The organism is Phreatobacter sp. GW821-FHT04C01, assembly GCF_059420385.1.
This window is the reverse complement of the sequence record NZ_JBWKTP010000007.1, coordinates 57,117-114,787: the sequence shown is the minus strand read 5'-3', so window position 1 is coordinate 114,787 and position 57,671 is coordinate 57,117. Positions and strand designations below refer to the sequence as shown.

General features: G+C 67.8%; 37 protein-coding genes (2 of these 37 cut by a window edge). 26 read left to right on the top strand and 11 right to left on the bottom strand.

Going from position 1 to position 57,671, the window contains the following annotated elements; all coding sequences use genetic code 11:
- Window positions 1-74, bottom strand: the 5' end (the start) of a protein-coding gene (rocF, locus tag AC07WJ_RS24575) for an arginase (RefSeq protein ID WP_494937303.1). The gene continues 868 nt to the left of window position 1, outside the view; only the first 74 of its 942 coding nucleotides appear in the window; its start codon is at window positions 72-74; its stop codon lies beyond the left edge, outside the window.
- 317 nt (window positions 75-391) lie between these two features.
- Between rocF and AC07WJ_RS24570 the strand changes: the two genes are divergently transcribed.
- Entirely contained in the window at window positions 392-1,702 is a 1,311-nt protein-coding gene (locus AC07WJ_RS24570; protein WP_494937302.1) for a solute carrier family 23 protein, read from the top strand.
- A 454-nt stretch (window positions 1,703-2,156) separates the two neighbouring features.
- Here the strand turns inward: AC07WJ_RS24570 and AC07WJ_RS24565 are convergent, their stop codons facing one another.
- Window positions 2,157-9,968 (bottom strand): hypothetical protein, encoded by a 7,812-nt coding sequence (locus tag AC07WJ_RS24565; protein WP_494937301.1) that lies wholly within the window; start codon window positions 9,966-9,968, stop codon window positions 2,157-2,159.
- A gap of 157 nt (window positions 9,969-10,125) precedes the next feature.
- On the opposite strand from AC07WJ_RS24565, the gene AC07WJ_RS24560 reads away from it, so the two are divergent.
- On the top strand, window positions 10,126-10,605 hold the full coding sequence (locus AC07WJ_RS24560; protein WP_494937300.1) for an endonuclease domain-containing protein: 480 nt from the start codon (window positions 10,126-10,128) through the stop codon (window positions 10,603-10,605).
- A gap of 48 nt (window positions 10,606-10,653) precedes the next feature.
- Here the strand turns inward: AC07WJ_RS24560 and AC07WJ_RS24555 are convergent, their stop codons facing one another.
- Together AC07WJ_RS24555 and AC07WJ_RS24550 are read right to left on the bottom strand one after the other, a co-directional pair.
- Window positions 10,654-13,110, bottom strand: coding sequence for a penicillin-binding protein 1A (locus AC07WJ_RS24555; protein ID WP_494937299.1), 2,457 nt, complete (start codon window positions 13,108-13,110; stop codon window positions 10,654-10,656).
- A gap of 306 nt (window positions 13,111-13,416) precedes the next feature.
- The gene (locus AC07WJ_RS24550) at window positions 13,417-14,820 is read right to left on the bottom strand and encodes an N-acetylmuramoyl-L-alanine amidase (RefSeq protein WP_494937298.1); all 1,404 of its coding nucleotides are present in this window, start codon (window positions 14,818-14,820) and stop codon (window positions 13,417-13,419) included.
- Window positions 14,821-15,271: 451 nt separating this feature from the next.
- Here AC07WJ_RS24550 and AC07WJ_RS24545 point away from each other — a divergent pair, with 451 nt between their 5' ends.
- The 3 genes from AC07WJ_RS24545 to AC07WJ_RS24535 all read left to right on the top strand — a co-directional run bounded on the left by AC07WJ_RS24545 (window position 15,272) and on the right by AC07WJ_RS24535 (window position 24,103).
- Window positions 15,272-15,877, top strand: coding sequence for a L,D-transpeptidase (locus AC07WJ_RS24545; protein WP_494937539.1), 606 nt, complete (start codon window positions 15,272-15,274; stop codon window positions 15,875-15,877).
- A 480-nt stretch (window positions 15,878-16,357) separates the two neighbouring features.
- Window positions 16,358-19,477 carry an Rne/Rng family ribonuclease gene (locus tag AC07WJ_RS24540; RefSeq protein ID WP_494937297.1) on the top strand — a complete coding sequence of 1,040 codons (3,120 nt, stop codon included), beginning with the start codon at window positions 16,358-16,360 and terminating at the stop codon, window positions 19,475-19,477.
- 918 nt (window positions 19,478-20,395) lie between these two features.
- Entirely contained in the window at window positions 20,396-24,103 is a 3,708-nt protein-coding gene (locus tag AC07WJ_RS24535; protein WP_494937296.1) for a vitamin B12-dependent ribonucleotide reductase, read from the top strand.
- A 252-nt stretch (window positions 24,104-24,355) separates the two neighbouring features.
- Here the strand turns inward: AC07WJ_RS24535 and AC07WJ_RS24530 are convergent, their stop codons facing one another.
- On the bottom strand, window positions 24,356-25,786 hold the full coding sequence (locus tag AC07WJ_RS24530; protein ID WP_494937295.1) for a DUF1254 domain-containing protein: 1,431 nt from the start codon (window positions 25,784-25,786) through the stop codon (window positions 24,356-24,358).
- Window positions 25,787-26,577: 791 nt separating this feature from the next.
- A complete protein-coding gene (locus AC07WJ_RS24525) occupies window positions 26,578-27,024 on the bottom strand; it encodes a DMT family transporter (protein WP_494937294.1) in 447 nt (148 codons plus the stop codon).
- A 121-nt stretch (window positions 27,025-27,145) separates the two neighbouring features.
- On the opposite strand from AC07WJ_RS24525, the gene AC07WJ_RS24520 reads away from it, so the two are divergent.
- The gene (locus AC07WJ_RS24520) at window positions 27,146-28,054 is read left to right on the top strand and encodes a LysR family transcriptional regulator (protein WP_494937538.1); all 909 of its coding nucleotides are present in this window, start codon (window positions 27,146-27,148) and stop codon (window positions 28,052-28,054) included.
- A gap of 65 nt (window positions 28,055-28,119) precedes the next feature.
- Here the strand turns inward: AC07WJ_RS24520 and AC07WJ_RS24515 are convergent, their stop codons facing one another.
- The gene (locus tag AC07WJ_RS24515) at window positions 28,120-28,950 is read right to left on the bottom strand and encodes a hypothetical protein (RefSeq protein WP_494937293.1); all 831 of its coding nucleotides are present in this window, start codon (window positions 28,948-28,950) and stop codon (window positions 28,120-28,122) included.
- Window positions 28,951-29,166: 216 nt separating this feature from the next.
- Here AC07WJ_RS24515 and AC07WJ_RS24510 point away from each other — a divergent pair, with 216 nt between their 5' ends.
- On the top strand, window positions 29,167-30,888 hold the full coding sequence (locus AC07WJ_RS24510) for an acyl-CoA dehydrogenase family protein (RefSeq protein WP_494937292.1): 1,722 nt from the start codon (window positions 29,167-29,169) through the stop codon (window positions 30,886-30,888).
- Window positions 30,889-30,964: 76 nt separating this feature from the next.
- On the opposite strand, the gene puuE is transcribed toward AC07WJ_RS24510, so the two are convergent.
- Window positions 30,965-31,915 (bottom strand): allantoinase PuuE, encoded by a 951-nt coding sequence (puuE, locus tag AC07WJ_RS24505; protein ID WP_494937291.1) that lies wholly within the window; start codon window positions 31,913-31,915, stop codon window positions 30,965-30,967.
- Between the two features lie 251 nt (window positions 31,916-32,166).
- Between puuE and AC07WJ_RS24500 the strand changes: the two genes are divergently transcribed.
- The 8 genes from AC07WJ_RS24500 (at window position 32,167) to AC07WJ_RS24465 (ending at window position 43,141) form a co-directional block, all read left to right on the top strand.
- Entirely contained in the window at window positions 32,167-33,750 is a 1,584-nt protein-coding gene (locus AC07WJ_RS24500; protein WP_494937290.1) for an ABC transporter substrate-binding protein, read from the top strand.
- Between the two features lie 165 nt (window positions 33,751-33,915).
- Window positions 33,916-34,773 (top strand): hypothetical protein, encoded by an 858-nt coding sequence (locus AC07WJ_RS24495; protein WP_494937289.1) that lies wholly within the window; start codon window positions 33,916-33,918, stop codon window positions 34,771-34,773.
- A gap of 372 nt (window positions 34,774-35,145) precedes the next feature.
- The gene (locus tag AC07WJ_RS24490) at window positions 35,146-36,477 is read left to right on the top strand and encodes a hypothetical protein (RefSeq protein WP_494937288.1); all 1,332 of its coding nucleotides are present in this window, start codon (window positions 35,146-35,148) and stop codon (window positions 36,475-36,477) included.
- A gap of 20 nt (window positions 36,478-36,497) precedes the next feature.
- Entirely contained in the window at window positions 36,498-36,989 is a 492-nt protein-coding gene (locus AC07WJ_RS24485; RefSeq protein ID WP_494937287.1) for a hypothetical protein, read from the top strand.
- Between the two features lie 88 nt (window positions 36,990-37,077).
- A complete protein-coding gene (locus tag AC07WJ_RS24480; protein WP_494937286.1) occupies window positions 37,078-38,331 on the top strand; it encodes an MFS transporter in 1,254 nt (417 codons plus the stop codon).
- 7 nt (window positions 38,332-38,338) lie between these two features.
- On the top strand, window positions 38,339-41,512 hold the full coding sequence (locus tag AC07WJ_RS24475; RefSeq protein ID WP_494937285.1) for an amino acid adenylation domain-containing protein: 3,174 nt from the start codon (window positions 38,339-38,341) through the stop codon (window positions 41,510-41,512).
- A complete protein-coding gene (locus AC07WJ_RS24470) occupies window positions 41,497-42,234 on the top strand; it encodes a 4'-phosphopantetheinyl transferase family protein (protein WP_494937284.1) in 738 nt (245 codons plus the stop codon). Before AC07WJ_RS24475 ends, AC07WJ_RS24470 begins: the two co-directional genes overlap by 16 nt.
- A 157-nt stretch (window positions 42,235-42,391) precedes the next feature.
- Complete coding sequence (locus AC07WJ_RS24465) at window positions 42,392-43,141, top strand: tetratricopeptide repeat protein (protein ID WP_494937283.1); 750 nt, start codon at window positions 42,392-42,394, stop codon at window positions 43,139-43,141.
- Window positions 43,142-43,159: 18 nt separating this feature from the next.
- Here the strand turns inward: AC07WJ_RS24465 and AC07WJ_RS24460 are convergent, their stop codons facing one another.
- A complete protein-coding gene (locus AC07WJ_RS24460) occupies window positions 43,160-44,107 on the bottom strand; it encodes a DMT family transporter (RefSeq protein WP_494937282.1) in 948 nt (315 codons plus the stop codon).
- A 245-nt stretch (window positions 44,108-44,352) separates the two neighbouring features.
- On the opposite strand from AC07WJ_RS24460, the gene AC07WJ_RS24455 reads away from it, so the two are divergent.
- Window positions 44,353-45,246 (top strand): LysR family transcriptional regulator, encoded by an 894-nt coding sequence (locus AC07WJ_RS24455; protein ID WP_494937281.1) that lies wholly within the window; start codon window positions 44,353-44,355, stop codon window positions 45,244-45,246.
- Window positions 45,247-45,265: 19 nt separating this feature from the next.
- Here AC07WJ_RS24455 and AC07WJ_RS24450 read toward each other — a convergent pair whose 3' ends face one another.
- The gene (locus AC07WJ_RS24450) at window positions 45,266-45,841 is read right to left on the bottom strand and encodes a HutD/Ves family protein (RefSeq protein ID WP_494937280.1); all 576 of its coding nucleotides are present in this window, start codon (window positions 45,839-45,841) and stop codon (window positions 45,266-45,268) included.
- A 125-nt stretch (window positions 45,842-45,966) separates the two neighbouring features.
- On the bottom strand, window positions 45,967-46,830 hold the full coding sequence (locus AC07WJ_RS24445; protein WP_494937279.1) for a PhzF family phenazine biosynthesis protein: 864 nt from the start codon (window positions 46,828-46,830) through the stop codon (window positions 45,967-45,969).
- Window positions 46,831-47,096: 266 nt separating this feature from the next.
- On the opposite strand from AC07WJ_RS24445, the gene AC07WJ_RS24440 reads away from it, so the two are divergent.
- The 10 genes from AC07WJ_RS24440 to AC07WJ_RS24395 all read left to right on the top strand — a co-directional run.
- Window positions 47,097-48,497, top strand: a complete 1,401-nt coding sequence (locus AC07WJ_RS24440) for an amidase family protein (RefSeq protein ID WP_494937278.1) — start codon at window positions 47,097-47,099, stop codon at window positions 48,495-48,497.
- A gap of 578 nt (window positions 48,498-49,075) precedes the next feature.
- The gene (locus AC07WJ_RS24435; protein ID WP_494937277.1) at window positions 49,076-50,083 is read left to right on the top strand and encodes an extracellular solute-binding protein; all 1,008 of its coding nucleotides are present in this window, start codon (window positions 49,076-49,078) and stop codon (window positions 50,081-50,083) included.
- Between the two features lie 67 nt (window positions 50,084-50,150).
- Window positions 50,151-51,293: an ABC transporter ATP-binding protein gene (locus tag AC07WJ_RS24430; protein ID WP_494937276.1), complete on the top strand. Its 1,143-nt coding sequence runs from the start codon at window positions 50,151-50,153 to the stop codon at window positions 51,291-51,293.
- The gene (locus AC07WJ_RS24425; protein ID WP_494937275.1) at window positions 51,290-52,183 is read left to right on the top strand and encodes an ABC transporter permease; all 894 of its coding nucleotides are present in this window, start codon (window positions 51,290-51,292) and stop codon (window positions 52,181-52,183) included. Before AC07WJ_RS24430 ends, AC07WJ_RS24425 begins: the two co-directional genes overlap by 4 nt.
- A gap of 31 nt (window positions 52,184-52,214) precedes the next feature.
- Window positions 52,215-53,006, top strand: coding sequence for an ABC transporter permease (locus AC07WJ_RS24420; RefSeq protein ID WP_494937274.1), 792 nt, complete (start codon window positions 52,215-52,217; stop codon window positions 53,004-53,006).
- Between the two features lie 86 nt (window positions 53,007-53,092).
- Window positions 53,093-53,833, top strand: a complete 741-nt coding sequence (locus AC07WJ_RS24415) for an HpcH/HpaI aldolase family protein (protein WP_494937273.1) — start codon at window positions 53,093-53,095, stop codon at window positions 53,831-53,833.
- A 44-nt stretch (window positions 53,834-53,877) separates the two neighbouring features.
- Entirely contained in the window at window positions 53,878-54,702 is an 825-nt protein-coding gene (locus tag AC07WJ_RS24410; RefSeq protein ID WP_494937272.1) for a carbon-nitrogen hydrolase family protein, read from the top strand.
- Window positions 54,703-54,710: 8 nt separating this feature from the next.
- Window positions 54,711-55,376 (top strand): RraA family protein, encoded by a 666-nt coding sequence (locus AC07WJ_RS24405; RefSeq protein WP_494937271.1) that lies wholly within the window; start codon window positions 54,711-54,713, stop codon window positions 55,374-55,376.
- A 193-nt stretch (window positions 55,377-55,569) separates the two neighbouring features.
- A complete protein-coding gene (ggt, locus tag AC07WJ_RS24400; protein WP_494937537.1) occupies window positions 55,570-57,174 on the top strand; it encodes a gamma-glutamyltransferase in 1,605 nt (534 codons plus the stop codon).
- Window positions 57,175-57,230: 56 nt separating this feature from the next.
- Window positions 57,231-57,671 carry the 5' end (the start) of a 2-hydroxyacid dehydrogenase gene (locus AC07WJ_RS24395; protein ID WP_494937270.1) on the top strand. Its footprint extends 525 nt past the window's final position, so only the first 441 of its 966 coding nucleotides appear in the window; it begins with the start codon at window positions 57,231-57,233; its stop codon lies off the right edge, out of view.

Below are 57,671 nucleotides of genomic sequence, written 5' to 3'. Positions count from 1 at the left end.
CCCGGCTGGCCCGCCCCCTCCTCGACCGGCGCGCCGATCAGGCTGAGCCGTCGCGCACCTTGCTGCGATCCCATGGCATCGGGCTCCCTTGATGATGCCGCGGCGAAATCGGGGCCGGCGCCGCGTGACCGGTCCTGATCATACCAGAATCGGCAACCGCGCCGCTGATCGCAACATGCCGCGCCGGCGTGACCGGACGGTGTCGCAGCCTGCCGAAGCGCCGGCCGTGTGGGTGAAGCGGTACCGGCGACGTCGCTTTTTCCATCCGCGGCCCGCCTTTCCGGTGGATTGCGGCTTTCCCTCCCTGTTTTCCCACCCACCAGCGCGGTTAGCTGCGCGCGGCGGGCGCGCTTCCAGGAAGCCGGCCCGATGCCAAGAGGGGGAGCACATCATGGCGGACGGCTATTTTCCCAAGTGGACCGAGAAGAGCTCCGGCACCATCATGCCGGACGAGCGGCTGCCGGCCGGCCAGACCGTCGTCGTCGGCCTGCAGCACGTGGTGGCCATGTTCGGCTCGACCGTGCTGGCGCCGATCCTGATGGGCTTCGACCCCAATCTGGCGATCCTGTTCTCCGGCATCGCTACGCTGATCTTCTTCGTCATCACCGGCGGCCGGGTGCCGAGCTATCTCGGCTCGTCCTTCGCCTTTATCGGCCCGGTGCTGGCGGCGACCGCTGCGACCGTGGCCGGCGGCCCCAATCCGAATATCGGCCTGGCGCTGGGTGGCATCATCGCCGCCGGCGCGGTCTATACGGTCATCGGCCTGATCGTCATGGGCATCGGCCATGCCTGGGTCGAAAAGGTCATGCCGCCGGTGGTGACCGGCGCGATCGTCGCCGCCATCGGCCTGGTGCTGGCGCCGATCGCCATCAGCAGCGCCTCCGGCGCCGGCCCCGGCAATCCCGACGGTTCGGGCTTTGCCCGTTTCATCGCGCTGGTGACGGTGCTGGCGGTGGGCCTGACGGCCGTGCACGCGCCTGGCCTCTGGCGCCGGCTGCCGATCCTCATCGGCGCGCTGTTCGGCTATCTCGTCTATCTCGTGCTGGCCAACGGCTTCGGCATGGGCGCACCGGTCGATTTCTCCGCGGTCGGCCAGGCCGCCTGGATCGGCATGCCCAAATTCGCCTCGCCCGTGTTCGACGCCCGGGCCATGGTGCTGATCGCGCCGGTGGCGATCATCCTGGTTGCGGAGAATCTCGGCCACCTCAAGGGCATCGCGGCGATGACCGGCCGCAATCTCGACCCCTATATCGGCCGCGCCTTCATCGGCGACGGCATCGCCACCATGCTGTCGGGATCCTCGGGCGGCACCGGCGTGACCACCTATGCCGAAAACATGGGCGTCATGGCGGTGACCCGGATCTTCTCGACCCTGATGTTCGTGGCCGCCGCCCTGATCGCCATCCTGCTCGGCTTCTCGCCGAAATTCGGCGCGCTGATCCTGACCATTCCCGGCCCGGTCCTCGGCGGCCTCGCCATTGTCGTGTTCGGCCTGATCGCCGCCACCGCCGGCCGCATCTGGGTCGAGAACAAGGTCGACTTCTCCAATGGCCGCAACCTGATCACGGTCGCAGTGGCGCTGGTGCTGGGCGCCGGCAATTTCAAGCTGACGCTGGCCGGCTTCACCCTCGACGGCATCGGCACCGCGACCTTCGGCTGCATCATCCTCTACCACCTGCTGCGCGAGCCGAAGGCGGAGTGAGGAAAGGGGGGCGCACATAAACCCTTTCCCACGAAGGCGTCTACCGGATTCACACAACACAGAAATCTGCGTCCTTTCAGTGCGTTAGGCGACGTCTTTCCGAGCTTCGAGGTTCGCGCCGGAACCATTGCTCATACCTCTCCCCGGCGGGGAGAGGTCGATTGCGAGCGTAGCGAGTGGTCGGGAGAGGGGGCGAGGCGCTTGACGAGAGGTCACCACATGAAACGCGGAACGCCTTGTTCTGAAACTACAAATCGCCCTCTCCCGGCCTCATAGCATCGAGCGAACGCGAGATGCGTTCGCACTCGCTATGCGGCCGACCTCTCCCCGCCGGGGAGAGGTAAAGATTGGTGGTTCCGGCGCGAAATCCCGAAGAAAGACGCATTCAGGCCCTCTGAAAGGTGTGTGCATCCGGTAGACGAAGGCGTGGGAGAGGGTCGATACCGTCAGCCGATCACCAGGAATAGCTCAGCGTGCCGCTTGCGCCATAGGAGGTGGAGCTGCGCGAGAACTCGCCGGAAAACTTGGCGCGCGCCGACCAACCATGGGCGAAACGCCAATCGGCCCCGAGCGAGGTGATCAGGACGTCGCGCGGCAAGGCGGTGCCGCTCACGGTGAAGCCGGTGACCGGCAGGCTGTCGAAACGCGCGCCGAGCGCGGTCGTGCCGGCGAATTCATGGCGCCAGCCGAGATGGCCGCGCAGGAGCAGGATGGACTGATCCGTCAACGCCAGGCGCGCATCGAAGCGCAGGCCGAGTTCGGTATTGATGCTGGTGAAGGTGCGTGCGTCGTAGCTCAGCGTGAAGGCGCCCGCGCCCTGCGTGCCGGTTTCGCCATAGCGCGGCATGCGCAGGGCCTGCGCCTGGAATGCCGCGAAAGGCGTGAGGCCGACCGCCGGGCCGAGCGCGAGGCGGGAGCCGGCCTCGACCCGCCCGGCGAAGCTATGGGCGCCGAAATGGCCGTTCAGGTCGCCGGCGACGCCGAGCAGCGGCACGGTGCGGCGGGTCGACAGCGCATAAAAGCCATAGGCCGCGGAGGCCGAGAGATAACCGGCGCCGAGCCGCGTCGAGCCATAGAGCCCCGCCTTGAAGGCCTCGCCCTGGCCGGAGCCGAGGCCGCCGGCGAGGCCATAGTTCAGCAAAGCGCCGGAAATGGCGAAGCCGAGCACGGTGGCGTCGAAGCGATAGTCGGCGCCGGCGGCGACGCCGGCCGTGCGGGCGCTGAGATCGGAGGTGCTGCGCGCGGGATTGCCGGCAAAGGACCCGGCCTGGCCATAGGCCATACCCCAGCTCGTCCAGCGCCGGTCCGCCGGCCCCTCCAGCGGTGTGGCGCCGGCCGGAAGGCTCGCCTGGACGGTCGCCATGCCCGGCCGGGTCGGCAGCCCGTCAAGGGACAGCGCGAGAGCCGGCGCGCCCTGCGCGGCGCCCTCGCCCCGGCTCTGCAGCGACGGGTCGAGCATCAGGTCGAGAAACTGCGCCATGTCCTGCGCGCCAGCCACCGCCGCGCTTGCGCCGATCTCGCCGGACAGCTGCGACAGCCCTCGCGCAAGACCGGCCGGCGACAGGTTGAACAGGCCGAGAAACGGCGCCGGCGCGATGCCGGCGGCGAAAGCGGCATCGATCGCGCCTGCCACTTGGCGCGGATTGCCCGCGCCACCGCCGGCCAGGAAGGGCGAGATGGAATTGGGGGCGAGCTCGAGATAGACGTTATTGGCCTCGTAGACGACCTTGGGCTTGATCGCCAGGCCGAAGCCGGTGGTGAAATCGGCAATCTCGAACGTGCCCGATAGGCCGCCCGCGGCATTGAGAATGAGGTATCGCTTGCTGACCGTGTAGGAACCGGCCTGCGGCAGGAAGGTGACCGTGCCGGCGAGGCTCGCCGCGCCGGTGACGTTGGTCCGGTCAGCGGCGATCGGCGATACCTCGACCTTGTAACCGCCGCCGGGGGCGATGCTCAGATTGCCCGAGATCGTGATGGTTCCGATCGAATTGCCCGGCGACAGCAGCCCGCCTGCATTGATCCGCGTGGCGGCCAGCGTGCCGGTACCGCCCACGATGCCGCCGGCATTGACATCGATGCCGCCGGCCGACACCAGGACGCCGTCCACTGCCACGAGGCCATTCGTCGCGAGCCTGCCGGTCATGCTGTAGCTCGCGCCGGCCGCGACCGAGAGCCTGGCGCCCGCTTCATTGGTGAAGCCGTCATTGCTGGTCACCGTGCCGGCCACGGCGAACAGGCTGGAATTGACGATGACACCGTCGATCGCCCCGCCATTGGCGGTGACCGTACCGCTATTGGTCAGGCCTCCGGCCAGGGTCCCGCTTGAGGTGAGTGTGCCTGTGTTGGCGATGCCCGAGCTGCCGGTCAGCAGCCCGCCCGAGGCGACCGTGAGCGTGCCGGCATTGGTGACGAGCCCGCTCACCGTGTAGTCACCGGCCGCACCGATCGCGAGGGTCGCCCCCGCTTTGTTGGTGAAGGTGGAATTGCTGGTGACCGTGCCGCCGACGGTAAAGGTGCCGGCATTGTTGGCGATGGCGCCGTTGATCGCCCCGCCATTGGCATAGACCATTGCCGTATTGGTCAGCCCGCCGGTCACCTGCCCGCCGGTCTGGGTGAAGCTGCCGCCGGTGACGCTGACGCCGCCGTTGAGCGCACCGGCATTGGTGATCGTGCCGGCCGTGTTGGTGACAAGCCCGGAGACCGTGCCGCCGGCCTTGTTGTCGAAGGTTCCGGCATTGGCGATCGAGCCGGTCCAGGTGCCGGAATTGGTCAAGGTGCCGGTGCCGTTCGTGGCATTGCCGGCCCAGGTGGCGCCGGCCTGGTTGGTGATGGCGCCGGAATTGGCCAGGATGTCGCCGGTCCAGGAACCGGCATTGCCGATGACATGGGCATTGCTGGTCACCTGCCCGGTCCAGCTGCCGGTCGCGGCATTGGTGATGGTGCCGGTATTGCTGTTGACGATGGCCTTGGTGGTCAGGGTGTTGGTGAAGCCGCCGGAATTGTCGAGATCGCCGATCAGCGTGCCGTTATTGACCACCGTGCCGGCATTGCTGAGCGAGCCGATCGTGTAATGGCCGCCGGCATCGATGGTCAGCGTGCCCAAGGCATTGTTGGTGAAGCCATTGGCGCTGGTCACCGTGCCGCCGACGGCGAAGCTCGCGCTGTTGACGATCGCCCCGTTGATTGCCCCGCCATTGGCGTAGACCGTGCCGGAATTGGTCAGGCCGCCGGTCACCGATCCGGCCGTCTGGGTGAAACTGCCGCCGGCAATGCTGACGCCGCCATTGAGCTGACCGGCATTGGTGGTCATGCCGGCCGTGTTGGTGAGCAGGCCGGAGACCGTGCCGCCGGCCTTGTTGTCGAAGGTGGCGGCATTCGACACCACGCCCGTGATCGTGGCGTTGTTGGTGACCGTGCCGGTGCCCGAGACGGTCACTGTTCCGACCACCAGGTTGTTGTTGATCAGCGTGCCGCCGCTGACCGTCGCGCCGCCATTGAGCTCACCGGCATTGCTGGCGGTGCCCGCCGTGTTGGTGAGCAGCCCCGAGACCGTGCCGCCGGCCTTGTTGTCGAAAGTCGCAGCGTTCGACACCGTGCCCGTGATCGTGGCGTTGTTGGTGACCGTGCCGGTGCCCGAGACAGTCACCGCTCCGACCACCAGGTTGTTGTTGATCAGCGTGCCGCCGGAGACCGTGGCACCGCCATTGAGCTGACCGGCATTGGTGGTCGTGCCGGCCGTGTTGGTGAGCAGGCCCGAGACCGTGCCGCCGGCCTTGTTGTCGAAAGTCGCGGCATTCGACACCGCGCCCGTGATCGTGGCGTTGTTGGTGACCGTGCCGGTGCCCGAGATGGTCACTGTTCCGACCACCAGGTTGTTGTTGATCAGCGTGCCGCCGCTGACCGTCGCGCCGCCATTGAGCTGACCGGCATTCGTCATGGTGCCGGCCGTGTTGGTGAGCAGGCCGGACACCGTGCCGCCGGCATTGTTGTTGAAGGTCGCAGCGTTCGACACCACGCCCGTGATCGTCGCGTTGTTGGTGAGCGTGCCGGTACCCGAGATGGTCACCGCTCCGACGATCAGGTTGCTGTTGATCAGCGTGCCGCCGCTGACTGTGGCACCGCCATTGAGCTGACCGGCATTGGTGGTCGTGCCTGCCGTGTTGGTGAGCAGGCCGGACACCGTGCCGCCGGCATTGTTGTTGAAGGTCGCAGCGTTCGACACCGTGCCCGTGATCGTCGCGTTGTTGGTGACCGTGCCGGTGCCCGAGACGGTCACCGCTCCGACCACCAGGTTGTTGTTGATCAGCGTGCCGCCGCTGACAGTGGCGCCGCCATTGAGCTCACCGGCATTCGTCGTGGTGCCCGCCGTGTTGGTGAGCAGGCCGGACACCGTGCCGCCGGCATTGTTGTTGAAGGTGGCAGCGTTCGACACCGTGCCCGTGATCGTCGCAGTGTTGGTGACCGTGCCGGTGCCCGAGACGGTCACCGTTCCGACCACCAGGTTGTCATTGATCAGCGTGCCGCCGCTGACCGTGGCACCGCCATTGAGCTCACCGGCATTGGTCGTGGTGCCCGCCGTGTTGGTGACAAGCCCGGACACCGTGCCGCCGGCCTTGTTGTCGAAGGTTCCGGCATTGGCGATCGTGCCGGTCCAGGTGCCGGAATTGGTCAGCGTGCCGGTGCCGTTCGTGGCATTGCCGGCCCAGCTGGCGCCGGCCTGGTTGGTGACGACGCCGGAATTGGCCAGGATGTCGCCGCTCCAGGAACCGGCATTGGTGATGATGTTGGCATTGCTGGTCACCTGCCCGGTCCAGCTGCCGGTGGCACTGTTGGTGATGGTGCCGGTATTGGTGTTGACGATGGCGTTGGTGGTCAGGTTGTTGGTGAAGCTGCCGGAATTGTCGAGATCGTCGATCAGCGTGCCGTTATTGACCACCGTGCCGGCATTGGTGAGCGAGCCGATCGTGTAATGGCCGCCGGCATCGATGGTCAGCGTGCCCAAGGCATTGTTGGTGAAGCCATTGGCGCTGGTCACCGTGCCGCCGACGGTGAAGCTCGCGCTGTTGACGATCGCCCCGTTGATGGCGCCGCCATTGGCAATGACGGTGCCGGTATTGGTCAGCCCGCCGGCCAGCGTGCCGCTGGTGGTCAATGAACCCGAATTGCTGATGCCGGCGCTGCCGGTGAGCGAGCCGCCGGAAGCAACCGTCATCGAACCGGCATTGGAGATGAGCCCGGTCACCGTGTAATTGCCGGCGCTATTGACCGCCAGCGTCGCCCCGGTGGCATTGGTGAAGGTCGAATTGCTGGTCACCGTGCCGCCGACGGTGAAGGTGCCGCCGGAATTGTTGGCAATGGCGCCGTTGATGGCGCCGCCATTGGCATAAACCGTACCGGTATTGGTCAGCCCGCCGGCGACCGTGCCGCTCGAGATCAGCGAACCCGAATTGCTGATGCCGGCGCTGCCAGTGAGCGAGCCGCCGGAAGCGACCGTCACCGTGCCGGCATTGGAGATGAGCCCGGTCACCGTGTAGTTGCCGGCGCCATTGACCGCGAGCGTCGCACCGGAGGCATTGGTGAAGGTCGAATTGCTGGTCACCGTGCCGCCGACGGTGAAGGTGCCGGCATTGTTGGCGATGGCGCCGTTGATGGCGCCGCCATTGGCGTAAACCGTACCGGTATTGGTCAGGCCGCCGGCCACCGTGCCGCTTGACGTGAACGAACCCGAATTGCTGATGCCGGCGCTGCCGGTGAGCGAGCCGCCGGAAGCGACCGTCACCGTGCCGGCATTGGAGATGAGCCCGGTCACCGTGTAGTTGCCGGCGCTATTGACCGCGAGCGTCGCTCCGGTGGCATTGGTGAAGGTCGCATTGCTGGTCACCGTGCCGCCGACGGTGAAGGTGCCGGCATTGTTGGCGATGGCGCCGTTGATCGCCCCACCATTGGCGATGACGGTACCGGTATTGGTCAGGCCGCCCGATACTGTGCCGCTTGACGTGAGCGAACCGGAATTGCCGATGCCGGCGCTGCCGGTGAGCGAGCCGCCGGAAGCGACCGTCACCGTGCCGGCATTGGTGAGGACCCCGGTCACCGTGTAATTGCCGGCGCTATTGACCGCCAGCGTCGCCCCGGTGGCATTGGTGAAGGTCGAATTGCTGGTCACCGTGCCGCCGACATTAAACGTGCCGCCGGCATTGTTGGCGATGGCGCCGTTGATGGCGCCGCCATTGGCATAAACCGTGCCGGTATTGGTCAACCCACCGGCCACCGTGCCGCTTGACGTGAGCGTGCCGGCATTCCTGATGCCGGCATTGCCGGTCAAAACGCCGCCGGAAGCGACCGTGGTGATGCCGTTATTGGTGATGAGACCGGTCACCGTATAATTGCCGGTCGCGCCAACCGCGAGCGTCGCGCCGGAAGCATTGGTGAAGGTGCTGTCGCTGGTCACCGTGCCGCCGACATTAAACGTGCCGCCGGCATTGTTCGAAATCGCGCCGTTGATGGCGCCGCCATTGGCGTTGACCGTACCCGCATTGGTCAGGCCGCCGGTGACCGTTCCCACCGATTGGTTGAAGCTGCCGCCGGTGATGCTGACGCCGCCGCCGAGCGTGCCGCTATTGGTGGTGGACCCGGCGCTCTGGGACAGCGATCCAGTCGTCGTGCCGCTGTTGAGGAAGGTGCCGCTGTTCGTCACCGTCCCTTGCAGCGTGCCGCGGTTGTCGAGCGTGCCGCCCGTGCTGTTGCTGGCATTGCCGATCCAGGTCTGGCCGGTTTCATTGGTGATCGTTCCGGTATTGCCCAGGATGTTGCCGGTCCAGGTGCCCAGCGAATTGGTGATCGTGCCGCTGTTGGAATTGACCTGGGAGTTCATCGTCCCGGTATTGGTGACGGTGCCGCTATTGGCGATACGCCCGGAAAACGAGCCGGCATTCTGGATCGAGCCGCTATTGGTGGTGATGCCGGTGACCGAGAGTGAGCTCGACGCCTGCGTGGTCACCGTGCCGCCATTGTTGAGCGTGCTGGTCAGTGACAGCGTATTGCCGGTCGTGGTCTGCAGCCCGCCGCCGGCACTGACCGACCAGGCCTGCGAACTGCTGCCGTAAACCGACCAGGTCGCGCTACCGTTGACCGCGACCGAGCTGAACCCGGTGAATTGCGAGCCGATCTGGCTGGCGTTGAACTGCGCGTTGGTGGTTCCTCCGAGCCGGAGCTGGTCATTGCCGTCGCCGGCGACCCGACCCGAGAACGAATAGCCGCTCCTGAGCTCCAGCGCATTGTTGCCGCTGGTAAATGTGATGGCATTGGCCTGCCCGCTCGCCCCCGAGCCGCCATTGATCGCGCCCGACGTGATGATGGTGAGGTTGGAGCCGTAAATACCTTCGCCGCCTTCGCCCCCGGCGCCACCCGAGGCGATGATGGTCGGCGACTGGCCGCTGCCCGCAGCACCTCCCGCCCCGCCATTGCCACCCTGCACGGTGCCCTGGTTGATGAAGGTGAAGCCGGAGCCCTGGACGCCGATGCCGCCGTCGCCGCCATCGCCGCCATTGCCGCCGACGGTCCGGGTCTGCGCACCCGCAGCCGAGTTCGAGCCGTTGCCGCCGGCCCCGCCTGCGCCGCCATTGCCGCCTTGCACGAGACCGGTCGAGGTAATGACGGCGCCGCCGCTGCCGACAACGCCATAGCCGCCGGCGCCGCCACCACCGCCGCCGCCGCCGCCCAAGGCTCCGTAGACGGCGCTGCTCGCGGTGATGTTGCCGCCCCTGCCGCCATTGCCGCCATTGCCGGCCGCGGCGCCGCCGATCGTCGTCGTGCCGCTGGAGATGACCGTGCCATGGGCTCCGCCATTGCCGCCGCCGCCACCGCCGGGCGCGAATTGGAAACTGTCGCCGCCGGCATTGCCGGCCGTGCCCCCGGGAATGACGACATCAGGGGAACCTGGGCTCGGTTGTCCGGCATTGGTGGTGCCGCCCGTGCCGCCAATGCCTCCGCCAGCCCCGCCGCCGCCACCGCCGCCGCTGCCCAAAAAGAGAACCTGGGGGGCGGGATTGTAGACATTGCCGCCATTGCCGGTGCCCCCCGCCAGGCCGAGCGCGCCGCCCGCTCCCCCGGTGGTCATGGCTCCGTCGTAGTAGCTGTCGCTATTACCCGCCGCCCCCGAACCGCCCCGGCCGCCGATGGTCTGCGCCGAGGCCGGCGCCGCGCCGAGAAGCACGGCCGAACCGGCGGCGAGCGCCAGCGGACCGAGCACGCGGCCGGCCTCCGCCATGGGGCCCGCCTTGCGCCGCGCCGCCCGCAATCTCCTTTGCCGGAAACCCACGTCTGTGCTGCCCTGTCCCTCGTCCCACCGCTCCCCGGCAGGTGGGCGAGGCTTAGGTCAGCGCGGCGCAGGCTGTCTTCTCACCTGCCGCACGGACTCCCACTTTGTGAAAAAAGCCGCCGGAGCGGCGTCGGGGGGCGAAATCATCGTTTCCAGCGGGAATGCACCGATGGGACCGACCCGACCACCTTCACCCGGCCGCTTCCGCGCCCCCCTCTCCCACGAAGACGTGGGCGAGGCGAGGAAGCTTCGCCGTGAGGCGACCAGGCCTGAGGACTTTCTCTGGGAGGAGCTGAGCAATCGCCGATTTGGTGGCGACAAATTCAAGCCGCAGATGCCGATCGACCGTCATGTCGTCGATTTTCGCTGCATCGACGCAGGGATCGGGGTCGAGATCGACGGTCGACAGCACGAAGCCCTGGCCGAATATGACGCAGAGCGTTCCGACACCATTCGATATCACGGCTTCGAGGTTGTCCGATTCACCAATAGCGAGATCATGCGTCAACCGGCGCCGGCACTGGCTCGACTTAAGATGATCTCGGATCGCGCATCGGCGACGAAGAACGAACCGACGTCAGAGTGAATTTGCCCTCACCCGGCAACCGACCGGGAGAGGGCTCGGTTCTCCCCCTCAATACAATCCGCCGGTGCCCGTCGAGATCGCCCGGTTGGTCTCCGACGACGGGCCACGGCGCGGGCCGCCGCCGTTCGATGCTGCGTCGAAGGGATTGATCAGCTGGTAGGAGTCGGGCGGCGCGGTGCCCGGCTTGAAGGCCTCGAGAATGGCGTTGCCGGCGCCCGAGCCGGCGCGCATGCCCGAGCGCGGGTCGATGCGGATCAGCTTGATGCCGGTCGGCACGCGGAACGGCACGGCCGGCCGGTCGGCGAGCGCGGTCCGCATGAAGTCGCGGAAGATGGGCGCCGCCATGACGCCACCGGTGGACCCATGCCCCATCGGCTTCGGCGTGTCGTAGCCAATATAGATGCCGACGGCGAGATCGGGCGAAAAGCCGACGAACCAGGCGTCCTTTTCTTCGTTGGTGGTGCCGGTCTTGCCGGCGATCGGCTTGCCGAGCTCGCGGACCACGGCGCCGGTGCCGCGCTGGACCACGCCCTCCATCATCGAGGTGATCTGATAGGCGGTCATCGGATCGAGCACCTGCTCGCGCCGGTCGATCAGGATCGGTTCGTCCTGACGGGTCCAGCGCTCGGCGGTGCAGCCCTGGCACTGGCGGTCGTCATGACGGAAAATCGTGTGGCCGGTGCGGTCCTGGATCCGGTCGATCAGGGTCGCCCGGATGCGCCGGCCGCCATTGGCGAACATCGAATAGCCGGTGACCATGCGCATCAGCGTGGTTTCGCCGGCGCCGAGCGCCATGGAGAGCACCGGCTGCATGTCGTCATAAATGCCGAAACGCTTGGCATATTCGGCGATCAAGGGCATGCCGACATCATTGGCCAGCCGGACGGTCATGACGTTACGCGACTGCTCGATGCCGAAGCGCAGCGTCTGCGGCCCGTAGAACCGGCCGGAATAGTTTTCCGGCCGCCAGACCGAACCGTCCGACTGGGCGAGTTCGAAAGGCGCGTCGAGCACCACGGTCGACGGCGTATAGCCGTTGTCGAGCGCGGCGGCATAAACGAAGGGCTTGAACGACGAGCCCGGCTGGCGACGCGCCTGCGTCGCCCGGTTGAACTGGCTCTGGTCGAAGGAGAAGCCGCCGACCATGGCCAGCACGCGGCCGGTATAGGGATCCATGGCGACCAGGCCGCCGGACACTTCCGGCACCTGGCGCAGGCGGAACTGGCCGTCGCGGCCGCTGATCGGCTCGACATAAACGACGTCGCCGGGATTGAGCGCGCGGTTGACCGCGCGGCGGGTCCAGCGGACACCGTCGCCGGTGACCACGCCGATCTGGCGCGCCGCCACCACCACGCCGGCCTGGTCGCGGCCCGGCTGGAGGCCGATGCGCGCGGTATCGGCCTGGGTATCGAGCACCACCGCCAGCTTCCAGCCGACATCGCTGATGGCGCGGATCTCGGCGAGCTTGACGCCCCAGTCGCCGCGGGTGTCCTCGATGCGGGTCACCGGGCCGCGGAAACCGCGCGCCTCGTCATAACGAATGAGGCCGGCGCTCAGGATCTGGCGGGCGGCGGCCTGCAGCTTCGGGTCGAGCGTCGTGCGGATCGACAGGCCGCCTTCCAGGAGCTTCTTCTCGCCGAAGCGATCGGCCATCTCGCGGCGCACTTCCTCGGCGAAATAGTCGGCGGCGAAGGTCTGCTGGCGCGGCGAGCGCGGATTGATGGTCAGCGGCGACCTCTTGGCCGCCTCGCCTTCCTCGGCCGTCACGATGCCGTCCTCGACCATGCGGCCGATGACGTAGTTGCGCCGCTCGATCGCGCGGTCGCGGTTGCGGAACGGATGCAGCTGGGTCGGGCTCTTCGGCAGGGCCGCGAGATAGGCCGCCTCGGCCAAGGTGAGTTCGTGCACCGACTTGTCGAAATAGACGAGCGCGGCGGCGGCGATGCCATAGGCGCCGTAACCCGGCATGACGAAGCCGAGATAGATCTCGTTCAGATAGAGCTCGAGGATCTGGTCCTTGGTGAAGGCCGATTCCATGCGCATGGCGATCAGCGCTTCGCGGATCTTGCGATCGACCGTCTGCTCGCCCGACAAGAGGAAGTTCTTCGCCACCTGCTGGGTGATGGTGGAGGCGCCCTGCGGCCGCCGGCCCGAGCCGCGATTGTTGAAATTGGTCAAGGCAGCACGCGCGATGCCCATCACGTCGATGCCGTTATGGGAATAGAAGTTCTTGTCTTCCGCCGAGAGGAAGGCCTGGACCACCAGTTTCGGCACCGCCTGGATCGGCAGGTAGAGCCGGCGCTCGCGGGCATATTCGGCCATCAGCTGCCCGTCCGAGGCGTGGACCCGGCTCATGATCGGCGGCTCGTAATTGCGCAGCGTGTTATAGTCGGGCAGTTCCTTGGTGACCGTCACGATATAGATGGCGACACCGGCCGCTCCCAGCAGGAAGGCCACGGTGCCGAGGCCGAACGCCCAGCCGAAGAATCGGAGAATAAGTTTCATCCGGTCATTTCGTGCCCGACGGGCAGCGCCTCTCGTCCCCGTGGTACCGCCGCGAAGGAACCTGGGCCGGGGGTGCCCTGTCCTGACTGCCTCAAATCATACCACGTCGCCTCGCCCCTGACAGGCGCGAATGCCGCTGCGAGGCTTCCGATCGACCGATGCCCCGCGACTGTGGCGCGGATGTGACCCGGACGTGACCGCGCCTCTTTAACCCCATGCGCCGCGCCGCGCCAGTCAAGTTCATCGCTGCGCGGCGGGCCGCCCCAGTCAGGTTCATCGCTGCGCGGCGGGCCGCGCCAGTCAAGTTCATCGCTGCGCGGCGGGCCGCGCGGCGGCACGGCCGGCAAAAAACTGATCGATCGCCCGGGTGACGGAATCGGCGGTCCGGTCGCGCCAGATGGCGGAGGTGAGCATTTCGACGTCCTTGGCGCTGGAGACGAAGCCGAGCTCGACCAGCACCGAGGGGATATCGTGGGCGCGCAGCACCTGAAAGCCGGCCGACCTCAGGGGCAAGCGGTGCATGCGGGTGGCGTGGCGCATCTCGCCGGCGAGCGTGCGGGCAAAATTGGCCGAGAACATGCGCGTCTCGCGGCGCGTCAGGTCGATCAGGATGTCGGCGATCTCCGAGGGTTCGTCCGACAGATCCAGCCCGGCGATCGCGTCGGCCTTGTTTTCGCGTTCGGCGAGCCTCGCCGAATCGGCATCCGATGCCCGGTCCGACAAGGTGTAGACGGTGACGCCGCGGGCATTGTCCTGGGCACCGCTGATCGAATCGGCATGGACCGAGACGAAAAGGGCACCGTTATGCTCGCGCGCGATGCGCACCCGGTCGCCGAGCGGAATGAAGATGTCGCGGTCGCGGGTCATCACCACGCGGTAGCGGCCGGTGGCCTTGAGCTTGTCGCGCAGCACCCGGGCGAAATCCAGGATGATGGTCTTTTCCTCTTCCCCCGAGGCGGCGACCGCGCCGGGGTCGACACCGCCATGTCCCGGATCGATGATCACCACCGGCGGACCGTCGGGCGTCGCGCCGTGGGCCGAGACGCGCGGCCCGACGCTTTGGCGATCGCCGCGGCGGGCGAGATTGGAGGTTGCCCGCTCGTTCTGGGCGCGGCGAAAACCGTCGGCATCGGTGCGCACCAGTTCGAGCACGACCTGCGGCGGCTCGCCGTCGCGGCCTTCCACCATCTGGGCGCGCTCGATCAGCACCGGCCCGGTCAGGTCGACCACCACGCGTGACTTGCCCGGCGCGAACAGGCCGTAACGATAGGCCTGGATCAGGCCACGCCCGCCGCCGCCCGTCGTCTGCCCCGCGGCAGGCGCCGCGGGCCGCGCGGGACCATGGCCCGCCGGGCCGCCGATCTGGAAATTGACCTCGTCGAGGTCGACGATCACCCGATAGGGATCGGCGAGCGCGAAGGCGCGGATTTCGATGGCGCGGGTGAGCTCGAACGACAGCCTGGTGCGGTTGCCGTCGCCGGTCAGGCGCGCGGCCGAGACCACCGCGGGCAGGACCGAACGCGCCGCATTGGACCGTGCCTCGCCGGCGCCGGCGTCGCGGGCATTGGCGGCGGCCGAGGTGATGGCTCCAGTCGAGACCGGCTCGCTCTGGTCCGCACGCTGCGCGCCATCCGCCGTTTGCGCGCGCGCGCCGACGCCCGCGATCAGCGTCGCGGCCAACAGGATGGCGAGAAGGCGGGAACCGGCCATGGCCCCTCGTGGGTCGGACGCGGCGATGCCGGAACGACCAGCAAGGAACCGCCAGGATGAGATAACCCATAGGACCGCCCGGGTTAATCGCTCGTTAAGGATGACGGGGCGGCCGGCCGCTGAGCGTTACCGGAAAGACACGACAGAGCCAGGACACCTTCCCTTGCAGGTAAGGTGAATCAGTGGCGGCCGCGGGCCGGGCACGGCCCGCGCCGGCATCGGAGCGCCCCCCCGAATGTGTGGGAATTTGGCCACAGAACCGCCATGAAGACGATCGGCGCGGGTCAGTTCACGAAGTCGTGAACAGCAGCCAAGCCAATGACCGCGCACGGTTAATTCCGACGATTCACCCCCCCCCCCTCAGCCGAGCGCCCCGATCATGAGCCATCCAGCAGACAATGCCGCTCCCGGCGACCAGGCCCCCGCCGATACCGGCGCCAATGCAAGCGCGATGTCGCGCCGGCTGTTCCTGATGGCGGCGCCCGCGGTGCTTACCGGCTGCGTCACCGGCGGCGGCGGCTCCATCGGTTCCTATGCCGGGCGCCAGGATGCCGGCGTCACCTTGCCGGCCATGGACACGTCGGGCGTCGACCCGCGCTTCCTGCGCCAGGAAGTGGCCTATGCCACCCGCGAGAGCGCCGGCACGATCGTGGTGATCCCGAGCCAGCGGCACCTCTATTATGTGCTCGGCAATGGCCGGGCGATCCGCTACGGCGTCGGCGTCGGCCGCCAGGGCGCGCTCTGGCACGGCCGCGCCACCGTCGGCCGCAAGGGCTCCTGGCCGAACTGGACACCCACCGCCCATATGATCGCCTACGACCCGCGCAACGCGCGTTATGCAGGCGGCATGGCCGGCGGCATCGCCAACCCGCTCGGCGCGCGCGCCCTCTACCTTTATCGCGGCAGCCGGGACACCATGTACCGCCTGCACGGCACCAATGTGCCCTCCTCCATCGGCCAGGCCGTGTCGTCCGGCTGCATCCGCTTGTTCAACCACGACATTATCGATCTGCACGACCGCGCCAGGATCGGTACGCCGGTGGTCGTGCTGACCTGACGGCCAGCCTCACGGATTGTATGACGGCTACGCTTGCCAAGGTCACACTTCCGCCGCTACATAGGTCATGACACGGTCATGCGGGTATGGAGCGGCGTGTCGATCGAAGGCAGCCGAAGGTTTCATTCCGTGGCCCCGATCCGAGCGCTCCCTGACCCCCGCGCGTGGCGCCGTCTTCGGCGAGCCGCTGCCGTGTCACCCTTAGCCGCGCCCCGTCCGGGGCCGCGTCGCACTTCGAAAGGGTCTCGTCCATGTCGGGATCGACGGCACTGCCGGGCTACAGGCGGACGGGGGATCTCATGATCGCCCGCTCATCCGCTGGCCCCGCCGTCGGCATTGCGACCAGGCTTGCACCCTCCCCTTCCACCGCATTGACGGCCGTGCGCCGGCGCCTTCACGGCGCCGCCCTGGCACTTTCTGCAGAGCGGGGCCCGACCGGGCCGGCGCTCGCGGCCGCCGTAAACTTCAAGAGCTCATCCGATGGCCAACAAGATGCTCATCGACGCCGCCCACCCGGAAGAAACCCGGGTTGTGGTGGTCCGTGGTAATCGTGTCGAGGAATTCGATTTCGAAAGCCAATCCCGCAAGCAGCTGCGCGGCAATATCTATCTCGCCAAGGTAACGCGGGTCGAACCGTCGCTACAGGCCGCCTTCATCGAATATGGCGGCAACCGGCACGGCTTCCTGGCCTTCTCGGAAATCCATCCCGACTATTACCAGATCCCGGTCGCCGACCGCGAGGCGCTGCTGGCCGAAGAGGCCCGCTCGCATCGCGACGACGACGACGAGGAAGGCGGCCGGGGCGAACGCGGCGGCCGCGGCGGCAAGGACGGCGGGCGCGACGGCGGCCGGCGGCGGCGCCGGCGGGGCGGCCCGCGGCCGCGCAACGAGGCGGCCGAAGCCAGGACATCCGACGCCGTGACCGGCGACGCCGAGGTCGACGAAGACGGCGCCGAGGCGCAAGCCCGGGGCCAGGACGATCATCACGACGACGACCATCACGACGACGATCATCACGGCGAGCACGGCGACGAGCATCACGACGATCAGCGTCACGACGACGAGCATCACGGCGACGAGGCCCACGGCGACGAGGCCCAGGACGGCTCCAAGGCCGAAAAGCACGAGGCGCGCGGCGGCGAGGACTCCGGCGACGGTCATGTCGAGGAGGCCCCGGCGGAAGAGGACGTGGTCGAATCGGTCGGCGCGGGCGATGCCTATGAGGACATGCCGGACCGCACCTTCCGGCCGCGCAAGCAGTACAAGATCCAGGAAGTGATCAAGCGCCGGCAGGTCATGCTGGTGCAGGTCGTCAAGGAAGAGCGCGGCAACAAGGGCGCGGCGCTGACCACCTATCTGTCGCTGGCCGGCCGCTATTCGGTGCTGATGCCCAACACCGCGCGTGGCGGCGGCATTTCCCGCAAGATCACCAATGCGGCCGACCGCAAGCGGCTGAAGTCGATCGCCGGCGACCTGGAAGTGCCCGATGGCATGGGCGTGATCCTGCGTACCGCCGGTGCCAACCGCACCAAGACCGAGGTCAAGCGCGACTTCGAATATCTCCTGCGCATGTGGGAGACGGTGCGCGAGGAAACCTTGAAGTCGAACGCGCCGACGCTGGTCTATGAGGAAGGTTCGCTGATCAAGCGCTCCATCCGCGACCTCTACAACAAGGACATCGAAGAGGTCCTGGTCGCCGGCGAGGACGGCTATAAGGAAGCCAAGGACTTCATGCGCATGCTCATGCCGAGCCATGCCAAGAACGTGAAGCCCTACCGCGAGCCGCAGCCATTGTTCGCCCGCTCGGGCGTCGAGGCCCAGCTCGACGCGATGTTCTCCAACACCGTGCAGCTCAAATCCGGCGGCTATATCGTCATCAACCCGACGGAAGCGCTGGTCGCCATCGACGTGAACTCGGGCCGCTCGACCCGTGAGCACAATATCGAGGACACGGCGCTGCGCACCAATTCGGAGGCCGCCGACGAGGTGGCGCGCCAGCTCCGCTTGCGCGACCTGGCGGGCCTGATCGTCGTCGACTTCATCGACATGGACGAGAACCGCAACAACCGGGCGGTCGAGAAGCGCATGAAGGATGCGCTGAAGAACGACCGGGCGCGCATTCAGGTCGGCCGCATCTCGCATTTCGGCCTCCTGGAAATGAGCCGCCAGCGCATCCGCACCGGCGTGCTGGAAAGCTCGACCGAGGTTTGCGCCACCTGCGGCGGCACCGGCCATGTCCGCTCGGTCTCCTCCGTCGCGCTGCATCTCCTGCGCTCGGTCGAGGAGCAGCTGCTGCGCTCGGCCATGTATGACGTCATCGTGCGGACCCGCACGGCGGTGGCGCTCTACGTGCTCAACAACAAGCGCGCGCATCTGCACGAACTGGAAAGCCGGTTCCGCGTCAGCGTCGACATCACCGCCGACGAGACGGTGAGCGGCCAGCACATGTTCGCCATCGAGAAGGGCGCGCAGGTCCATACCCATGAGACCGCCTACCGGCCGCCGGTGATCGCGCCCTTGCCGGTCGACCCCGACGACCTGATCGAGGACGAGATCGAAGAAGACGATGAGGTCGAGGTCGAGGTGGAAGCCGAGACCGAAGCCGGCGCCGAGCCGCGCGAACCGCGCGAGCATGCCGGCGAGGCCCGGGCCGAGCGTGACGAGAGCGAGAACGGCGAGAAGCGCCGCAAGCGCCGGCGCCGTCGTCGGCGCGGTCGCGGCGGCGAAGGCCGCGAGGACGGTGGTCGCGACGAGTTCGGTGCCGAGCGCCAGCAGGACGCCGGCCATGCCGATGACGACCAGGGCGCCGACGAGGCCGATGAGGCCGACGAGGAAACCGGAGCCGAGGAGCAGGGCCTGGACGGCGCGGCCGGTGACGACGCGAGCGCCGAGGGCCGCCGCCGCCGCCGTGGCCGCCGTGGCGGACGTCGCAACCGGCGCGAGGACGAGCCGGGCTTCGTGGCCGAGGGCGAAACCGAAGCCGTGGCTGCGACCGAGACCGTCGAAGTGGTCGCCGAAGCGGATGTCGTCGAGGCCCCGGCCGTGGCGGCGGATCCGGTGGCCGAGACCGGCGAGGTCAAGCATGCCGGGCGCCGCGGTCGCGCGCCCCGTGGCAAGGCAGCGGCGGCAGCCGCAGCCAAGGAGGCCGCCGCGGCCGGCGAGGAGCCGGCCGCCGTCGCGGAAAGCGAAACCGCGACCACCGAAGCGGCTCCGGCCAAACCGGCCCGTCGCCGGCGCACCCCGGCGGCCCAGGCGGCCACCGAGGCCGCGGGCGCTGCGGCGGAGGGTGATGGCACCCCCGCCCCGGCGACGCCGGCCAGGCGCCGGCGCACGCCTGCCGCCGAACCGGTCGTCGAAGCCGCTGTCGCGGCTCCCGAGCCGGCCCCGGTCGCACCGCCCCCGGCCGCGCCGGTCGCGGCGCCCATCGCGCCTCCGGCGCCCGTCGCTCCCCCGATCGCCGCTCCGGCGGCGCCGGCGGCTGTCGAAGAGCCGGTGAAGCGCCGCCGCACGCCTGATCCGGAGCCGGTCGAGACCGTGCAGGTGGCAGCCCCCACCGGGCCGCGCCGCGCCGGCTGGTGGAACCGCAAGGCCGAGGGCTGAACGCCTCTCCACGCGGCACTGAACACGAAACGGCCGGGAGCAATCCCGGCCGTTTTCGTTTTGGCGACGGCGCGCGGCCAAGATGCGCGCGCCCTCGCCCACACCTTCGTGGGAGAGGGTTTGCGCGCGTCCCTGGAAGAGCCCTTGCCGCCGCGCACCCTTCCCGGCCTTGTCCCACGAACGGTCCTGTCACCTCGAATCAACAGGCAGAATCGCCGCCTGGAATCGCCTCGCCCTGCCCCGCCACGTCAGATGATTCCGTGCCGCTGCGTCAGCACGAACAAAAGGCGAAACCGGCCCTCGGCGCGATGTCACAATCCAGCCACACTTCGCCAACCGGAAGACGATGTTGGGAATATCTGCCGGGCCGGCAAAGGCTCCTGTGGAGAGCCGGCCTGGGCACGGTGAATTTTTCCTTGCCGAATCCCCCCGAGATTCCCGACACTTGGCTCGTCGGCCCCGGCCCTTCCCTTAAAATTTGAACGACCATCACCATATTTAGGGGTCTGTTTACCCGTAGGCCCTACATCTTGACGACATGAAGGCATGCCGCATACCTTGGCGTTCGGTTCGGCGGGTCGGTTTCAAGTTCTCGCCGCACCAAATCCCCAGACGGTTTCCAGCCTGACGCCACGTCTCGACGTGGCGCGGCCGGAGGAGTGTCTTCGTCACCCGATGGCGCGCCGCATTTCGCGGGCAGCGCCGGCGGAGGGCGAAGTGTCGCCTCGACCCCGCCTGTGGGAACGCGCTTCGCGCGGCAGGAGTTAACCAGCGGACCAGCTCGCCCCTGTGGAGAGCGGGGATCGCGGGGCAAGGCGGCAAGGGGTCCGGCTAGAACCGGGCCAACGCGGGTTCAGGGCATGGACCGCGGGGCGGCTCGGGAGCACAATCCCGGCCATGACATGAAGGACGAGAACGATGCGCATCGAACGGCGATACACCAAGGCGGGCCAGTCGCCCTATGCAGACATCGCGTTCCGTGCGGCGACCTCCGAGATCCGTAACCCGGACGGGTCGATCGTGTTCCGCCTCGACGGCATTTCGGTTCCGCAGGCCTGGAGCCAGGTCGCGGCCGATATCCTGGCCCAGAAATATTTCCGCAAGGCCGGCGTCCCCGCCCGCATGAAGAAGGTCGAGGAGAACTCGGTCCCGTCCTGGCTGTGGCGCTCCGCCCCCGACGAGAAGGCGCTGAAGGAACTGCCGGAGAAGGAGCGCTGGGTGGGCGAGACCTCGTCGACCCAGGTGTTCGACCGGCTGGCCGGCACCTGGACCTATTGGGGCTGGAAGGGTGGCTATTTCGAAGCGGAAGCCGATGCCCAGGCTTTCTTCGACGAACTGCGCTACATGCTCGCCCTGCAGATGGTGGCGCCCAATTCGCCGCAATGGTTCAACACCGGCCTGCACTGGGCCTATGGCATCGATGGCCCGGGCCAGGGCCACTATTACGTCGATTTCGAAACCGGCAAGCTGGTGAAGTCGAAGTCGGCCTATGAGCACCCGCAGCCGCATGCCTGCTTCATCCAGTCGGTGGCCGACGACCTCGTCAACGAGGGCGGCATCATGGACCTGTGGGTGCGCGAGGCGCGCCTGTTCAAATATGGCTCGGGCACCGGCTCGAACTTCTCCTACCTGCGCGGCGAAGGCGAAAAGCTCGCCGGCGGCGGCCGCTCGTCCGGCCTGATGAGCTTCCTGAAGATCGGCGACCGCGCCGCCGGCGCGATCAAGTCGGGCGGCACCACCCGCCGCGCCGCCAAGATGGTGGTGGTCGATGCCGACCATCCCGATATCGAGGCCTATATCGACTGGAAGGTGATCGAGGAGCAGAAGGTCGCGAGCCTGGTCACCGGCTCGAAGATCAATGCCAAGCACCTCAAGGCCATCATGAAGGCCTGCGTCAACTGCGAGGCCGACGGCGACGCCTGTTTCGAACCGGCGCAGAACCCGGCGCTGAAGCGCGAGATCAAGGCCGCCCGCAAGTCGATGGTGCCCGACAATTACATCAAGCGGGTGATCCAGTTCGCCAAGCAGGGCTACAAGGACATCGATTTCCCGATCTACGACACCGACTGGGATTCCGACGCCTACCTGACGGTGGCCGGCCAGAACTCCAACAATTCGGTGTCGCTGAAGGACGACTTCCTGCGCGCGGTGGAAACCGATGCCGACTGGAACCTGACCGCCCGCATCACCGGCAAGACCATCAAGACGCTGAAGGCGCGCGACCTCTGGGAGAAGATCGGCCATGCCGCCTGGGCGTCAGCCGACCCGGGGCTGCATTTCAACACGACGATGAACGACTGGCACACCTGCCCGGCCGCCGGCCCGATCCGCGCGTCGAACCCGTGCTCGGAATATATGTTCCTCGACGACACGGCCTGTAATCTGGCCTCCGCCAACCTCCTGCAGTTCTACGACGCCAAGGCCAAGCATTTCGACATCGACGGCTACGAGCATCTCTGCCGGCTCTGGTCGGTGGTGCTGGAGATCTCGGTGCTGATGGCGCAGTTCCCCTCGCGCCAGATCGCCGAGCTGTCCTACGAATACCGCACGCTCGGCCTCGGCTACGCCAATATCGGCGGCCTCTTGATGACCATGGGCATTCCCTATGACAGCAACCAGGGCCGGGCGCTGGCCGGCGCCCTGACCGCGGTCATGACCGGCATCGCCTACAAGACCTCGGCCGAAATGGCCGGCGAGCTCGGCCCCTTCCCGGGCTTCGCGCCGAACCGCGAGCACATGCTCCGGGTCATCCGCAACCATCGCCGCGCCGCCCATGGCGAGACCGCCGGCTATGAGAGCCTCGCCGTCAACCCGGTGGCGCTCGACCACGCCAATTGCCCTGACCCGGAAATCGTCGTCCGCGCCAAGAAGGCCTGGGACGACGCCCTGGCGCTCGGCGAGAAGCACGGCTATCGCAACGCCCAGGTCTCGGTGATCGCGCCGACCGGCACGATCGGCCTGGTGATGGATTGCGACACCACCGGCATCGAGCCCGACTTCGCCCTGGTGAAGTTCAAGAAGCTCGCCGGCGGCGGCTATTTCAAGATCATCAACCAGGCGGTGCCGGAAGCCTTGCGCACGCTCGGCTATTCGGAAGCCGCCATCGCCGAGATGGAAGCCTATGCGGTCGGCCACGGCACGCTGAAACAGGCCCCCGCCATCAATACCGGTTCGCTGAAGGCCAAGGGTTTCACCGACGAGGCGATCGCCAAGGCGGAAGCCCAGTTGAAGACCGCCTTCGACATCAAGTTCGTGTTCAACAAGTGGACGCTCGGCGAGGACTTCGTGGTCAAGACGCTGGGCATCCCGGCGGACGAGGTGAATGCACCGGGTTTCGAGCTTCTGGCCCGTGTCGGCTTCTCGAAAAAGGATATCGAGGCGGCCAACGAGCATGTCTGCGGCGCCATGACGCTGGAAGGCGCGCCGCACCTGAAGCTTGAGCATTACGCGGTGTTCGACTGCGCCAACCCCTGCGGCCGCAAGGGCAAGCGCTATCTCTCGGTGGAAAGCCACATCCACATGATGGCGGCGGCCCAGCCGTTCATCTCGGGCGCCATTTCCAAGACCATCAACATGCCGAACGAGGCGACCGTCGACGACTGCAAGTCGGCCTATATGCTGTCGTGGAAGCTGGCGCTGAAGGCCAACGCGCTCTATCGCGACGGCTCCAAGCTGTCCCAGCCCCTGAACTCGCAGTTGATCGAGGACGAGGACGACGAGGACGGCGTCGAGGAGTTCCTGGAAAAGCCGCAGGCCGCGCGTGCCGCAGCGCTCGCCGAGCGCATCGTCGAGAAGGTGGTCGAGCGTGTCCAGGTGATCCGCGACCGCGAGAAGATGCCCGACCGCCGCAAGGGTTATACCCAGAAGGCGGTGGTCGGCGGCCACAAGGTCTATCTGCGCACCGGCGAATATGACGACGGCCGCATCGGCGAGATCTTCATCGACATGCACAAGGAGGGCGCGGCGCTTCGCTCGCTGCTCAACAACTTCGCCATCGCCATCTCGCTCGGCCTGCAATATGGCGTGCCGCTGGACGAATATGTCGACGCCTTCACCTTCACCCGCTTCGAGCCAGCGGGCCCGGTGCAGGGCAACGACACCATCAAATACGCCACCTCGATCCTCGACTACGTGTTCCGCGAACTGGCCGTGAGCTATCTCGGCCGCTTCGATCTCGGCCATGTCGATCCGGGCGAGAGCCGTTACGATGCGCTCGGCACGGGCGCCTCGGAAGGCACCAAGAGCGTGCTGTCCAAGGGCCTGGTGCGCGGCAAGACCGACAAGTTCACGGTGGTCTCGGCCAATTCCGGCCCCGCTCCGGCGCTGACGCCCGGCTCGCTCGCCAATGACGGCCGCACCGGCACGGTGGTGACCATGCGCACCCAGGGCGCGACCGCGCTCAAGGAAGAGGTGGCGGCCGCCGTCTCGCCTGCTCTCGGCGCGCTGTTCGACCAGGCCCCGGCGCCAGCCGCCAATGCCGAACGCTCGACCGCCGACCGGCGCGCGGAAGCCAAGCTGCGCGGCTATGTCGGCGACGCCTGCCCCGAGTGCTCGAACTTCACCATGGTGCGCAACGGCACCTGCCTGAAGTGCGACACCTGCGGGTCGACGACCGGCTGCAGCTGAGGTTCGGCGCGATTGATGTGGCGCGCCCGAAAGGCGCGCCGCATTGTCCCGATATCGCGCCGCGACTGGAACCAAAGTCTCGGTTCTGGCGTCCGAGCTCGTCCGGCACCAAACAGAACCGCCGCTGGTCCTTACCAGCGGCGGTTCTTGGTTTTAAGGCCAGAGTTGCCCTGAGGCTTTCGCCCGCGACCATTGTGAGCTGCGCGAAATACTCTTTCGCGCAGCTCACCGAACAGGTGTCGTCTTGGACTCTCAGCCAACCTTCCGGGCGGCGGGAATGGCCCATGTCCCGTTGATGATCGACGGATCGGTCTCGCCGGGCCAATACAGCCGCAGCATCAGGATAAAATCGCCGGCAGGCGCGGGAAGCCAGTTCGATTCCTTGTCCTTCCCGGGCGAATCCTTCTGGATGTAGAGGTCCGTCGACCCGTCCGGGTTTGCCTGCAAGTTCTGGCGCGGGCTGATCGAATACCGGTTGAGGGGGTTGTTCACGAAGAAATACTGGTCGTCATACATCGTCAACGACCAGAACCCCTCGACCGGCGGCAAATGGCCTTTGGCGAAGCGCATGACATACCTGTTCGCCCCGTTGTATTTCTTTCCCTCCGCATCCGCCGTCGAGGTCGGGTAGACCGCGTCCTGGGGGCGATTGGCGCCCAGTCCGATGGCGGTCACGAGCGCCCGCATCAAGTAGTCGGTGCCGTAGACTCCGGTTCTCGTCGTGAACGCCCAGCCGCTCTCGTTCTTTAGCGCCGGGTTGGTCTTGAACTGCTGCATGATCCGGTCGAACGCGCTCTCGGGAACGCGCCTGGCGCTATCGACCTTGAGCTTGCTCTCGTCAAAGTCCTGCCCCGGGACGATGCCGATGCGCGCGAACCTTGCGATATGGGGCGCATCGGCGGCTGCCGGCGGGTTCGTCTTCATCAGCTCGCAAAGCAGCTTGAAATAGGACACCGCATCCATGCGATTGACCTGATCGCGCACGGCCGTCTTCATGTCGAGCGACGGATCGACCTTGCCCGGCGGCGGCGTGTAGGGCCTGCCATATGCACTGAGCGGAACGAGCTTGCACTCGTCTTGCAGCTTGTGGACGGCAGCGTAGTCTTCGGGCGTGCCGGTGCAATAGATGCGGCCGAGCAGCCACACGATGCTGGTGAGCGATTTGTACTCCTTCACGCCCTCCGGCAGCGTGCCCTTCCAGCCCGGGCCGGTGATGGCATAGGTCTGCGCCCCGGTGCCGGTCGTACGCTTGCCCGGGACCTGGAACACCGTCGTCCAGCCGTCGAGCAGCGGCATCACGGAATAACGGCCCTTCATGTCGGGGATGCTGAGCACCCAAGGCTCTTTGCCGACATCGAAGAAGGCACTTGTGTAGAGCGTGTCGGCATTCGGCGCCGTGACGTCCTTGAACGAAGCGTCGGGATAGCTGCGCAGCTTGATGATATGCCCCATCGGCCCGCGCGTTCCCACGGGCTCGGCGACATTGGTGATGATCCGTCGGGTCATCTCCATCGTCACCAATGGGTATCCGAAGATGTAGGCGTCGGTCGCCAGCCAAGAATCCTCGAGACCTTCGCCAGCGCCGTGAAAGGCCCCCTGCTGAGCGAACGCTGAGCGAGCCATTGCCGTGCCGGCGAGCAATGCCAATCCGCCGAGAGCAGCGGAGCGACGAGCGATCTTCATGTTTGCCTCCGTAAGTTGCTGAGAAACCGACGCCCCGCAAGGATCGGAAGCGCGCCGTCAACCTCGATCAGCGCCCACGGCGGCAGCCAAACGCGGACGGCGGCTCCGTCTCGCCATCTCGCAGACCGCCGGGGGTGAGTCTTGCCATTCCGCGCCAGGCGGCCCTGTGGGGACTGCTTTTTGAATTCTTGCGCTGGAGCGTCGCCGTTGCTGTATCGCGGGCGCCCCGAGGCTGCGAGACGCGGCATCCCGGGCTCCAGCTGCCGCTTGGTGCAGACGGCGCCCTGGTGAGGATTCAAATCGCAAGCGGGTTGCAGGCCTCGCGCGGAACGAACGATGCGGCCATCTTCCGCCGGGCCTTGGCCCGCGTTCCCGGCATCGTTCTGGGATCAGCCGCCCGGTAAAATATCGACCAGTCGCACATTTGTCGGGGGCCGCTCGCCGGACCCCGATTCGTGGTTCGTCAATGTCCGCTTCCGGGCGGCGATCCGGCGTCCGCAAAGGGCACGATCCCGCGCTTAATCGGAACCCCGGAGAACATCGGTTTTCCACCCTTCGCAGACACCAATTTAGGTCGCGACAAGAGACACCGCGCCCGCGATTCGACCGCCGAGGGCCTGAACCTCCTGCCCCGGAGACGGGGCAAGCACGACCCGGCGCGTCGCGTTACGATCGACGATGAGCACCGTCTGCCACGATGGAAGCATGGTGCGGCGAGGCCATGGCGGATCGGCCGCGCCGGCGCCCCCGGCGTGCCGGGCCTCCAGACGGGTTCCGCCCTCTTCGCGACCTCAGCGGCGGATCAGGACCACACCTGCGATCAGCAGCGCGACACCCGCGGCACGCGGCAGATCGAGCGAACGCTGGGCAAGGCCCATCCAGCCGAAATGGTCGATCGTCACCGAGGCGAGCATCTGGCCGGTGACCAGAAGCGCGATGAAGGTGGCGGCGCCCACCTGCGGCACAAGGAGGATCGCAAGGCCGATGAAGATCGCGCCGAACAGGCCGCCGCTCCACGCCCACCACGGAACGCGCGCCGCGACGCTCGCCGACGGCAGGGGATCGCGGAGAACCAGCGCGAGCAGCGCCATGCAGATGACGCCGACAAGATAGCTGACGAAGCCGGACCACGCGGCGGAACTGAGAGCGACGCGCAGGTTCGCGTTCAGCACCTGCTGAACCACGATGCTGCCGCCGGCGATAATGGCGAGGGTCACAGGAAGCAGAGCGGAAAGCATGGGTTTCTCGGTGAACGAAGCGTTTGACCGTGGGCCCCGGCGCCCCCGGCATGGCGCCATTGACACATTGCAAGCCCATGCCGTCAAATGCCAAAAGTTTCCGTTTCCATGCAAATTGGACATGATGAACCCGGCGCATATCGACATTTTTCGCGCCGTTCTGCGCCATGGCGGGATCACCAGGGCCGCCGATGCGCTCGGCATCGGTCAGCCCTATGTCAGCCGCGCGATCGCGCAGCTCGAGGCCGATCTCGGCTTCCTGCTGTTGGTGCGCGGTCACGGCCGGGCATCGCCCACGCAGGAGGGTGAGGCCTTCGCCCGCGAGGTCGAAGCAACCTATGCCGGGCTCGATCACCTTCGCCGTGCCGGCCGCCAGATCCGGGAGCTCGGGATCGGCTCGCTGCGCATCGCCTGCCAGCCCTCGATGGCCTCCCGCCTGGTGCCGCGCGCGATCGGACGGTTGACGGTCGAAAGCCCGGGCACCCGGATCGCGCTCCATGTGCCGAGCCCCGACACCATCTGGTCCTGGGTGTCATCCGGCCAGTGCGACATCGGCCTGGTGCGGCCGCGCGCCGGCTATTCCGGGGCGATCAGCGAAGCCTTCCTCACGGTCGACGCGGTATGTGCCCTGCCACGGCGGCATGCTCTGGCAGCCAGGCGAACCATCACGGTTCAGGATATCGCGGGCGAGATCCTGATCGCGGGCTTTCCCGGCGATTTTCAGCAAGCGGTCGAAGGCGCCTTCGCGCAGGCTGGCCTCGCCCCGCGCTTCACCCTGACGGCCCAATATACCGCGGCACGGTGCGGCCTTGTCGCCGAGGGGCTGGGGATTGCGATCGTCGACCCGATCCCTGCGCGAGACCTCACCGGGCTGCCGATCGTTCTGCGGCCCTTCGCGCCGCGCGTGCCCATCGAGACGGTGCTGATCAGATCCGCGGGGCCGCCGAGCAATCTCACCGAGCGCATGGTCTCCTTCCTGAAGGCCGAACGGGACGCGCTGCCCCTGCAAGGCCCCGTTCGGAGACCTTAGCCAGATGCCGGCAGCGCCGACCGGCGCGCCGAAGCAAGGCTTGCGGACGACCGGTCACCGGCGGTTCAATAGCGGGCGAGGAAGGCCTGCCACAGGCGCTTCCCGAGAAGATCATATTGGCGCATCTGCTCGACGAGCCGGTATCGATCGTCGGTGGCGAGGAGTGCCTTCGGGAGAAGTGGATCGAGCAGGATATGCCGGACCACATAGCGGCCGATGCTCAAGGTCTCCACCATTGCCTGATCGATCGACAGCGAGGCTGCTCGCTCCTCGCTGCATTTGAGTTCGTCGATCAGCCTGGAATAAGCGCCGGAAAGCGACGCGCTGTCCCAAAGGTCCTTGGCGACAGGGTCTTCCGACGCGCTGAAGCTCGAAGCAACGAAAGCGATCGAATCTTCCGCCAGCCCGAGCGCGCGGAGATCGGCCGCCACGGCCTGCACCCTTCCCCTGAGATTGTCCGGCCGTATCCAGAGATCCGGCTTCAGCGCCCTGAAGCCCCGGAGCCGGAGCGCGCCCTCGTGACGCCTCAGTCGCTTGCGATCGGTGCGGGATACTTCACCGGTGTAGACGGCGATCCATGCGCCGCTCCATTCCACGGCGCGATCTTCCGCCTCGATCCAGCGCGCCACTTCGCGGCGGATGCCCTCGGCGCCTTCCGCGAACCCGTAGAGACCGCGCGAAAGCTTGCGCACCTTGGCTTCCGCATCGAGACGATTGAGCGCCACCCGAATGCCGCGCTCCGTGATGCCGAAGAGCCGGCCGGCCGCAATCAGCGCCTGAACCGGCACGGTCTGCCGCGGGGCGACCGAAAGCAGCGACAGGACCAGCGCGGTTGCCGATAGCTGGTGCAGGGCCTCATCGCGAAAGTCCGCTGGTTTCGATCTCGCCGGGGCCATGGATCCGTCTCTGCTGCAAACACGCGGTCGGAGCGCACCTGTTTCTCGCCCCCCGTCTCTATCGAACTCGCCGGGGCCGCAGCAAGTCGGCCGGCGTGATGTCCCCATGGCGGCGCTTGACTCGTCTCAGGCTTTGACTGAATTTGTCAAATGATGAGACTTTTCAGATTGCACAGCCGTCCCAGCGCTGTGCTGGCGGATGATGGAGGCGGCATTTTGCAGAATCTCGATACAGATCACGTCGGCGCGCGCAGTGCCGCTCCGGTTCACGCCCGCGATCCCGAAGCAGCCGGGGCGCCCCACGTCACCCATCATGTCTCCAATCAGCCGCCGGTGTTCGAGGCCAACCTCTTTGACACCGACATCGCCCTGAAGGAGGCCGTCGAGCGCGCGCGGGCGGGTTGGGCCCAGGAGAGATTGCACGGCCTTGGTGCCCAGGCGGGCAGCATCGAGGTGCAGGATCTGGCGCGCCAGGCAAACCGCTTCGCGCCGGAGATCGAGACCCACGACCGCTTCGGCCACCGCCGCGACGTCGTCACCTTCCATCCCGCCTACCACGAGCTGATGCGACGCGCGTTCGGCGCGGGCGTGCACTCCCTGGCCTGGACGGAAGCCGCGCGTGGCGGCGCCCACGCCGCGCGCGCGGCCATGACCTATTTGTGGCAGCAGGCCGAAAACGGCGTCTGCTGCCCGACCGCCATGGCCTATGCGGCGATCCCGACCCTGAGGCACGCGCCCGCCATCGCATCCGTCTGGGAGCCGGCGCTGCTGTCGACGGCCTACGACACCAGCCTGGATCGGGTCGAGCGCAAGAAGGGCGCCACCATCGGCATGGCGATGACCGAGAAACAGGGCGGATCCGATCTCCGCGCCACCGAAACCAGGGCCAGGCGCGTCGGCCCGACGGAACTTGGCGAGGAGTTCCTGCTCACCGGCCACAAGTGGTTCTGTTCCGCGCCGATGAGCGACGCATTCCTGACGCTCGCCTATACCGACAAGGGCATCAGCTGCTTTCTGGTGCCGCGGACGCTGCCGGACGACAGCCGCAACGTGTTCCGTATCCAGCGTCTCAAGGAAAAGGTCGGGAACCGGTCGAACGCCTCGTCCGAAATCGAGTATGACGGCACCAGGGCCGCCCTTGTCGGCGAGGAAGGCCGCGGGATCTCGACCCTCCTCGAAATGGGCCATTTGACACGCCTGGACGTGGCGCTCGGCTCGGCCGGCATCATGCGGCGGGCGTTCCTGGAGGCCTTGCATCACGCCCGCCATCGCCGCGCATTCCAGCGCAAGCTGGTCGACCAGCCCTTGATGGCCGGCACCCTCGCCGACCTGGCGGTCGAAAGCGAAGCCGCGATGGCGCTGACGATGCGCGCCGCTCAGGCCGTCGATGGTTCTGAAGCCTCGCCCATCGAACGTCGGCTGGCGCGCATCGTCGTTCCCGTCGCGAAGTTCTGGGTTTGCAAGCGGGCGCCGGCGCTTGTCGCCGAGGCGCTCGAATGCCTCGGCGGCAACGGCTATGTCGAAACCGGGCTGCTCGGAAGGCTCTATCGGGAGGCCCCGCTGAACGGCGTCTGGGAAGGCTCCGGAAATGTCATCTGCCTCGATGTGCTGCGTGCGCTCAGGCGCGACCCCGAGGCGATCGACGCGGTCATGGAGGAACTTCGTCCGGCGCTCGGCCACGATGTCCTTTACGACAGGCTGGTCAATGACTTGCCGGTGCTTGCCAAGGCAGCGCTGGAAGACGAACGGCTCGGGCGGCGATTGACCGAGGCTCTCGGCCTGGCGTTTCAGGCTTCCAGCCTCATTCGCTTCGCTCCGGGCGCGACCGCGAACGCGTTTTGCGCCACCCGCCTCAGCGATCGGGCCGTGGGGCATGTGTTCGGCACGATCGTCACCGACGGCAATGCCGCCATCCTGGAACGCGCAATGCCGGGCTGAACGCGCGCCGCCGATCGGCCGCGATCGGCTCGGCACGTCTCCGCCCATCCCGGACCGGGATGGCGGCTGATCCCGGCTACCAGCGCGGCAGCGGCGCCGCCGGCGGCGGATGGTTCAGCCGCCAGTGGCGGGCGATATCCGCACGGGTGGCGACCCAGACCTTGTCGTGCCGGCCGACATGATCGAGGAAGCGCATCAGGCCTGCGGCGCGCCCGGGCCGGCCCGACAGCCGTCCGTGCAGGCCGATATTCATCATGCGGGGACGGCCGGCGAGCCCTTCGGCATAGAGCACGTCGAAACTGTCGCGCAAATAGGTGAAGAACTGCTCGCCATCGGCGAAGCCCGGCGCGGTCGCGAAGCGCATGTCGTTGGCATCGAGCGTGTAGGGCATGAACAGCTCCGGCTTGCCCGCCACATCGGCCCAGAACGGCAGTTCGTCGGCATAATTGTCGCCGAAATAGAGAAGGCCGCCGATCTCGCTCAGGATCCGGTAGGTGGTGGCGCTGGACCGGTTGTACCAGCCGAGCGCGGGCCGGCCGCAAATCCGCTGATGGAAGGCGAGCGTCTCGAGGATCTCGGCGCGCTCCGCCTCCATTTCGGCGGGCGCGTCGCGGTTCCAGCGCATGCCGTGACTGGCGATTTCCCACCCGGCCTCGTTCATGGCCGCGACAGCCTCGGGATTGCGGGCCATGGCCATGGTGACGCCGAAACAGGTCACCGGCAGCCGCCTGCGCGTCAATTCCCGCCACAGCCGCCAGAAGCCCACGCGGCTGCCGAATTCATAGATGCCCTCGGCCGTCGGGCTGCGCACCCCCAGCCGCGAGGTGGTGATGTGCTCGACCAGAAAGCTCTCGCTGCCGGGATCGCCATGCAGCACCGAGCTTTCCGCGCCCTCCTCGTAGTTCACCACGATCTGCAGCGCGAGCACGGCGCCGCCGGGCCATTTCGGATCCGGGGGCGTGCGGCCATAACCCACCATGTCGCGCGGATAGCCCGATGACGCGGGATCGAAGGGATTGGTCGTCACGAACCCACCTCATGCCTTGCCGCTTTGCCGGGCCCTGCCCCGGGCCTGCGGGTCTCGCGGCCCGATGCCGCAGAACCGAACGATGCGCCGGCCAGTCACCGATCACCGCTCGCCGCAATCCGGACCGGCCTGTCGCTTTCACTACATTATTGTGAATTCGAAAAGCTGTGCAATAAATATGACATGAGCGGACAGGAACTGGCGGACGGCCGTTCCGGATCCGGCCAGCGTTCCGCAAGCGAGGACATTCCATGGATCGGCGTCAGTTTCTGCAATACTCGTCCGGCGGCATCGCCGCGCTTGCCGCGCCGCGCCTGGCCCAGGCTGCCGATCGGCGCGTGCTGAAATTCGTCCCCCACGCCGACCTCTCAGTCATCGACCCGACCTGGAACAACGCCTATGTGACACGTAACCATGGCTACATGGTTTTCGACACGCTGTTCGGGCAGGATTCGAAATTCCAGTACCAGCCGCAGATGCTGGAAGGCTTTGTCACCGATGCCGACGGCAAGCGCTGGACGCTGAAATTGCGCGAAGGCCTGCGTTTCCACGACGGCTCGCCGGTCCTGGCGCGCGATTGCGTGGCGAGCCTGAAGCGCTGGGCTGGCCGCGACGATCTCGGCAAGAGCCTGTTCGCCGCGACCGACGAGCTCTCGGCGCCCGACGACCGCACCATTGTGTTCAAGCTCAAGCGGCCCTACCCGCTGCTGCCGATGGCACTGGGAAAGACCGGCCTGATGATGGCCGCCATGATGCCGGAGCGCATCGCCTCCGCCGATCCCGACAAGGCGATCACCGAGATGGTCGGCAGCGGCCCGTTCCGCTTCAAGGCCGACGAGCGGGTCTCGGGCGACCGCGCCGTCTATGAGAAATTCGCCGGCTATGTGCCACGTTCGGGCGGCACGCCGGATGGCACGGCCGGCCCGAAGGTCGCGATGTTCGACCGGGTCGAATGGAAAACCATTGCCGATGCCTCGACCGCCGGCGGCGCGCTGCGCACCGGCGAGATCGACTGGTGGGAGCTGCCGAGCCCGGACATGCTGCCGCTGATGCGCAACGCGCGCGGCCTGAAGGTCGACGTGCTCGACCCCACCGGCTACATGGTGTCGCTGCGCGTCAACCACGTGCAGAGCCCCACCGCCAATCCGGCGATCCGCCGCCTGATGATACAGGCGCTCACCCAGCGCGACATCGTCATGGGCATGGCCGGCACGGACCCGAAGCTGTGGCGCGACAATGTCGGCTATTATTGCCCGGACACCGAATTCGCCAATGATGCCGGCCTGTCGGCGATCTCCGCCCCGCGCGATCCCGCGGCGGTCAAGAAAGCCCTCGCCGAGGCCGGCTACAAGGGCGAAAAGATCGTCCTGATGGATCCCGGCGACCTGCAGGTGAACTCGCTCGGCACCGCCGTCGTCGCCGACGCGCTGACCCGCGCCGGCTTCAATGTCGACAACGTCACGATGGACTGGGGTTCGCTGCTGCAGCGGCGCATGAAGAAGGACCCGATCAGCGCCGGCGGCTGGAGCGCCTATCTGGTGCAGAATTCCGGCGCCGACCTGCTGAACCCGGCGGTGCATGGCCAGTTGCGCGGCAATGGCGGGATGCTCAACGGCTGGTGCGACAGCCCCGGCATCGAGGCGGCCCGCGACGCCTGGCTCAACGCCCTCACCCCCGCCGACCAGATGGCCGCGGCCCGCAAGCTGCAGGAACAGGCCTTCACCGACGTGCCCTATATCCCGCTGGGCCAGGTGGCGCAGCTCACCACCTTCCGCGCCGATCTCAGCGGCATGATCAAGGGCATGCCGGTGTTCTGGAACATCCGGCGCGGCTGACGCCCCCGCACACGGCCGGCGCGCCGGCGGCCTCCGGCGGCGCGACGCCTTGCTCCGACCCATGCCGCCGGAGCGGGGCCCCGCCGCCAGCCCTGCACGCCTTTGGCCCGGCCTCGACCGGCCGGGCTGTTGCGCGGCTGTGTCGGTTCGGTCAACGTCGCCGCCATGGGCCTTACCGCAGACCAGATCGCCGCTCACCCGCCGTTTCTCGCGCTCATCCGCGGGCAGTCGCGCGCCCTGCTGCAGGCCTATGACGCCAATTCCCGCATGGCCTCGACCTTCGCCACGCAGCAGCGCTGGCTGCTCGCCCACACCGCCTTCGCCTTGTATTTTCAGAACGGTCCGGCCGAAAGTTCGAAGGGCATAACGCTCGGACGGCTCTTCGAACGTGTCGCCCTCCACGCCATCGCGAGCCGCAACACCGCCGACGCCTTCGTGAAGGAAATGCTGCGCTACGGCTTCCTCCGGCCCGTCGAAGGCGAGGACAGGCGCAGCCGCCCGATGGAACCGATCGAATCGGCGCTCGGCGCGATCACCGGATGGGTCATGGTGCATCTCTCGACCCTCGATGCGATCGATGACGGCAGGCGCCTGGCCTGTTTCCGCGACACCGAGCACGCGCTCTGGCGGCTGCAGCCGGCCATCGCCGAGGGATTGCTGTCCTCGCCGGCGGTCCGCGCGCCGCAGAAGACCTTCTCGCTGTTCACCTGGCTCAACAATGGCGGCGTCATCATGGAGTGGCTGACCGCCGGCCTCGGTGACCCGCCGGGAAGCGGCGACCGGATCACCACCCCGGTCTTCTCGATCGCCGACATGGCCTCTTGGCTGAAGCTGTCGCACAGCCATCTCAGCCGCAAGCTGCGCGAGGCCGAGGCCATGGGAAGCCTTGGCTGGGAAGGCCAGCGCGGCAATTCGGCGATGTGGGTGTCGAAGGGGTTCCTGGACGAGATCGTCAGGGCCCAGGCCACCAAGCTTTCGATCATCGACGCAGCCTTCGACGCCACCCTCGGCGCTCAGGACTGAAGGACATTCAGGGGCAAGCGCGCGTTCCGCATTGGCGTACCGAGACGGCGCTCCTTCGGCGGCGGGCGACGCATCGCCCTTGCGTCCCGTGGCGGTCGGCGCCTCGACCATCAGGCCGCACTGCGATGGACCGCCCGAGCGGTAGCGGTCCAAACCTCGCACCCAGCCCGCCGCTGCGTGTTCTGCTCACGACATTCCCGCCGATCTCGTCTCCCAAAAGGCACATCCTGCGGGCAGCGCATGTCCCGCCGACGGAATTAACGCCGGTTTGACGCCCGATTAACGCCGGCAAAGACGGCGGTCCGACTGATGTCTCCCGAAGGCACCAGGTTCCCGACAACGATTTTGGGAAACTGGGCGTTTGGGGGAACCATGAGCATTTCGAACACCGCCCGAACGGGTGTCACGCGGCTGGCGGCAGCCGCGCTGGTTTCCGCGATCACCGCCTGTATCGGCGGGCGACCGGCACAGGCTCAATTCGTCTGCGTCGATGGCGGCGGCCTGACCCAGGGCGCGACGGCGGCGGGAAGCGGCGCCAACTTCGCTTGCGGCCCCAGCGCCAACGGCTCCGGCGCGCTCGGCAGCAACAACACCGCGACAGGTAGCAGCGCCAATGCCAGCGGCGACCACAGCGGCAATACCGCCACCGGCCTTGCCAACGCGTCCGGCAACAATGCCAGCAATTCCGCCTATGGCAACAACACCGATGCCAGCGGCGACGGCAGCGCCAATACGGCGACCGGAGCCGGAGCCAATGCCAGTGGGACCGGCAGCCAGAACCTCGCGACCGGGTTCGTCGCCAATGCCCAAGGCGACAGCAGCAACAACATCGCGTCCGGATCCGGCGCCAATGCCAGCGGCACGATCAGCTCCAATATCGCGACCGGCCTGAATGCCAATGCCAGCGGCTCGGGGAGCCGAAACATCGCGACCGGTGACGGCGCCAATGCCAGCGGCGCCGGCAGCTACAACGCCGCGACCGGTTATCTCGCCAATGCGAGCGGCGCCAATGCCGGCAACATCGCCAACGGGGTCGGCGCCCAGGCCCGCGGCGACGGCAGCGCAAATGTCGCGGTGGGACAAGGCGCCAACGCGAGCGGCGACGGCGTCGCCAATACCGCCGTGGGCAATGGCGCGACCGCCACCGGCGCGAATTCGTCCGCCTTCGGGCGCGGCGCCTCGGCGACCTCCGCCAACTCCACCGCGATCGGCAGCGGCGCCACCGCGACCCGCGCCAACCAGCAGGCCTTCGGCACCACCGCCAATACCTACACCATGGCCGGCATCACCTCGCAGGCGAGCAAGACCGCCCAGACCGGGTCGACGCAAATCGTCACCACCGACGCCGCCGGCAATCTCGCGTCCACCACGCTCAGCGGGCTCGGGCTTGCAAGCATCGGCGATATCGTCGGCATCAATGGGCAGATCGCAGGCATCTACAACCGCCTGAACGACCTCGACAGCCGGACCAGCAAAGCCCTCAACGGCGTTTCCATGGCACTGGCGATGGCGGGCACGCCGTGGCTGCTGCCCAGTGAGAACTTCGCGATGTCGATGAACTGGGGCACCTTCCAGGGCACGAACGCCGTCGCGTTGAGCGCATCGGTCCGCCTCGGCAGCAACGTGCAGGCCAATGGCGGCCTGACCTATGGCACCAATGGCGGCGGAATGGGCGGGCGTGTCGGGCTCCGCGTGGGCTGGTGAAGGCATCACGCCCGAACGCCATGGGCGCGGCCTCATGGGCTCTGATCGCGCTCGTGCTGCTGCCCTGTGCTGCCGGCGGGGCCATCGCTCAACAGCGGTCCCCCGTGCCGACGGTCGCGCCCGCGCCCGCGACCACTCCGCCGCCTGTGACACCGGCCCAGGCGCATTATCTGGTCCGCTCGACCCTGCTCACGCTCAACGATGCCAACCGCTCGGGCAACTATACGGTCCTGCGCGACCTGGCCGCGCCCGAGTTCCAGGCCCGCAACACCGCCGCGGATCTCGGACAGAGTTTCCTCGACCTGCGACGCCGCAATTTCGATCTCTACGGCGCCGCGCTGCTGGCACCGCAATTCACCACGCCGCCCTCGCTTGATCAGCGCGGGATGCTGCGGCTCGCCGGCTCTATCGCCACCCGGCCCCAGCAGATCGGTTTCGATCTCTCCTTCCAGATCGTGGCCGGGCAGTGGCGCCTGTTCGGGATCGCCATCGCGACATCGGATGCGCCGTGAGCATGCCCCGCGACACCATGATTCTTGACTGGAAAGACCTGTTCGGCGCGAAGCCCGGATGCCGGGCCCACTTCTCGGGACTTCCCGCATGACCTCGGCGCGCATCGTGCTGCGCGTCAGCCCCCTGCTCGCGATCATCCTGATCGACAGCATCGGCTATACGATCGTCGTGCCGGTCCTGGCCGCGACGCTGATCGGCGATCAGCCCTTGATGATGGCGGCCGCGCCGCCCGGCCTGCGCTATCTCGTCTACGGCCTCGCGCTCGGCATCTACGAACTGGTCATGCTGTACACGGCGCCCGTGCTCGGCGAAATCTCCGACCGTATCGGGCGAAAGCGGATATTGATCCTCTGCATGTTCGGCATGGCCTTGAGCTTTGCCTTCATTGGCGGCGCCATTGCCTATAACCTCGTCGCGCTGCTGCTGGTCGGCCGCTTCATCGGCGGAGCCACCGCCGGCAGCCAGGCTGTCGCACAGGCCGCGGCGGTGGACGCCAGCACCAGCGAAACGCGCGCGCTGACCCTCAGCCTCTGCCTGTTCGCGTCGTCGATCGGTTTCATTGTCGGCCCGCTGATCGGCGGGGCCTTCTCGCACGATGCCGATGCGGCCTTGACCGATTTTACCCTGCCCATGTTCCTGACCGCCGGTGTCGCGCTTGCCGGTCTCCTTCTGATCGCAGCGACATTCGGCGAAGCGCGCGAATATCAGCCGCAGCAGGACGCAACGCCGATCAACCCGCTGATGGGAATTGACGGTTTCCGCACGGCGCTGCGCGATCCCGTGATCCGCCACCTGATGCTCGTGTTCGGGCTGATGCAGACCGCATGGGGGACCTATTTCCTGTTCCTGCCGAGCCTCGTGCTGAACCGTTTCGGCGCGGATGCGGGAACCATCTCGCTGCTCATGGCAACGCTCGGCATCGGCTTTTGCATGGCCTATGGCGTCTGCCTGCCGCTGATCGAGAAGCGGTTCGCGGCGCGCGCCATCGCCACCTGGACCTTGTGGATCACCACCGGCCTCATCGCGGTGTCGCTCGCGGCCCCCAGTCTTGCCCTGCAATGGACCATCGCTTTCCCGACGGCGATCACCGTGTCCGTCGCCTACGGCGCGATCATCACCATGTTCTCGCGTGCCGTCGGCGACGATCGCCAGGGCTGGGTCCTCGGCATCGCGGTCTCGATCAATGCGCTGGTCTGGGGCCTGTCGTCGATCCTGAACGGCGCCTTGAGCGCCGTCAGCTATCTCGCGCCCTTCCTGCTGTGCCTCGCGACGCTGGCGGCGAGCGCATTCCTGATGTCGTCGCCTTCGAAGGCGCCCGCCGCCGAACGCCAGACCCGATGAGGATCGCATGTTCCACCGCATTTTCGAGGCCACCGCGCGGCAAATGCCCGCCGCACTCGCGATCAAGGCCGGCGAGCGGCGCCTGAACTATGCCGAACTCGATGCCTGGGCCGACGAGATCGCCGCGACGATCCGCCGCTTCATCCCGCCGGGAGACAAGACCGCGGAGGCCCCCTTGGTCGGCCTCTGCATGCCCCGTGGCATAGAGGCCGTCGCCGGCATCCTCGGCACGCTCAAGGCGGGATGCGCATGGGTGCCGCTCGATCCGTCCTATCCCGAAGACCGCCTGCGCTTCATGCTGGAGGATACCGCCGCCCCCGTCGTGCTGACCCTCGGGGCGACGCATGACGCGGCCTTCCTGCGCGAAGCCGGCTGCGCGCGCGTGGCCCTCGACAAGGCCCTGCCTCCGGGCGGCGTCGCGCCGGCCGCGCCGCCCGATGATCCCGAGCGTACGGCCTATGTGGTCTACACCTCCGGTTCGACCGGCCGGCCGAAGGGCATCCTCGGCACCCATGCCGCCATGCTGAGCCGCTTCGAGTGGATGTGGCGCGAATTCCCCTTCGACAGCGGCGAAGTGTGCTGCAGCAAGACCGCGCTGAATTTCGTCGACTCGGTCTGGGAGATGCTCGGCGGGCTGCTGAAGGGCATTCCCAGCATCGTGGCCGACGACGCCACCTCGCATGATCCGTTCCAGTTGCTTCAGCTTCTCGCCGACGAACATGTCACCCGACTGATCCTGGTGCCGTCGCTGCTGGCCGCGCTGATCGAGGCGTCCCGCTCGACCGGCACCCGCCTGCCCGACCTGCGCTATCTGACATCGTCAGGCGAACTGCTGCCGAGCGAACTCGCCCGCCAGGTCACGGAGCTCGGCGACCAGGTTACGCTGATCAACCTCTACGGCTCGTCGGAAATGGCCGCCGACGCCACCTGCTGCGTCGTGACCCCGTCCGCGCTCAACGGCAAGATCGTCTCGATCGGCAGACCCATCGGGCGCATGCGCGTGCATGTCGTCGATGATCTGCTCCGGCCGGTCGGCGCGGGGGTCGCGGGCGAACTCTGCGTCTCGGGCCCGGGCCTTGCGAAAGGTTATCTCGGCCGCCCTGACCTGACGGAGAAGAAGTTCATCGGCAATCCGTTCGCGGACCCCGGCGATAGCGAGCATGCGCGGCTGTTCCGCTCCGGAGACATGGTTTCGATCCGGCCCGACGGCGCGCTCGACTATATCGGCCGCAAGGATTTCCAGATCAAGATCCGCGGCTTTCGCATCGAACCCGGCGAGATCGAGACGACACTTGCCGCCCACCCGCAAATCCAGGCCTGCGCGGTTGCCGCCACGGAAACGGCGGGCGGACGGCAACTCGTGGCATTCTGCGTCGGCCCGACCGCGGCATCCTTCGACAGCGGCCTGTCCAGCGAATTGCGCCACTTTCTGCTGCCGCGGCTGCCTTACTACATGGTGCCGTCACGATTCATCCCGCTCGGCGCGCTGCCGCGCCTGCCCAACGGCAAGCTCGATCGCAATGCCCTGCAGGTGACGGACAGCCCCGTCGCCGCCGACGCGGGCGACCCGGCATCGTCCGATATGGAGCGGCGCCTCCTGGCGATCTGGACGGCGGTCCTCGGGCAGTCCCGCTTGGGCGTGGACGACAATTTCTTCGAGATCGGCGGCGATTCCATCCAGGCCTTCCGCGTCGCCGCCCGCGCCAGGGCCGACGCGCTCGTCCTCACGCCGGCGGACATTCACGACAACCCGACGATCCGCGATCTCGCCGCACTCATCCAGAGCAGAACGGCCGTCGCCAGCACACCGGCAATGCCCGGCCTGGTATCGCCGCTCAGCCCGATGCAGGCCTATTACTTCAGCTGGGCGAGGCCGAACCCGAACAAGTTCAATGTCGGTTTCGTCGCCCGCCTCGCCAGCTTGCTCGACACCGCGATCCTGCGGGGCGCGCTCGATGCGGTGGTCGCCCACCACGATGCCCTGCGCCTGCGTTTCGCGGAAGGCGCCGACGGCAGCCATAGCCAGCGCTATGTCGACCTTGCCGCGGCGCGGCGCATACCGATCCACACCATAACCTTGCCGGCGGCCTCCGTCGAAACCCAGCTCGACGTCATCCGCCACGAGATCGAACGCCTGCACGATACGCTCGACATCACCAATGGACCCGTCGTCACCGTGGCGCTGTTCGTCGATCCCGCCGGTCGCGACCACCACCTGTTCCTGACCATGCATGAACTGGTGACCGACGCCCTCTCGCTCCAGGTCACGCTCGAGGATCTCCGCGCGGCCTATGATGCGCTCGAGGCAGGCAGGCCCGCCGCGCTGCCGCCGCAGACCACGCCCTATCACCAATGGGTCGAGAAGGTGATCGCCTATGCGCGGAGCCCGCAGGCGGAGGGGCAGCTCGACTACTGGATCCGCGAGGCCGGCGATGCCCTGCCCTTCCCGGAGGATTCGAGCGCCGAGGGGGCCTTGCAACGCGACATTGCCAGCCATGGCTTCGAGGTCCTCGACGCGGCGCAGGTGGCCAGCATGCGCGACCGGCTGGGCGGAGCGGCGCAATCCTCCCTGATCCACGCCATTGTCGCCAGTCTCGCCGTCACGGCCAACCATCTCTCCGGCCAGCGCAACCTGATTTTTCACAAGGTCGCCCATGGCCGCGAGAGCTGCATTCGCGATGCGGACCCGTCGCGCACGGTCGGCTGGTTCATCACCCATACGCCGATCACCGTGCGGCTGCCCGAGGGCGACATCGACGGCGCGCCGGCTCTGGCCGCGGCACTGGACGCGGTCTCGCGCCAATACCGCGCCATTCCGGACAATGGCATCGGCCACAGCGCGCTGCGCTATTATTCAAGCGATCCACGCGCGGAAATCCTGGCACGCGAGGACAAGGTTCGCACGCTATTCCAGTATATCGGCAATGTCTGGGCCGACAATTACGACGGCAAGCGGTTTCTTCAGACCCACCCGTCGCTCATGGACGTGCCGGATACGGTCGCCGCGGAAAATCTCGCGGACTACCACCTGCACGTCTACGCCTACATGATGGACGACTGCTTCCGCATGAAATTCTTCTATACCCGCCCGAATTACCGGACCGAGACCATCCTGAAGATGGCCGATATCCTCACCTGGTCGGTGAAGGGCATGCTGGTGCCCGGATGGAACAGCAACTGACAAGCACGACCGCCGACGCGGAGAGCCGTCGCCTCCTGTCCGCGACGCTGGTGCCCGCGCTGACCGATGAACTGCGCAAGGTTTCGCCCGGCTGTGTGCACCTGCTCCGGCTGGCCGATCTCGCTCGAAGCGACTGGGCCCGGCTGGCGGGCCTCCTGGATGCCGCGGAAACCCGGCGCGCGGCGGGGTTGCGCTTCCAGGCCGACCGCGACGCCTTCATCGCAGCCCATGGCCTGCTCCGGCTGGCGCTGGCATGCCGGCTGGGGACCGCACCGGCGCAACTGGGCTTCACCCGACAGCCGGGCGGGAAACCCGTGCTGACATCCGGCCGCGCGGTCGACTTCTCCCTGTCGCATGCACGCACCGCCGTCTGCTGCATCCTCGCGGATGACGCCAGGGTTGGAATCGATCTCGAACCCACGCGTTCACCGCCGGCCCATGGCGAAGGCCTGTTCTGCCCCGAAGAGATCGCGTGGCTGCGCGCAAGGCCGGCCGGGCGGGCCGCAAGCGACTTCACGGCGCTCTGGTGCCGCAAGGAGGCGCTGCTGAAATCGCTCGCGCCTCGCGGCTGCCTCGACATGGCCGCGTTCTCCGCGATCCCGGGGCGAGCCATCGGGCTTGCCGCCGGCAGCGGTTTCTGCGGCCGGGACATCACGGTCACATCGCACCTGACCCCCGACAGCCTGCACATGGCCATCGCGGCGCGGCCCGCCGCCGGATGATTTGAGGCCCAGGCGCGGCGACAACACCGTGTTGTCCTGTCGGTTCTTCGCCGGTTATTCTGCCGCGATGAACCTCCACATCTCCCGAACCGCAAGGTCGAGCGCGCCGGCCCGTCGGCGGCCATGGCGCGCTCTCGGCGCAACCCGCGTCCTGTTCATGCTCGTCATGACCGCGAGCGGGGCGATCGCCTCCGACCCGGCCGGCCCCGCCCCTCGCCTGCTCGATCCCGCCGCGACGGCCGACGACCTGCGCCGGCTGTGCCGCGAGGGATCGGTCAGTCTCCCCCTCGGAACCAGGATCGACGCCGAGGCGATCGTCCAACGCGTCGACACGGCGGTCGCGGCCTGCGACCGACTGGTCGACGGCCGGCTTGCCGGCCGGGATCTGGCCGAGGTCCTCGTCGATCGCGGCAACCTCCGGGCGCCCGCCACCGGCGCAGCCTATGCCCAGGCGCTCGCCGATTTCGACCGCGCCATCGCAGTCGAGCCGACCATGGCCAAAGCCTTCGCCGGGCGCGGCCAGGCGCACCTGCTCTATATGAGAGATCTGCCACGGGCCCTGCGCGACCTCGACCAGGCCGTCCGCCTCGATCCGGCGCAAGCCGAGTTCCTGGTGACCCGCGCATCGATCCTCGGCTGGCTCAAGCAGCCGGACAGGGCGCTGGTCGACCTCGATCGCGCCATCGCGCTCGATCCCGGCGCGGCGAAGGCCTTCTCGGTGCGCGGCCTGACTTTGCTGAGCAATGGCCAGGCGGCGCGCGCCGTCACCGATTTCGACAGGGCCATTCAGCTCACCCCCGATGCGGGCGAGCTCTACGGGTTTCGTGCCGCGGCCAGGCGGGCGGCCGGCGACCTCGCGGGCGCGCAATCGGACGAGACGCGGTCGCGCGAGCTTCTGCTGCCGTGAGCTCCCGGCGACGCCCGCTCAGGCACTCGGGGCCGGCCGCAGGGCCAGCGTCATGCCGGCCATGGCCACGGCCATGCCCAGGATCTCCAGCCCCGAAGGCCATTCGCCGAGCAGCAGCGTGCTGGTCACGGCGGTGACCGCCGGCACGAGCGGCAGGAACAAGGCGGCCCGCGACGCGCCGAGGATCGTGTTGGCCTTGGCGTAGAGGAACAGCGAGACCACGCCGACCAGGATGCCCTGGTAGATCGCCTGCAGCGCCAGAGCCTGAAGGCTGGCCCCCGTCATGTGCAGCGGCACGGCGACGGCCAAAAGCGGCGCCGCGACGGCCGACAGAAGGCAAATGGTGACGGTCAGTCCCAGGGCTTCGGTCTTCCAGCGCTTGGCCAGCAGGCCGAAGGCCGCCCACATCACCGCGGCCAGGACGAAGAGCAGATCGCCGCGCCAGGCGCCTTCCCGCGCCGGCATGCCCGCGAACGCCTGCCAGGCAAAGATGAGCACGCCGGCGATGATCAGGCCGAGGCCGGTCAAATGGCGCGGCGACGGCCGCTCGCCCAGGACAAGGTAGGCGAACGCCGCCGCCAGCACCGGAATGAGGCCCGGCGTGACCACCGCGGTATGCAGGGCCGGGGCAAAGGTCGAGCCTCCGACGAGGACCAGGCTGTAGGGCGCTCCGGCCAGCAAGGTCAGGACGATCGAACGCTTCCAGCCGATCGGGCCGACCGGAAAGGGCCGCACCCGCATCAGCGCGAAGGGCAGCAGCACGATGGCCGCCGCCATGAAGCGCAGCACCGTGACGTCGGCCGCGCTGAGGCCATCGGCGACGGATTGGCGCGAGACCACCGCCTGCACGCCCCAGATCAGCGCGGCGCCCGTACCGCAGGCCAGACCCAGCCAGGGGCCGGACCGTCGTGCCCGGATGGTCCCGGCGCGGCCGTCGGGTGCGACGGATTGGTCCAATTGCGTCACGGTCTGGTCCTTGGCGATGTCGGAGCCGGCACAGCCCGGCCGGCCGAGCGGGTGCTATGGCCCATGGGCCCGACGGCTGACAAGGCGGCTTGCCGCAAGGCTGCGAACCGCATGCGAGCGTCTCCGCCGAGAGACCGGGACGGGCCGGGCATTCGCCCCGGCGCCAGGGCTCGCTGCCGCCTTGGCCGCGGCATTCATGCGTGGTGTTGCTATGATGGGCCTGACGCCATGATCAGGATTCATCAATGCCCCGTGAGAACATCAATGATCTCGGTGCCTTCATCGCGGTCGCCCGGGAGCGCAGCTTCACCCGCGCCGCGGCCAGGCTCGGGGTCTCGCAATCGGCGCTGAGCCATACGATCCGCGGGCTCGAGGAACGGCTGGGGCTCAGGCTGCTGATGCGCACGACGCGCAGCGTCGCGCCGACCGAGGCAGGCGAGCGCCTGCTCCTGACGGTGGGCCCGCGCCTCGACGAGATCGAGACGGAGCTGGCGGCGCTGAGCGCCTTGCGCGAGAAGCCCGCCGGGACGATCCGCATCACCGCGGGCGAGCACGCGGCGGAAGCGATCCTGTGGCCCGCCCTGATGAAATTCCTGCCCGACTATCCCGACATCAATATCGAGATCATCGTCGATTACGGCCTGACCGATATCGTCGCCGAACGCTACGACGCCGGCGTCCGCCTCGGCGAGCAGGTGGCCAAGGACATGATCGCGCTGCGCATCGGGCCCGACATGCGCATGGCCGTCGTCGGGGCGCCGTCCTATTTCGCCACATGGCCGGTGCCGCGGACGCCGCAGGACCTGACCGCCCATCGCTGCATCAATCTTCGGCTGCCGACCTATGGCGGCATCTATGCCTGGGAGTTCGAGAAGGACGGCCGCGAGCTGCATGTCCGGGTCGACGGCCGGTTCGTCTTCAACACGATCTCCCTCCGGCTCGATGCCGCCCTGGCGGGGCTCGGGCTCGCCTATTTGCCCGAACGCCATGTGCGGCCCCATATCGACAGCGGCCGGCTGATGCATGTCCTCGCCGACTGGTGCCCGCCGTTTTCCGGCTACCACCTCTATTATCCGAGCCGCCGGCAGCATTCGCCGGCCTTCGCCTTGCTGGTCGAGGCCTTGCGCTACCGGGACTGAAACACCGAGGCGGAGCCCGTCAACCGCTGAAGATCGCGATCACATAGAGGTCGAGCGCCGCCTTCGGCCGGATCTCCAAGGCGACATCCGCGGGCGCCTCGAGCGCCACGCTATCGCCATCCTCCACCACGACCTCGCCCGCTCCGAGCACCGCGCCGGCGCCCCGAAACAGCACCAGCGTCACCGCGCCGGACCTCGACAGTCGCATCGGCCGCTCGGCCGGAACCCGTGTCAGCACATGACGGAAGCGCCCGCGCCGGGTCATGATGTTGAGATCTTCCACAGGCCCGTCGACGAGCGCGGCGCCGGCCGGCGCGTCGCCAGGGAAGGATACCGGTGTGCTGTCGCGGTCGAGGCGGACAAGGCCCTGGCCTGCGATCGACAGGTCGATCCCACGCCCCGACAGGATGCACAATGTCCGGTCGACCGCGGGAAACGGCGAGAACGGCCCCGAGGTCGCGACCCGCGCCATGCTGACGCGCCAGTCGAAATCGTCGAGCGAGGCGCCCGTGGGCGCAACGGCGATCTCGGTCGTCTCGCCGCCGCCGTTCTTCCAGGGCATATGGCGATAGGCGCTGCTGCGGATGACATGCATCGGATCAACCAGGGCTCGAAGGGGCGAGGCGCAGGCCGTCAATGGCCCCGACGCGACAGCCATGGCCTAGCATATCGGCCTCGGCGAACACCATTGCACGTCTCCACCGAAGCGAGGGACGAAGCTCACGCGCCCCGGCTCACCGCGCCGCCGAGGAGGCACCCGATAGGCCGGCCGGCGGCAAAGCCCAGCCGGACCCGAATTTCCGAGAGGCGTCCCATGGCCCGGCCCTGACGAATGTGAATGGTCCGGTCATCCGGTTCGACCAGGCCGTTGCGGAGCAGCCCGAACGCAAGAGCGGCGGCGGCGATCCCGGTCGCCGCATCCTCCGGATAGCCGGACGACCTGGGGAATTGCCGCGCCTCGAACAGGCGTGCGCCGTGATCGTCGACGGCATAAGGGTAGAGCCCGGTCGAGCCGATGCGCGTGCAGCACGCCTCGGTGTCCCGCATGTCGGAAACCAGGGCGTCGAGGCGGCTGGTGCTTTTCATCGGGATCAGCGTTTTCACGCGCGATGTCACGGCGTTCTGAAGCGGAAGATCCAGGAGATCGGATCGCGTGATCCTCAAGGTCGCCAGGACATCCTCCTCCGCGCTGCGGCTCAGGGGCACGACCTTGCCCGCCGGCTGGGTGATCTCGACCGAGGGGTCATCGGGGTTCGCAAGATCGACGTAGCCCGTCACCGGTCCGCTGCGGGTGTCGATCCGGACCTGCTCCGCCTTCAAGGCGCCTGTCGTGGCCAGGGTCCAGAGCGCACCGATCGTGGCATGGCCACACATTTCCATCTCGTGCCGTGGAACCCAGAAGCGGAAGGCCAGGTCGTAGTCCTGGCTCGGGGCCGGCAGGACGAAGCCCGATTCATGGCCATGGCGCTGGGCGACGGCCTGCATCTCGTCCGCCGAGAGAGCCGACGCATCGGCCACGATGGGACAAGGATTTCCGCCCTGTCCGCGGTAGGTGAAGACATTGACGAGATCAGCGGTGGTCATGGGCAAGCCGTCTTTGGATCGCAGAGGATGATGAGGTCGTCCGACCGGACGCCGATCATATCGTGTCGCGACCAAGGTGCACGCGTCCTGTCACGGAAGCGCCGTGTCGCTGCGGTCTCGACGGGTAGCGACAGCCACGCCGCCGCCGCGGCAGACGTGGACGCCCGACACCGCAAGGAGTGGTCCTTTCAAATCCGCGCCGTCCAGCGAGGCTCGACCGTGCTCGCCGGATGTCACGGCCGGGCAACCGTGGGGAGAGCGCTTTGATGATCAGCACGACGACCGGGCCATTGGCCACGCTTCCCGCCCACCAGCTTGCCGCGCTCGTACGAGCACGGCAGGTCTCGCCGGTCGAGATCGTCGAGGACACGCTCGCCCGCATCGCCGCCCTGGAACCTGCGCTCAACGCCTTCGCCGCCCTGGACGCGCCGGGGGCCCGGACGGCCGCCCGCGCGGCGGAGGCCGCGGTGATGCGCGGCGAACCCCTCGGCGCGCTGCATGGCGTGCCGGTCACCATCAAGGACATTCAGGCGGTGGCCGGGCTGCCGACGCGGCGGGGTTCGCGGCTGTCCGATGCCGCGCCCGTCCGGGCCGACGCGCCGGCCGTCGCGCGGCTGCGGGCGGCGGGCGCCGTCATCCTCGGCAAGACGACGATGACCGAACAGGGCTGGACCGCGGTCAGCGCCAATCCCCTCACCGGCGCCACCCACAACCCCTGGCGATCGGGCCTGACCGCCGGCGGCTCATCGTCCGGCGCGGCGGCGCTTGCCGGCGCCGGTTGCGGCCCGCTGCATCTGGGCACCGACGGCGCCGGATCGGTGCGGCTGCCGGCGCATTTCTGTGGTGTCATTGGCTTCAAGCCGACCTTCGGCATGGTTCCCTATGTGCCGGTGCCCAATAACGGCTCGCTTTCGCATATCGGCCCGATCACGCGCGACGCCGCCGATGCCGAACTGATGCTGGAGGTGATGGCCGGCGCGCATCCGCAGGACCATACGACATTGCCCGGCGGCTTTCGCCGCGGCGATGCCGACCCCGATCTCAGCGGCCTCAGGATCGCCTATAGCCCCGATCTCGGCCATGCCCGGGTCGACCCGGAGATCGCCCGGTGCGTGGCCGAGGCCGTGGGCGTCTTCGAGGCGCTGGGTGCAACCGTCGAGCAGGTCACGCCGGCCTGGGGAGGGCTCGGCCCGGACCTGATCCGGACGCTCTGGGGATGCGCATTCCTGTCCCATGCGCCGGTCGACAGCGTGGCGGAACGCGCGCTCGACCCCGGCCTGCTCGCCTGCCTGCGAGAGAACGCCGACGCGACGTGGCGGGATGTCGGCGCGGCGCAGGCGCGACGCCTGTCCTATGCGGCGGAGATCGGTCGGTGGTTCGCGGAGGGCTGGGACCTTCTGCTGACGCCGTCGGCCTCGGTCGCGGCCTTTCCGCATGGCCGCCAGCGGCCCGATCACTGGCCGCCGCACGCCTGGGACTGGCTCGCCTGGGCCGAGTTCTCCTACCCCTTCAATCTGTCGCATGCTCCGGCGGTCTCGGTGCCGTGCGGCCTCACGCCGGATGGCCTGCCGGTTGGCCTGCAGATCGCCGGCGCGCGTCTCGCCGACCCCTTGGTGATGCACGTCGCCAGGGCGTTCCTCGAGGCACGGCCCTTCGCTTATCCGTGAGCCGGGCAAGGACGAGGTGCGCCGCCTTGCGGAGTCGGGTTGTCTTGCGGGCTTCAGATGCTGCGCCACAGCCCCCCAAGGGCCACCTGAACGGGCCGTCGCCGCGATCACCGCGGCGCCGCGTCTCGTCTTGGCCGGGCTTGTCCCAGTCATCCACGAATGGCCTTGGCACGAAGAGAAGGCGTGGATGCCCGGGACAAGCCCGGGCAAGACGAGGTGTGTTGTCTTGCCCGGGCCCCGGATGCGACGCCGCAGCCCGGCGAGGCCCCCGCACGGGCCGCCGGCGCGCTCTCCCTGGCGCCGCTTCTCGTCTTGGCCGGGCTTGTCCCGGCCACCCACGAATTGCGTTGCCCGGGTCGAGGTCGTCGATGCCCGGCCCTGCGCCCGCGCCTGGCTTTCCGCCTTTGCGAAGAAAAACCTATCAGCTGACAAGAAATTGCCGTTGGACGCCCCCGTCCGGCGCCCCCTACCGTGCCCCATCGCTCCACAACAACAAATAACGGATCGAGGGGAATAAGATGAGACGTATGTCATTGAGGCGTATCCTCGGCCTTTGCGCAGCCCTTCCGGTCGTGGCAATGGTATCTCAGGTCGATGCCGCCGAGATTACGCTCATCGGTTACCGTTCGAGCTTCCAGGACAATTACGTCAAGACTGTCGTCGAGCCGTTCCAGGCCGCGCATCCCGATATCAAGGTCACCTATTACGGTGTCCAGAACGCCGCCTTCGCGCTTGGCCTGCTGCGTGCCCAGCGCGACGCGCCGCAGGCCGACGTGGTGCTCTTCGACCTGTCGGTCGCCAAGATCGCCCATGACGAGGGCCTGCTTGCCCCGGTCGATCTCGCCCGCGTGCCGAACTATGCCGACATCTCCGACATCGGCAAGGATCTCGGCGCCTTCGCCCCGCCGATCACCTACGACACCCTGTCGCTCGTCTATAACGTCGCGGCCTTCCCGAACGCGCCGACCAGCTGGACGGCCATGTGGGACCGGGCGCAGGCCGGCAAGGTCGTCATTCCCGCCCAGGGCGGCGGCGATATCCAGGCCATCGCGCTGACGCTGATCGTCAATCGCATGGCCGGCCAGAGCGATTACCGCAAAGGCGTGCGTCCGGGCGTCGAGCGGCTGGTGCAGCTGGCGCCCTCGGTGCAGAGCTGGGAGCCGAAACCCGACGCCTATACCGTCGTCGCCAACGGCACCGCCAATCTCGGCATCGGGTGGAATGCCCGCAGCCAGTTCTATGTCGATCAGACCGGCGGCCGGATGCAGACGGTCGCCCCGACCGAGGGCACCGTCGCGCAGGTCAATGTGATCAGCGCGATCGCCAAGGCGCGCAACCAGGCCGCCGCCGAAACCTTCATCAACTACGCGCTGAGCGCCGAGGCACAGAAGCGTTTCTCGGAAGCGATGTTCTATGCCCCGAGCAACCGCAACACGACGGTCGAAGCTTCCGTCCGGGCCCGCATCCCGCTGCTCGATGAGGCGCAGCGCGACAGGCTCGTGCCGGTCGACTGGATCGCCGTCGGCGCCCTGCGCGACACGATCCTGGGACCGTGGCGCCGCCAGATCATTCCCGCAAGCCGCTGACCAGGCGTCCAGGACAGCAATCGGGACGGCGGCGGAGCCGTGCGTCCGCCAGGATGGGACATCCGACATGCAGGCTCTCTCTCTCGACCCCGTGACCACGGACAATCGTCCTTCGGCGCCACCGGCCATCGCCGCCGAGGCCTTCCTGAAGCTCGAGGGCATCACCAAGCGCTACGGCGCCCATATCCCCGCGGTGTCCGACCTGTGGCTGGGCCTGCCGCGCGGCAAGCTGCTCGGCCTGCTGGGGCCATCGGGCTGCGGCAAGACCACCACCTTGCGCATGATCGCCGGCCTGCTGCCGATCACCGAGGGGCGGATCGTCGTCGATGGCGACGACATCTCGCACCGGCCGCCGCACCGGCGCGATATCGGCCTCGTGTTCCAGAACTACGCGCTGTTCCCGCATATGACGGTGGCCGAAAACGTCGCTTTCGGCCTCGATATGCGCAGCGTGCCCAAGGCGGAGGCACGCCGCCGTGTCGACGAAGCCCTGGAAATGGTGCGGCTGCCCGGTTACGGCGAGCGCCGGCCCCGGGAAATGTCGGGCGGACAGCAGCAGCGCGTGGCGCTCGCCCGCGCCCTGGTCATCCGTCCCCGCATCCTGCTGCTCGACGAGCCCCTGTCGAACCTCGACGCCAAGCTGCGCGACGACATGCGCCTGGAAATCCGCGAGATCCAGCAGCGGCTGGACATCACCACGGTGTTCGTCACCCACGACCAGGTCGAGGCGCTGACCATGTGCGACGTGGTCGGCGTCATGTCCGGCGGCCATCTCGCCCAGCTCGGCGCGCCGGAGGAGATCTACGAAAAGCCGGCCTCATTGTTCGTCGCCGAATTCGTCGGCCGGACCAATGTGCTGGACTGCGAGGTCGTCGATCCCAAGCAGGTCCGCCTCGGCTCCGCGGTCTATCGCTGCGCCGGCGCCGACCCCGCGGCACGCAAGGCCAAGGCGGTGATCCGGCCCCATCGCATCAGCCTGACGCCGCGCCGCGACCAGGCCCTGGTCAGCACCGCCACCAACAGCGCGCTCGGCCGGGTGCTGCGGGCCACCTATATCGGCGACCTCGTCCAATACGACATCGACATCGGCGGACCGGTGCTGAAGGTCGAGGCGCGGACCATGGCGCGCAGCCAGAATTACGCGATCGGCGACCAGCTGATGTGCGAATGGTCGCCGGACGACATGCTGGTCTTCGGGGCCGCGCCATGACCGCCATTCCCATGCCCCTCGCCGCGTCCCGCCGGGCCGACCGACCCAGGCGAAGCCTCGCCCTGCTGGCGGTCTTGCTGCTGGCCCCGATGGCGCTGATCAATCTCGTCGCCTTTGTCGGGCCGGTGCTGCGTCTGACGCAGATTTCCTTCCTGGAGAGCCGCAGCGGCGGCGTCCTGACCGACGTCTATACGCTGGCCAATTATCTCAACTTCCTGACCGACACCTATTATCTCAGCCTCATCCTGAACTCGCTGTGGCTCGGCCTGACGGTGACGCTCGTCACCCTCGTCTGCGCCTATCCGGTGGCGATGTTCCTGCACCGCTGCTCGCCGCGCTGGCGCAACCTCCTGTTCGTCGTCACCGTCTCGCCACTCCTGGTCAGCAGCGTGGTGCGCACCTATGGCTGGATGGTGCTGCTCGGCGACCAGGGGCTGGTCAACAGCACGCTCATGTCGGTCGGCGCGATCGCCAGCCCCCTGCGGCTGGTCAACAATTCGCTCGGCGTGTTCATCGGGCTGGTCGAAATTCTCATGCCCTATATGGCGCTGTCGCTGATCGCCGGCTTCGGCCGCCTCGACGTCAGCTACGAGGAGGCCGCGGCCTCGCTCGGCGCCGGAGCCTTCACCCGCTTTCGCCGCGTCGTCTTCCCGCTGACGCTGCCCGGTGTCGCCCTCGGCTGCCTGCTCTGCTTCGTGCTCGCCATCTCATCCTTCATCACGCCCAAATTGCTCGGCGGCGGCCGGGTCTTCCTGCTCGCCACCGAGATCTACGACCAGGCGATCATCCAGCTGGAATGGCCGATGGCCGCGACCATCTCGGTCGTCGTCCTGATCGTCTTCGGCCTGGCGCTCGCCGCCTATGCCCGCGTCATCCGCCGCTTCGACTGACATCGGCAGCGCAGTCTCAAGGAAACACCTCATGGTCGGGTCGGTAACCCTCCCCTTCAGGCTTCTGGTCGTCAGCCTCTACCTGTTCCTGCTGGCGCCGATCCTCATCGTCGTGCCGCTGTCGTTCAGCAACGACGCCTATCTGACCTTCCCGCCGCAGTCCTGGGGCCTGCGCTGGTATGCGGCGCTGATCCATCACGACGGCATCACCCGGGCCTTCTGGGTCAGCCTGGGCCTCGCGAGCCTGGTCACCGTCCTGTCGCTCTGCGCCGGCATCCCCGCGGCCTATGCGATCCGGCGGCTGACCTTCCGCGGCCGCGATGCGCTGATGAACCTGTTCACCGCGCCGCTGCTGCTGCCTTCCATCGTGCTCGGCCTCGCCATCCTCCTGGTCTTCGTCCGCCTGCAGCTGCTCGGCACCTTCCTGGGCCTGGTCATCGCCCATCTCATCGTCACCACGCCCTATGTCATCCGCATCATGACGACCGCGCTCGGCACGCTGCCGCCCTCGGTGGAGGAAGCCGCCGCCATGCTCGGCGCCTCGCCGTTCGTGGTGTTCCGCCGGATCACCTTGCCGCTGATGATGCCGGGCCTGGTGGCGAGCACCGCGCTCGCCTTCCTCCTGTCCTTCGACGAGGTGGTCATCTCGCTGTTCGTCACCGGTCCGCGCATCACCACCCTGCCGGTCGAGATCTTCAACTATGTCGAGGCCAGGACCGACCCGATGATCGCCGCGGTCTCGGTCGTGCTGGTCACCGCCACCATCGCCATCATCATGCTGATCGAGCGCTCGCTCGGCCTGTCCAGAACAATCGGCAAGTAGCCAGCGACCGGCCGGCCCCACCCCTTTTGTCTTCAACACGACGCGGGCGCGCCGCCGCCTGCCCTGCCTGATGCCCTGGAGGTCTCATGTCGATGAACGATGTCTCGCTGTGGATGTCGCAGCCCCATTTCAGCTATCTGGAAATCGCCCACACCTTGGGTTTCCGCTCGATGGTCGTCGAGCTGGAGCACGGCACCTTCGACCTGTCGACGCTCGACCAGTTCCTCGCCTTCGCCAGGGCCAAGGGCATCGCGACGATCGCCAAGGTGATCGCGCCGACCACGGAAGCGATCCAGCAGGCGCTCGACTTCGGCGCCGACGGCGTGGTCATCCCGCATATCCTGGGGGTCGACCATGCCCGCGCGGTGACGGCGGCGGCCAAATATCCGCTCACCGGCATCCGCAGCTATGCCGGCGGCCGGGTGTTCGGATATGCGCGCCCGTCGAGCGAGACCTTCGAGGCGGAGAACCGCCGGACCAAGTGCTACGCCATGATCGAGACCGCCGAGAGCCTCGCCGATGTCGAGGCGATCGCCGCGCTCGACACGGTGGACGGGCTGTTTCCCGGTCCCTCCGATCTCGCTTTGGCGCGCGGCCGCGGCGCCTATGCCTTCACCGCCGCCGACCGCGAGGACCTGACCCGTTGCGCCAATGCCGCGCATGCCGCCGGCAAGTCCTGGATCATGCCGGCCTGGACGCCCGCGGAACGGGTCTTCGCCCGCGAGCATGGCGCAGCCCAGCTGGTTGTCGCGACCCAGGGCATGACCATCCGCCAGGGCATCGTCTCGACCATCGACGCGCTGAAGCGCGAAGCCATCCTCGCCTGACATTGCCGACCGACCCCATGGCCACGCGCCATCAGGAGCTTGCGATGAAGATTTCTCTCGTCCAGACCAATCCGCAGACCGACCGTCCGGAGAATTTACGCGTCGCCCAGGCGCTGATGGAACAGGCCATCCGCACCGACGGGCCCGACCTCATCGTCCTGCCGGAATATTTCGAATATTTCGGTGGCAGCATGGCCGACAAGATCGCCGCCGCCGAACCGGCGCCGGGTGGCGCCGCTTATGCCATGGCGCAGTCCTTCGCCAGGGCCAACCGCGTCTTCGTCCATGCCGGCAGCATGATGGAGCGCATCGTCGGCGAGAACCGCATCTACAACACCACGGTCGTGTTCGACCGCGACGGCCGCGAGGTGGCGCGCTATCGCAAGATCCACATGTTCGACATCGTCGCGCCCGACGGCACGGCCTACAAGGAATCGGCCTCGGTCAAACCGGGCGAGGAGCTCGCCACCTATGATGTCGACGGGCTGAAGGTCGGCTGCGCCATTTGTTACGACATTCGCTTCGCCGAACTGTTCCTGGCCCTCGCCCGCGACAAGGTCGACGTCATCGTGTTGCCGGCCGCCTTCACGCTGCAGACCGGCAAGGACCATTGGGAGGTGCTGGCCCGGGCCCGCGCCATCGAGACCCAGACCTATTTCGCCGCCTGCGGCCAATGGGGCGCCCACAGCGCCAATGGCGAGCGCCGGCACACCTATGGCCACTCGCTGGTCTGCGATCCCTGGGGCCATGTGGTCGCCCGCGCCTCCGACGGCGTCGGCTTCATCACAGCCCGGGTCGACAAACAGCAGATCGACCGCGCGCGGTCGCTCATCCCGATGACCGATCACCGCCGTCTGGCTTGCGGCTGAGGCACACCATGTACACGATCAACCCCATGCCGGAGCAGGTGCCGGCCGAAGACCTCGCCTTGCTCGCCGGCGCCGAGACCGCCACCATCGGACACTGGCGCCTGTTCGGCTTCATGCACCGGGAGATCCAGCCGCTGCTGCGCAATCGCCGCGTGGTCGGCACCGCGGTGACGCTGGCCATTCCGGGCGCCGATTCCACCTTGCTCCATCACGCGCTCGGCCTGTTGCGCCCCGGCGACATCCTGGTCGTCGACCGGCTCGGCGACGATCGCCATGCCTGCTGGGGTGGAGGCGTCACGGTTGCCGCCAAGGCGGCCGGCGCGGTGGCCGGCATCGTCGACGGCCCGTGCACGGATCTCGCCGAGATCGAAGCCTCGGACTTCCCGCTGTGGTCGCGCGGCCTGTCGCCGATCACCACCCGCCTCTACGACATCGGCGGCGGCCTCAACATCCCCGTTTCCTGCGGTGGGGTACCGGTCATGCCGGGCGACGCGATCCTGGCCGACGAGAGCGGCGTACTGGTCCTGCCGCCAGCCGAGGTCGCGGCCACCGCCAGGGAGGCACTGCGCCGGCAGGATGTCGGCCAGCGGCGCGAACAGGACGTGAAAAACGGCAGCAAGCTCGGCGAGATGACCGGCGCCAGCGCCAAGGTTCGCGCGAAGCTGCTGGCCTGACGCTGGCGTCAGCCCTGCTTCGGAGCGCCCCTCGCCCCCGCAGCCTTGCATGGCCGCGGGGGTTATCATGAGACGCTCGGCCGCCCTCTCCGGCGTCCGGCTTTGATCGAGGCGCTGAAGGAGACGACGCGTGCACGGGCCCAGGGTTGCAAATTTCACCTGCGAGAAGCTGCCGGCGACAGGCTCCAAGGGCATGGTGGTGACCAACCATCCGCGCGCTTCGGCCGTCGGCGCCGAGATCCTGCTCGCCGGCGGCAATGCCGTCGATGCGGCGATCGCGGCGCTGTTCGCGCTGACCGTGGTGGAGCCGATGATGGTGGGCGTGCTGGGCGGTGGCATGGCCCATATCCGGCTCGCCGACGGGCGCCACACGATCCTTGACGGCATCAGCACCGCGCCATCGGCGGCGCGCCCCGACATGTACGAGCCGCTGTCCGACACATTGCCCGATTACCGGGAGACCCGCGGCCGGGCCAATGTGGTCGGTTCGGCCGCCGTGGCGGTGCCCGGCGCGCTCGCGGCCTGGTGCGCGGCGCTCGAACGGTTCGGCACCATGCCGCTTTCCGAAGTGGTGGCGCCGGCGATCCGGCTCGCCGAGGACGGCTTCGTCGTCAGCCCCTATCTCGCCGACTGCGTCACCGATTGCGCGGCGGACCTTGCCCGCGACGCCGGCCTCGCCGCCTTGCTGCTGCCGGGCGGCGCGCCGATCGCGGCGGGCGCGAGGCTGCGCCAGCAGGACTATGCCGGTTCGCTCCGGCTGATTGCCGAACAGGGTGCCGCGGCGCTTTATGCCGGCACGCTCGGCGATGCCCTGGCAGCTTTCATGGCAAGCACCGGCGGGCTGATCGGCAAGGCTGATCTCGCCGCCTACGAGCCGCTGGAGCGGCAGGCGATCCACGGCCGCTATCGCGGCTTCGAGATCCTCGGCCCGCCGCCGCCCTCCTCGGCCGGCGTGCACATCGTGCAGATGCTCAATATCCTGGAAGGCTACGAGATCGGCCGCCTCGGTTTCGGCTCGGCCGATGCCACGCACCTGCTCGCGGAAGCGCTGAAGATCGCCTTTGCCGACCGCGCGGTGGCGACCGCCGATCCGGCCTTCGTCGACGTGCCGGTGGAGCGCCTGACCGCCAAATCCTATGCCGACGAGCGCCGCGCCCTGATCGCGCTCGGCCGGACGCAAGCCTGGGGGCCCGGCCTTGCGGCCGGTGAATCGGCCAACACGACCCATGTCACGGTGGCCGATGCCAGCGGCAATGTGGTGTCCTCGACCCAGACCATCAACGGGCTGTTCGGCGCCTGCGTCCAGGTGCCCGGCACGGGCATGATCGCCAACAACTACATGTATAATTTCGACCCGCATCCGGGCCATGCCTTGTCGATCGCGCCGGGCAAGCGCGTCTTCACGTCGATGGCGCCGATGATGGCGCTGCGCGACGGCAAGCTCGCCTTTGCGCTCGGGCTCCCCGGCGGCCTGCGCATCTTCCCTTCCGCGCTCCAGGCCCTGGTCAACCTGATCGATCACGGCATGACTTTGCAGGAGGCGGTCGAGGCGCCGCGGATCTGGACCGAGGGCGGTGTCCTCGAGGTGGAAGAGGCGTTCCCCGACAGCGTGACGCAAGCGCTGACCGACCGCGGCCACGCGATCAAGCGCGTCAAGCGCATCGCCGGCGGCATGAACGCCATCGCCTTCAACCCCGACGGCACGATGACGGGTGCCGCCTGCTGGCGCGCGGACGGCACGCCGGTCGCCATTTCCGGTGGCCTGGCGCGCGCCGGCGTGCGTTTCACCATCGCATGAATACTCCGGCCGCTCGCCTCAGGCGGGCAGCCGGCCCTGGAACGGAGAGACTTGACGTGACCGAGACCATCGTTGTGCTGGACCCACTGACCGAGGAGCGGGCGAACCAGTTGCGCGCGCTTCTGCCCCTCGGCATGGTCCTGACCCACGGCCAGACGCGCGGCGACGCCCATCTGAAGGAGATCATCGCCGAGGCGGATTACGCCATCGCCGGCCAGGTCGGGGTCAGCGGCGAGGTGCTCGGCGCGGCGCGCAAGCTGAAACTGCTGCACAAATGGGGCGTCGGTGTCGACAACCTGGATGTCGCGGCGGCCCGCGCCCGCGGCATCAAGGTCGCCCGCACCACCGGCAGCAATGCGGTGCCGGTCGCCGAATTCACCATTGGCCTGATGCTGTCGACCCTGCGCGCCATCGGCTACGGCCATGCCGAGCTGAAAAAGGGCGAATGGCGCGGCGGGCGGCTGCCGATGGAAACCTTCATGCTGTCGGGCAAGACG

What these genes read in the sequence shown, in the direction of transcription:
- AC07WJ_RS24415 (WP_494937273.1), top strand. Translation starts at nt 53,093, where the DNA reads ATGTCGATGAACGATGTCTCGCTGTGGATGTCGCAGCCCCATTTCAGC.
- AC07WJ_RS24530 (WP_494937295.1), bottom strand. Translation starts at nt 25,786, where the DNA reads ATGAAGATCGCTCGTCGCTCCGCTGCTCTCGGCGGATTGGCATTGCTC.
- AC07WJ_RS24555 (WP_494937299.1), bottom strand. Translation starts at nt 13,110, where the DNA reads ATGAAACTTATTCTCCGATTCTTCGGCTGGGCGTTCGGCCTCGGCACC.
- AC07WJ_RS24435 (WP_494937277.1), top strand. Translation starts at nt 49,076, where the DNA reads ATGGTATCTCAGGTCGATGCCGCCGAGATTACGCTCATCGGTTACCGT.
- AC07WJ_RS24550 (WP_494937298.1), bottom strand. Translation starts at nt 14,820, where the DNA reads ATGGCCGGTTCCCGCCTTCTCGCCATCCTGTTGGCCGCGACGCTGATC.
- AC07WJ_RS24455 (WP_494937281.1), top strand. Translation starts at nt 44,353, where the DNA reads ATGCCCCGTGAGAACATCAATGATCTCGGTGCCTTCATCGCGGTCGCC.
- AC07WJ_RS24565 (WP_494937301.1), bottom strand. Translation starts at nt 9,968, where the DNA reads ATGGCGGAGGCCGGCCGCGTGCTCGGTCCGCTGGCGCTCGCCGCCGGT.
- AC07WJ_RS24430 (WP_494937276.1), top strand. Translation starts at nt 50,151, where the DNA reads ATGCAGGCTCTCTCTCTCGACCCCGTGACCACGGACAATCGTCCTTCG.
- AC07WJ_RS24540 (WP_494937297.1), top strand. Translation starts at nt 16,358, where the DNA reads ATGGCCAACAAGATGCTCATCGACGCCGCCCACCCGGAAGAAACCCGG.
- ggt (WP_494937537.1), top strand. Translation starts at nt 55,570, where the DNA reads ATGGTGGTGACCAACCATCCGCGCGCTTCGGCCGTCGGCGCCGAGATC.
- AC07WJ_RS24440 (WP_494937278.1), top strand. Translation starts at nt 47,097, where the DNA reads ATGATCAGCACGACGACCGGGCCATTGGCCACGCTTCCCGCCCACCAG.
- AC07WJ_RS24490 (WP_494937288.1), top strand. Translation starts at nt 35,146, where the DNA reads ATGAGCATTTCGAACACCGCCCGAACGGGTGTCACGCGGCTGGCGGCA.
- AC07WJ_RS24515 (WP_494937293.1), bottom strand. Translation starts at nt 28,950, where the DNA reads ATGGCCCCGGCGAGATCGAAACCAGCGGACTTTCGCGATGAGGCCCTG.
- AC07WJ_RS24485 (WP_494937287.1), top strand. Translation starts at nt 36,498, where the DNA reads ATGGGCGCGGCCTCATGGGCTCTGATCGCGCTCGTGCTGCTGCCCTGT.
- AC07WJ_RS24495 (WP_494937289.1), top strand. Translation starts at nt 33,916, where the DNA reads ATGGGCCTTACCGCAGACCAGATCGCCGCTCACCCGCCGTTTCTCGCG.
- AC07WJ_RS24520 (WP_494937538.1), top strand. Translation starts at nt 27,146, where the DNA reads ATGATGAACCCGGCGCATATCGACATTTTTCGCGCCGTTCTGCGCCAT.
- AC07WJ_RS24470 (WP_494937284.1), top strand. Translation starts at nt 41,497, where the DNA reads ATGGAACAGCAACTGACAAGCACGACCGCCGACGCGGAGAGCCGTCGC.
- AC07WJ_RS24420 (WP_494937274.1), top strand. Translation starts at nt 52,215, where the DNA reads ATGGTCGGGTCGGTAACCCTCCCCTTCAGGCTTCTGGTCGTCAGCCTC.
- AC07WJ_RS24445 (WP_494937279.1), bottom strand. Translation starts at nt 46,830, where the DNA reads ATGACCACCGCTGATCTCGTCAATGTCTTCACCTACCGCGGACAGGGC.
- AC07WJ_RS24545 (WP_494937539.1), top strand. Translation starts at nt 15,272, where the DNA reads ATGTCGCGCCGGCTGTTCCTGATGGCGGCGCCCGCGGTGCTTACCGGC.
- AC07WJ_RS24405 (WP_494937271.1), top strand. Translation starts at nt 54,711, where the DNA reads ATGTACACGATCAACCCCATGCCGGAGCAGGTGCCGGCCGAAGACCTC.
- AC07WJ_RS24425 (WP_494937275.1), top strand. Translation starts at nt 51,290, where the DNA reads ATGACCGCCATTCCCATGCCCCTCGCCGCGTCCCGCCGGGCCGACCGA.
- AC07WJ_RS24535 (WP_494937296.1), top strand. Translation starts at nt 20,396, where the DNA reads ATGCGCATCGAACGGCGATACACCAAGGCGGGCCAGTCGCCCTATGCA.
- AC07WJ_RS24465 (WP_494937283.1), top strand. Translation starts at nt 42,392, where the DNA reads ATGCTCGTCATGACCGCGAGCGGGGCGATCGCCTCCGACCCGGCCGGC.
- AC07WJ_RS24450 (WP_494937280.1), bottom strand. Translation starts at nt 45,841, where the DNA reads ATGCATGTCATCCGCAGCAGCGCCTATCGCCATATGCCCTGGAAGAAC.
- AC07WJ_RS24525 (WP_494937294.1), bottom strand. Translation starts at nt 27,024, where the DNA reads ATGCTTTCCGCTCTGCTTCCTGTGACCCTCGCCATTATCGCCGGCGGC.
- AC07WJ_RS24480 (WP_494937286.1), top strand. Translation starts at nt 37,078, where the DNA reads ATGACCTCGGCGCGCATCGTGCTGCGCGTCAGCCCCCTGCTCGCGATC.
- AC07WJ_RS24475 (WP_494937285.1), top strand. Translation starts at nt 38,339, where the DNA reads ATGTTCCACCGCATTTTCGAGGCCACCGCGCGGCAAATGCCCGCCGCA.
- AC07WJ_RS24500 (WP_494937290.1), top strand. Translation starts at nt 32,167, where the DNA reads ATGGATCGGCGTCAGTTTCTGCAATACTCGTCCGGCGGCATCGCCGCG.
- AC07WJ_RS24570 (WP_494937302.1), top strand. Translation starts at nt 392, where the DNA reads ATGGCGGACGGCTATTTTCCCAAGTGGACCGAGAAGAGCTCCGGCACC.
- AC07WJ_RS24410 (WP_494937272.1), top strand. Translation starts at nt 53,878, where the DNA reads ATGAAGATTTCTCTCGTCCAGACCAATCCGCAGACCGACCGTCCGGAG.